Here is a 57442-nt window from a genome sequence, read left to right as displayed (position 1 = left end):
TACGGGGCATCCATATGATACGTTGGAAGAAGTAATCGGGAAGCCCGGCAAAGAAGAAGGATCGCTGGCTGATTTTCAAATCGGTTATCGTGAGGTTGCCTTAAAAGAAACAGGAGAAATTGACTTTGAAGCGATAAAAAGCAGCTGGACAAAGCAGACGAAAGTAATTGCTATCCAGCGTTCAAAAGGTTATGATGCCAGACCTTCCTTCACGATTAGTGAAATAAAAGAAATGGTGGATTTTGTGAAAGCCATTGATCCATCTGTTATCGTATTTGTTGATAATTGCTATGGGGAATTTACAGAAACAAAAGAACCGCTGCATGTCGGTGCCGACTTGATTGCCGGTTCACTCATTAAAAACCCTGGCGGCGGATTAGTCCGGGCAGGAGGATATATTGCAGGCCGTCAAGACCTGATCCATTTGTGTGCAAACCGTCTGACAGCTCCTGGTCTGGGCAAGGAAACAGGAGCTTCTCTTGGTATGCTTCAGGAAATGTATCAGGGTTTCTTCATGGCGCCGCATACTGTAGGGGAAGCCTTAAAGGGCGCCTTGTTCACAGCGCGTTTTCTGGAGCTGGCCGGGTTCCGCACAGCCCCGTCCTATCACGAAAAAAGAACAGACCTGATACAAACAGTTACTTTTCATACAGCGGAGGAAATGATTGCTTTTTGTCAGGCGATTCAAGAGAACTCTCCTATTAATTCTTATGTAACACCTTATCCGAGTGAAATGCCGGGATATGAAGATGAAGTGATTATGGCAGCAGGAACGTTTATACAAGGGGCGAGCATCGAGCTGTCTGCGGACGGGCCTATCCGTGCTCCATATACAGCTTATGTTCAGGGCGGTTTAACCTATACGCATGTGAAAATTGCCATTATCGAAGCGGTAAAAACATTGAAAAATCAAGGTTTTATTTCTTAGTGAAAGGGTAAAAACAAGTATGGAATAATTTATATGTTAAATAACCTAACATTTCATTGACATTAAAACTGACATCCATTATACTGAATATATCATATAAAGAAGGGGGTCATCTTTTGAATGATCAAGATCGTCGTTCAATGCCCTTATTCTCAATAGGAATAGTTATGAAATTAACCGAACTGACTGCGAGACAAATTCGTTACTATGAAGCAAATGATTTAATTGCTCCCGAGCGGACAAAAGGAAATCAGCGTCTATTTTCATTTAACGATGTAGACAGGCTGCTTCAAATCAAGGATCTCTTAGACAAAGGATTAAATATGGCCGGCATCAAGCTTCTGCTGGATGAAGAAAACAAAGAAACTCCGGAAGAAGCACCGAAGAAAGAGAAAAAAACGCCGGCTAATTTAACGGATAAAGAGCTTAGAGGAATCTTGAAAAATGAATTAAACGAAGCGGGAAGGTATGGAAAAGCCAGTATGAGGCAAGGAGAACTGGCACGCTTTTTTATAAAGCATTAACATCAGGTTAAAAGAGTTTTCGCTGCAAAGACAGTGTAGTGGAGGTTTTCTTTTCATACTTAAATGAATTTTTAGGAGGAGAACAAATGGCTAAGAAATTAACCAGAGAAGAAATTATTACACAGATTAAAGAGGAGAATGTACGTTTTATCCGTCTGCAGTTTACAGATATGCTCGGAACCATTAAAAACGTTGAAATCCCTTTAAGCCAGCTTGACAAAGCATTAGATAATAAAATGGCTTTTGACGGGTCCAGCATCGAAGGGTTTGTCCGTATTGAAGAATCAGATATGCTCTTGCATCCTGATTTGGATACATTCATTGTATTCCCTTGGACTTCTGAAAAAGGAAAAGTGGCGCGTTTTATCTGTGATATCTATAATCCGGATGGTACTCCTTTTGCAGGCTGCCCGCGTTATAACCTGAAACGCAACCTGAAAAAAATGGAGGAATTAGGATTTGATGCATTTAATATTGGTGCGGAGCCGGAGTTCTTCTTATTCAAATTGGATGAAAACAGAGAACCTACACTGGAATTGAATGACCATGGCGGTTATTTTGACTTAGCGCCGACAGACCTGGGTGAAAACTGCCGACGCGATATTGTATTAGAGCTGGAAGAAATGGGCTTTGAAATTGAAGCATCTCACCATGAAGTTGCCCCTGGACAGCATGAAATTGATTTTAAATATTCGGATGCAGTGAAGCATGCAGATGATATTCAAACCTTTAAGCTTGTAGTAAAAACCATTGCCAGAAAGCATAATTTACACGCTACATTTATGCCGAAACCATTATTTGGAGTGAATGGATCAGGAATGCATGTAAATATGTCCCTTTTCTCAGGAAAAGAAAATAAATTTTACGATACAAAAGGGGAGTTAGAACTAAGTCAGACAGCTTATCAGTTTATCGCCGGCATTATTGATCATGCGACAAACTTTACAGCGATAACAAATCCTACAGTCAACTCTTATAAGCGTCTTGTACCCGGATACGAAGCGCCTTGTTACGTGGCATGGTCTGCATCTAACCGCAGCCCGCTTGTCCGTATCCCGAGCTCACGCGGTTTAAGTACTCGTGTAGAAGTACGAAGTGTTGACCCGGCTGCTAACCCGTATATGGCATTATCCGTACTATTAGCTTCTGGCTTAGACGGCATTAAGAGAAAGTTAGACGTGCCAGAATCTGTCGACCGCAACATTTATGTTATGAATAAAGCAGAGCGCGAAGAGAATGGTGTGAAAGATTTACCGTCTACTTTAAAAGAAGCAATGGATTTGCTTGAGCAGGATGAAGTGCTTGTTGAATCTTTAGGAGAGCATTTATTTGAACACTTTATTGAAGCAAAAGATATTGAGTGGGATATGTTCCGTACAACTGTGCACCCATGGGAGCGCGAGCAGTATCTGACGAACTATTAATTCAGACGTAAAGAATTACTATCTCTTAAACATTAATAAATAACAGCTGTTTAGGTACTGTGCATAGACTTTTTGTTCTAGGGCAGTACCTTTTTTTGGGTGAAAGGGACAGATTTTGGATGCGTGGAATAATTCGAAAAAATATGATGGAATGGTTTTTTATTGCTCTTGTAAATAAAGAAACGCAAGCAGTTCGTGCTTCAACCTGCTTGCGTTTCTTTATTTGTTTACTTTTGATTCCTGCGATATAAGATAAATCCAGATCCGGTTAAAATAGGCGTAGCTATAGAGAGAGCAAAAATAAAACGATGTGCCGTCTGATCAGAGAAGTGAGAGGAAATGTAAATGGATTCTAAGCCGCCGCCCCGACATTGTATGCGGTCAAAATGAGAGTACTCGTTATCGTTGGTAAAAAGATGAGTTACCTCTGTATCTGAAAAAGCGGCTTCCGTATTTTTATAATCCAAAGAAACCTCTTTACTATCTTTTTCTGTAGCACAGTGTACTTCATTTACGTCGGTTGTAACCGGGTAGGCCCAAATTTCTGTGGTTTTACGATTGTCTGCCGGCGAGAAGGATTCATTTATTTCTATTCCACTTGCTGATAATTCTCCTGGGAATGCTGCTTTTTGATATACCATCCAAATACCTAACGGACCGGCTATAATACAAAGCATGCAAGATATTGCAAGTAAGGAGGTGATTTTTTTAGCATTTTTCATAACTAAAACACCTTTCTGTCAGTAGATAGCTATTATACGTTTGCATAACGGGATTTGTTTCAAAAAAAAAGCATCGCCTAGGAGCGGGGATTCCGTTCCTGGGCGATGCCTTATATTTGCTTATTATTGATGGCCTCTTGCGGCTGCAGAAGGGAAAGTTAAATTGGATTCATCCTCTGTGAAAAATTCTTTGTACAGTGACTGAATCGCTTTTTCCAAATCCACTGCGTGAACACCGAACATCATGGATACTTCCGAAGATCCCTGGTTAATCATATCAATATTGATACCAGCCTTAGCAAAAGATGCGGTAGCTTTAGCGGCAACACCGATTGTATTTACCAGCCCTTCCCCGACCACCATAACAACAGCCAGATCGCGATGAATACTTACGGTATCCACATGCAACTCATTGCGGATTCGGTCGATAACAATCTGTTCCTTTTCAGGTGTGAAAAGATGATCTCTGAAAATAACAGACATATCATCAATTCCAGAAGGTGCATGCTCGAAGGAGATTCCTTCATCTTCAAAAATATTTAACAGCTTTCGGCCAAACCCGACTTCCCGGTTCATCAGGAATTTACTGACGTATAAGCTGCAGAAGCCGACGTCGCTTGCTATGCCTACTACACATTGATCTGTGGAATCTCTTTCTGCAACAACCATTGTGCCGGGCGCTTCCGGGTTGTTGGTGTTTTTGATACAGACCGGGATTTCTTCTTTAAAAGCCGGGATAAGCGCTTCGTCGTGAAATACAGAAAAGCCGGCATAAGATAATTCCCGCATTTCCTTATATGTTAGAACAGTAATATCTTTAGGATTTTCTACAAAGTTTGGATTTACCGCAAACACTGAATCAACGTCTGTGAAATTTTCGTACAAGCTTGCTTTGGTACCTGCAGCTAAGATAGCTCCAGTAATATCGGAACCGCCCCGGGAGAAGGTAACTAAATCATTATTTTCGGTATAACCAAAGAATCCGGGGACGACAGATACACCTTCGCGTTCTCTGAGTTTATAAATTCTAGAAAAGCTTTCCGGCAATAATTGAGCATTTCCAGGTTCATTACTGACAAAAATTCCAGCCTCTTTTGGATTGACATAGCTTGCATTTAAGCCTAAATGCTTTAAATAAGCACTTACGATTTTAGCAGAACTGTCTTCACCGATGGATTTTAAAGCATCAAGCTGTGCCATAGGTGATATATCAAACTGAAGATACTTTTCAATGGTTTGCTGAATATCTTCTAAAATAGACTGGTCAAGGCTCAAATCCTCTATTATTTCTTGAAATCTAACCATGATGTTTTGTAACTGCAAATCATGATCTTGATTTTGCTGTTTTGCATAACAAAGCTCGATTAATAAGTCTGTCATTTTTACGTCATCTGAGAAGCGTTTCCCTGGTGCAGATACAACAATCACTTTTCGGGAGGAATCAGACTTAATGATATTCGCTACCTTTTTAATCTGTTTTGCATTTGCTACAGAACTTCCTCCAAATTTTGCTACTTTCATTTACATGATACCCCATTTCAAAATTCCCACTATAAACTAGCTATTTTAGTTACGAAGATTTTTAGTGCGTGGTATTTTTTATTTTTACTAATATAACATATTTTCTGTTAAATTAAAGAGGAAAATGAAAAAAAGAAAGAAAAATAACGAAAATACCATTTTTATTCTCTTTGCTGGACAAATGTTTACCATTTTAGGCCATTTAGAAGGAAAAACAAGTGTTTAGCAGGGATGAATCAAATTCCATTTTTAGTATCACTGCAAGCATGAACAGTGTAGCGGAAATGTAGTTTAAATGAAAAAATCCCGTTTCAATGAAACAGGATAGATCAGCTTGCTGATTCCTTTTCTTGACTGCGCTTCTTCCTGTCTCTGTAGACAATAAAGCCGCCAAGGAATAACAAACCGCCGAGAAAAAGAATTAAACCAACAATAAATTGAATGCTTCCAAAAATAAAAAATGGATAAAATGTATCAAAAAGCGTATCCCGCATCAATTTAATACCAAAAGCTGCAACCACCCCTGGAATAAATAGGATGATTAAAGCGAGGTTTCTTTGCATAAAAACTCCTGCTCCTTTATAGATATACTTGCAATCATTCATCAATCTTCTGTCCGTTCAGATGCCTCTTTATTTTTAATCAAACAATTTCTTAAAACTTCATTATAAGTATATCAAAATACGTCGAAAAATAGAAATAGAATTCATTTGCTAAATTATGCATGGTATCGTATGATGAAACTGTGCAAATAAATTCAAGGTGGATGAAAAGTATGAAGCAAATTCTGATAGTCGGCGCTGGTAAAGGTGGTACAGCATTATTCCGCCTGTTTAAAGAAACAAAAAGCATGCAGATTTGTGCAATCGTTGACAAGGAAGCAGACGCTCCTGCTATGAAGCTTGCGGAAGAAATGGATGTTCATACAAGTACAGAGTGGAAAGATTGGATTCACCATGACATTGATATTGTAATTAACGTAACAGGCGAAGAGGAATTATTTGAAAAGATGATTGAGCTGTTTCCAAGAAAGACAATTATCATCCCTGGTTCTGTAGCCAATATTATTTATGAATTAATTCATGAGAAAACTGTTTTAACAGATGAGGTAAAAGTACAGGCGAGCCGTTTGGAATTAATTTTAAACCATATGAATGACGGCATGATTGTTGTCAATAAAATGGAACAGGTTCAGCTGTTGAATCGCCGGGCGGAACAAATTCTCGGCAAAAAAGAAAAAGACTACAAAGGGAAGCATATCAAAGATTTACTCAAAACAAGCCGTTTATCTCACGTGTTAAGGAGTCAAAGAAAAGAGTTAAACCAAAAGACAATTTTAGATAATGGCAAGAAAGTGATTGCTTCACGTATCCCCATTATTAATAAAACAGGAGATTTAGTGGGAGCCTTTGCTGTTTTTAAAGACATTACGGAAGTAGTGCAATTAGCAGAAGAAAATACCGATTTAAATGAAATCAAAACCATGCTGGAAGCCATTATTAAATCTTCGGATGAGGCAATCAGTGTGGTGGATGAGCATGGAAAAGGCTTAATTATTAATCCCGCCTATACGAGAATCACTGGTCTGACCGAAGAGGAAGTAATAGGGAAGCCGGCAACAGTAGATATATCTGAAGGGGACAGTGTGCACATGAAGGTCTTAAAAAACCGGCGTGCTGTTCGCGGTGTACATATGAAGGTCGGACCGTCAAAAAAAGATGTTATCGTTAACGGGGCGCCGGTGATTGTACAAGGAAAGATAAAAGGCAGTGTTGGCGTGCTCCATGACGTCAGTGAATTACAATCTGTGACAAGGGAGTTAAAGCGTGCCAGACAAATCATCCGTAATTTGGAAGCAAGGTATACATTCGATGATATTATTGGTAACTCATCCGAAATGAAGCTTGCTTTAGAACAGGCAAAAGTAGCTGCGAAAGCACCGGCTATTGTTCTTTTGAGAGGGGAAACCGGCACCGGCAAAGAATTATTCGCCCATGCAATACACCATGAAAGTGATCGGAAATTTAATAAATTTATTCGTGTGAACTGTGCTGCATTGTCAGAACCAATGCTGGAAAAAGAGCTGTTTGGTTCGGCAGAGGAGCAGGCAGAACATTTGAAAAAAAAGGAAGGTCTGTTTGAACAGGCGAACAATGGAAGCATCTTTCTTGATGAAATTGGTGAATTATCTTTATCAATCCAGGAAAAATTAATCCATGTACTCAAGGAGAACAGAGTCACTCCAGTCGGCGCATCCAATTCGGTGCCGGTTGATGTCCGCGTGATTGCCGGAACGAATACAAATCTGGAGAAGGCTGTGATGAATGAGAAATTTCGTGAAGATCTTTATTATCTCATTAATAAACTTCCAATATCCATCCCATCGCTAAAGGAACGGGAGGAGGATATCCCTGAGTTGGTGGAGCATATCATCCATCAGCTGAACGAAGAATATGGAAAAAATGTGCAAAAGATATCGGATGAAGCGTTAAAAAAACTAATGGCATATCATTGGCCGGGGAATGTCAGGGAAATGGCTAATGTTATCAGTCATTCCATGATATTTATCGGCAACATGGAGGAGCAGATTGAAGTATCTCATTTGCCTAAATTGCAAACGAAAGAAATGACAGCAGGACCGGATATGGTACAGACAGATAAACCATTAAAATTACAGGAAGCGTTAGATCGTTTTGAAAAAAAATACTTGCAGGAAGTGTATCTGCAATGTAATAAAAACAAGACAAAGACAGCAAAAGCGTTACAAATATCTGTCCGCAATTTGTATTATAAGCTTGAAAAATATCAGCTTGAATAAGGTGTCTGCAACATTTTGCAGGGAGGGCAGGTATATCATGCTGTGGAAAATTTACGGAGGGTTCTCCGTGGTAAATAGGGAATACTGACAAATGTATTACAATAGCATACCATTCAGGAGTTGGATTCATTTGTCATTTTAAATAAGTATGTATGATTAGTGAATCACGATGTATTACAGGAGGGGTTAAGATGGAAATCTTCAGTTACTTAGAAAAATACGATTATGAACAGGTACTTTTCTGTCAGGATAAACAATCAGGGCTAAAGGCTATTATTGCCATTCATGACACGACATTAGGACCAGCATTAGGCGGGACCAGAATGTGGACGTATCGTTCAGAAGCAGAAGCTATCGAAGACGCACTGCGTTTAGCTCGTGGAATGACATATAAAAATGCGGCAGCCGGCTTAGATCTCGGCGGCGGAAAAACAGTAATTATCGGAGATCCCAAAAAGGATAAGAATCCGGAAATGTTCCGTGCATTCGGTCGTTATATCCAAAGCTTGAATGGAAGATACATCACTGCTGAGGATGTAGGAACGAATGAATCAGATATGGATCAAATTGCGCTTGAAACAGAATATGTAACGGGATTGTCCTCCTACAGCGGAACTGCCGGCAATCCTTCCCCTGTTACTGCATGGGGAATTTATCAGGGGATGAAAGCAACTGCAAAAGAAGCATTCGGATCAGAATCTTTAGAGGGCAAAGTTGTTGCAGTTCAAGGAGTCGGAAACGTGGCTTACAGCCTATGCGAATTATTGCATGAAGAGGGCGCAGAATTAGTTGTTACAGATATTAATAAGGAAGCTGTGAAGCGTGCGGAAAATGATTTTAATGCCAAAGCAGTCGATCCAGATGATATTTATGATGTGGAATGCGATATCTATGCTCCTTGCGCACTTGGAGCAACCATTAATGATCATACGATACCGAGGCTGAAAGCTAAAGTAATTGCAGGTTCGGCTAATAATCAGCTGCAGAGTCATGAACATGGAGATATTCTGCATCAAAAAGGAATTTTATATGCTCCTGATTATGTGATCAATGCAGGCGGGGTAATCAATGTTGCAGATGAACTGGTTGGTTACAATCGCGATCGCGCTTTACATAATGTACAGCGCATCTATAAAAATCTGGAGCAGGTCTTTGCCATTTCTAATCGTGATCAGGTACCGACTTATATTGCGGCTGATCGTCTGGCTGAGGAAAGAATTCAAGCAAAACAACAATCACGCAGTCAATTTCTTACAAATGAGCGAAATATTTTAGATCGCCGACAATAGAAATTTACTGTTGTACTTATCATTTACAGCTTTGGAAGAACGGCATATTGGAGGGTATTTTGTGAATCAACGTGGTCGTATTTTAGTTATCTACCCCGACTTGTATTTCACCACGATCGGTGTATTTGAAGGAAATCATCTTTTATATCAGCAAAAAATTTCACATAACGAAGATGAACTGCATCGTTTTGAACAGCTGATGGAGCAAGTGCCGTACAGAAAGCAGGCTATATTTGAACAGCTTGATTTGGATGGAATGAATACATCACGTTTTATTAGTGTATGCGGGCGGGGAGGACTATTGCGTCCAATCAGCGGCGGAACGTATAAAGTGAATAACGCGATGCTATATGATTTAAAAACAAATGCTTACGGGGAACATGTATCCAATTTGGGAGCTGTTCTAGCCCATGAAATTGCTGAGAATTTAAATATACAAGCATATATTGTTGACCCGCCGGTAGTAGATGAACTGCAAACCATTGCAAAATATACAGGTATACCGGAAATAGAGAGAGCCAGTATCTTTCATTCGCTAAATCATCGTCATGCCGGCCGGATTGCGGCAAAACAAATTGGTTCAGCCTATCATTCGTTAAAGCTCATTTCCATTCATATTGCAAGAGGGATTACCATTGCATCCCATCATAGCGGCAAAATTATTGATGTAACGAATGGCGTAGACGGAGAGGGTCCGTTTACTATCGATCGATCCGGCAGTATACCGTTAAAAGGATTTCTGACTTATCTATCTGAACAATACACTACAGATGAAGATTTTTTGTGGAATCATGTCCAGCAGGATGGGGGAATCAAAGCATATCTGCATACAGAGGACCCTTCCATCATCCGTTCCCGGCTGACGAAAGGTGATCAGTATACGAAAGAAGTAATTGAGGCACAGGCATACCAGATTGCTAAAGAAATTGGAGCAATGAGCACGGTATTGCATGGAGAAGTAGATGGCATTGTTTTTACTGGAAAAATCAATGAAAATGATTTTGTTATTGATGCGGTTATTCCAAGAGTCAATTGGATTGCCGATGTGATGGTGTTTCCTGGTAAAAATGATTTAGAAGCGATGAATGAGGGCGTATTAGAGGTTTTAAACAATACCCAGAAAGAAAAGATATATGTTGCAGAGGAGGCAAATTAGATGGCAACTGAGTACGATTTAGTCATTTTAGGGGGCGGAACAGGAGGCTATGTTTCTGCTATTCGTGCCACTCAATTAGGCATGAAAGTGGCAATAGTAGAGAAATCTGAGCTGGGAGGGACCTGCTTACACAGAGGCTGCATACCCTCTAAAGCATTACTTCGCAGTGCAGAGGTTTTTCAGCAGACAAAAAAAGCAGATGCATTCGGAGTAGAGGTAAACGAACCAGTCTTAAACTTTTCAAAAGTCCAGCAGAGAAAAAATGAGATTATTGAACAGCTGCATAAAGGTGTCCAGGGTTTAATGAAAAAGGGAAAGATTGATGTCTATCAAGGGTTCGGCCGCATTCTTGGACCAAGTATCTTTTCTCCAATGCCTGGAACTATCTCTGTTGAATATGAAAATGGAAATGAAAATGATATGCTGCTTCCTAAAAATGTTTTAATTGCGACCGGATCGCAGCCGAATACATTACCTGGTCTGGACTTTGACGGTGAGTACCTCATCAGCTCAAATGAAGCTTTAGAAATGAAGGACCTGCCTAAATCAATGCTTATTGTAGGCGGCGGAGTTATTGGCATCGAATGGGCCTCCATGCTAAACGATTTTGGAGTTGATGTAACCGTCTTGGAATTTCAAAAGCAAATCTTGCCGACAGAGGATAAAGATATCGCAAAAGAGATGGAAAAACAGTTGAAAAAAAGAGGCGTCAATATTATAACCGGAGCCAATGTTCAGACGGATACAATAGAAAAAAATAACGGCATCGTGATAGAAGCAGTAATCGGTGATAAAAAAGAAAGATTTGAAGCTGACAGACTGCTTGTATCTGTCGGCAGAAAAGCGAATATCCAAAATATTGGTTTAGAGAATACGGAAATTCAAATTTCTAATCATACGATTGACACAAACGCGTTTTATCAAACAAAAGAATCACATATTTACGCTATTGGCGATGTTATTGGAGGCATGCAGCTGGCTCATGTGGCTTCCCATGAGGGAATTGCTGCTGTGGAGCATATGGCAGGGGAATATACCCAAGAGATAGACTACCAGACGGTATCAAGCTGTATCTATGCCAGTCCGGAAGCTGCAAGTGTCGGCTTGACGGAAACACAGGCCAAAGAAGAAGGATATGACCTTGTCATCGGCAAGTTCCCATTTAAAGCAGTAGGAAAGGCATTGGTTTATGGTGAATCAGATGGTTTTGTCAAAATAATCACAGATAAAAAGACACAGGATTTAATTGGGGTTCATATGATTGGTCCCCATGTGACAGATATGATAACAGAAGCTGGATTAGCAAAAGTGCTCGACGCAACAGCATGGGAAATCAGCCAGACTATTCACCCGCATCCGTCCTTATCAGAAATTATCGGTGAAGCAGCACTGGCAGTCGACGGGTTACAAATTCATGGTTAAACTATCTGGGCAGTCTGCATGATGTCATCATGTGAAATGGCTGAAGGAGGGAAAAATAATGACAGAAACATCTTGGGAAAATGTAAGTGATGAGATGGCTTTAGAAATGTTTGAAATGATGTTATTAGCAAGAAAAATTGACGAAAGAATGTGGTTGTTAAACCGCTCGGGGAAAATACCATTCGTCGTTTCCTGTCAGGGACAGGAAGCAGCACAGGTCGGAGCGGCCTTTGGTCTGGATCGAACGGTCGATTATACCGCTCCGTACTATCGGGATCTGGGTCTTGTATTAGGCTTTGGAATGACAGCAAAAGAATTAATGTTATCTGCCTTTGCCAAAGCTGAGGATCCAAATTCAGGCGGACGTCAAATGCCTGGTCATTTCGGACAGAAGAAAAATCGTATTTTAACCGGTTCTTCTCCAGTAACAACACAGGTTCCTCATGCAGTAGGCGTTGCATTAGCAGCGAAAATGGATAAAAAGGATATTGCGACCTTTGTGACATTAGGAGAGGGCTCTTCTAATCAGGGTGATTTTCATGAAGGATTAAACTTTGCCGGTGTTCATCAGCTGCCGGTGATCACCATGGTGGAAAATAATAAGTATGCTATTTCTGTTCCGTATGATAAGCAGGTAGCCAGCAAAACGGTTTCAGAGAGGGCATCATCTTATGGCATGCCGGGAGTTACTGTGGACGGGAATGATCCGATAGCTGTGTATCAAACTGTAAAAGAAGCGAGAGAACGAGCGGTAAAAGGAGAGGGGCCGACATTGATTGAAGCGGTAACCTATCGTTTTACTGCCCATTCCAGTGATGATGATGACAGTGCTTATCGTGAAATGGATGAAGTAAAAGAAGCTAAAAAGAAGGATTCCATTGTTACGTTTGCTGAAAAGCTAAAAGAAAAGAAAATAATGGATGAAGCCAAAGAAAAAGAAATTCATGATAAAGTCAATAAACTTGTTAATGAAGCAACAGAATATGCAGAAGAAGCCCCATATGCAGCTCCAGAGGATACGTTGAAGTATGTTTATGAGGAATTGGATAAGGGAGGGGAATAATCATGCCTGTGATGTCTTATATACAAGCAATTACAAAAGCTTTAAAGGAAGAAATGCAAAGAGATGAGAATGTCTTTATTCTTGGGGAAGATGTAGGGAAAAAGGGCGGCGTATTTAAAGCAACAGACGGGCTGTACGATATGTTTGGTGAAGAACGTGTATTAGATACCCCATTAGCGGAATCAGCAATTGCCGGTGTTGCTATCGGTGCAGCTATGTATGGGAAACGGCCGATTGCTGAGATGCAGTTTGCAGATTTTATTATGCCTGCGGTCAACCAGATTGTTTCCGAAGCAGCCAAAATACGCTATCGCTCCAATAATGATTGGGATTGTCCGATAACCATCCGTGCTCCATACGGCGGCGGGATACATGGTGCTTTATATCATTCCCAATCAGTAGAAGCATTGTTTGCGAATCAGCCGGGATTAAAAATTGTTATGCCGTCGAATCCATATGATGCGAAAGGATTATTAAAGGCATCAATCCGAGATAATGACCCTGTTCTATTTTTTGAACATAAACGTGCGTATCGTCTGTTAAAGGAAGAGGTTCCGGAAGAGGATTATGTTCTGCCAATCGGTAAAGCAGATGTAAAAAGAGAAGGGGATGATATTACTGTCATCACTTATGGACTTTGTGTTCACTTTGCATTGCAGGCTGCGGAAAGATTAGCAGCAGATGGCATTCATGCGCATATTCTTGATTTACGTACGGTATATCCGTTAGATCAAGAAGCTATAATTGAGGCAGCCAGTAAGACTGGAAAAGTTTTGCTTGTTACAGAGGATAATAAAGAAGGCAGTGTAATGAGTGAAGTGGCTGCAATTATTTCGGAAAACTGCTTATTTGACCTGGATTCACCTATTGAACGCCTGGCAGGTCCGGATGTTCCGGCAATGCCTTATGCACCGTCCATGGAAAAATACTTTATGTTAAATCCGGATAAAGTGGAAAAAGCAATGCGTGACCTTGCAGAATATTAATTGGAGGTAGAAATATGAGTGTGGAAAAAATGACAATGCCTCAGCTTGGTGAGAGTGTAACAGAGGGAACGATTAGTACCTGGCTGGTTTCCGTCGGGGATCAAGTGAATAAATACGACCCGATTGCTGAAGTGATGACGGATAAAGTAAACGCCGAAATCCCATCTTCTTATACAGGTAAAATAACAGAGCTTGCAGCAGAAGAAGGGGAAACGGTAGAAGTTGGTTCCCTAATCTGTTATATAGAGACAGAGCAAGCCGCTTCAGAGGATGCGGAAGCAGCTCCTGAAAAAGAAACAAATACAGTGGAAAAGGACACAGCTGAGCATGCTGAAAATACAGAAAGCTCTATGAAAAAAAGATATTCACCGGCAGTACTACGTTTATCTCAAGAGCACAGCATTGATTTGAACCAAATCGAAGGAACGGGCAGAGGAGGCAGAATTACCAGAAAAGATGTGGAAAAACACATTGGAAGCAGTGCTTCTGCGCAAGAAGAACCAGCCCCTTCACAAGAAAAGAAATCAGATACTGCTGCTGGAAAAGAAACACCTGCTGCGCAAAAAGAAAGTATCCAAAGCGCAGCAGGAGATATTGAAATCCCTGTAAAAGGTGTCCGGAAAGTAATTGCAGAGAATATGGTCCGGTCCACACAGGAAATCCCGCATGCATGGATGCAGGTGGAAGTAGATGTTACAGATTTAGTAAAATACCGGAACAGTGTAAAGGAATCATTTAAGCAGCAGGAAGGCTTTTCGTTAACTCCTTTTGCTTTCTTTGTAAAAGCTGTGGCTCAAGGTTTAAAAGAATTTCCTGAATTAAACAGCATGTGGGCCGGAGATAAAATTATTCAGAAAAAAGATATACATTTATCCATTGCTGTGGCGAAAGACAAAGAATTATTTGTTCCAGTTATTAAGCATGCAGATGAAAAAACGATTAAAGCCATTGCCCGTGATATTACTACCTTAGCATCCAAAGCACGTCAGGGTAAGCTGTCACCGGAGGATATGCAGGGCGGTACCTTTACTGTCAACAATACAGGCTCCTTTGGTTCGGTTTCGTCAATGGGAGTAATCAATTCGCCGCAAGCAGCGATTTTACAAGTCGAATCTATCGTAAAACGGCCTGTCATTATCAATGATATGTTTGCTGCCCGCGATATGGTGAATTTATCTCTTTCTTTAGACCATCGTATTTTAGACGGTCTTGTATGCGGAAGATTTTTATCTAGTGTGAAAGAAATCCTTGAAGGGATGAACGACTCAACTATAACCCTTTATTAAGCCAACACGAATAGATTGAATTTTTAACTGCTAGCTGATAAGCTATAATTATATTTTAAGTAAAAAGGGTGAAGTACAATGGATTTCGATTTATTTATGCAGGATGTTGTTAACGTTGCAAGAACAGATATAACAGAATCAGGTTATGAGGAAGCACGTACAGCAGAGGAAGTAGATGCCGCGCTGACTCGTGAAGGAACTACACTTGTCATGGTGAATTCAACATGCGGCTGTGCCGGCGGTGTAGCCCGTCCAGCAGCAGGGAATGCGATTCATTATGATAAGCGTCCAGATCACTTAGTCACGGTGTTTGCCGGACAGGATAAAGAAGCGACAGAGCAGGCAAGAACTTATTTTGAAGGATATCCGCCATCCTCTCCTTGTTTCGCATTGCTTAAGGACGGAAAAATCCTTGATATGGTAGAGCGGAATGAGATTGAAGGACATAGCGCCATGGAAGTATCTGCGAAGCTTCAAGGCCTGTTTGATCAATATTGCGAAGAAGTATAAGAGATATTAAAAGGCTGTCATCAGGCAGCCTTCTTTGTGTATTCTTATATCAGGAGGTTTATAAAGGGTGAAAATTGGATATCGTACCCTAAAAACTGCTATCGGAACTCCCATTGCAATTTCGTTGGCACAATGGGTTGGTCTTTCAAATTTTATTTCCGCTGGAATATTAACGATTCTCTGTATCCAGCCGTCGAGAAAATCTTCTTTTTTAAGTGCGTGGCAGCGGTTTATTGCATGTACAGCAGCCGTTGTTTTTTCATGTGTTATTTTTGAATTAATAGGCTATCATACAATTTCTATATTTTTACTGCTTCTTTTATTTATTCCAGCAACGGTTAGATTAAAAGCAACTCCAGGAATTGCATCCAGTTCCGTTGTTATGCTGAATTTATATGGCTCTGGAGGTGTAACACTTTCTCTGGTCGGCGAGCAGTTCGTTCTAATTACCATTGGGCTGGGGGTAGGACTTCTGTTGAATATTTATATGCCAAGCTTGGATAATAAATTAAAGAAGCTGCAAGCACAGTTAGAAAAGAATTTCAGCCGTATTCTATATGAATATTCTTTGTATATCCGGGATGAAAATGACGCGTGGCAAGGAAAAGAAATAGCAGCTACAGAGGATATCCTGGCTGAAGCAAAACAGTTAGTTATCCGGGATAGAGATAACCATTTATTACGAAATGAGCATACCTATTATAATTATTTTAGGATGAGAGAAAGACAGTTTGAGCTGTTGAAGAAAATGCTTCCGCTTGTTACGCATCTTCCAAAGACAGATCATATTGCCCTTGAGATTGCAGATTTCTTTGAGCGATTATCTAAAGCTGTCCATCCAGGAAATACAGCAATTACTTTTTTAGAGCAGTTAAAAGAATTAAAGCGGGAATTTCACGCGGAGGAGTTACCGGAAACGAGAGAAGCGTTTGAAACAAGGGCGCACTTATTTCAATTATTACATGAAATAGAAGAGTACTTGATTATAAAAAATAAATTCAAAAAAAGTGACGTAACGCCTTGGAAGAAAAGGAAAAAAGAAGCTTAGCTTTTCCTTTTTACATAAGATTGGAACCATATCAAAAGGCTGTGCCAAAATGAAATAATCATTTTGGCACAGCCTTTTATTTTTAAACAAATGCAGCCAGTCCAGCTGTAATTGCTGAAATAAGCATTAGAGCGACCATGAAATAGATAATCATTTTCGTGCGGCGTTCACGTTTTGAACGCTTTTTTTGCACAGATTGCTTTGCTGCCATGAAATATCCCCCTTTAGAATCCGATATCATCTACCGCTATTTTAACGTGAAATGATTCATCCGACAAGCTAATCGTATGGTTTTTCTTAAAATGTTCTTCCGGATTTTAATTAACGGATGAGAGAAACTTAGACTCCAATTCATTCTACTGTAAAAAAAAGAGAAAATATAGTAGCCTAGAAGGTAGGAGGTTACGCAAATGAGTGTGAATGAAGAAAGATTAGTTAATGAATTTTTAGAACTTGTGCAGGTAGATTCTGAAACAGGTTTCGAAAGAGAGATAGCATCGGTTTTAACCAAAAAAATGGAAGCTCTAGGTGTGCAGGTGGAAGAAGATAATGCAAAAGAGCAGACAGGTCATGGTGCAGGAAATTTAATTTGTACATTGCCTGCAACCAAAGACGGTGCGGATGCTATTTATTTTACTTCCCATATGGATACGGTTGTTCCCGGGAAGGGTATACATCCAATTATTAAAGATGGCGTGATTTCTTCAGAGGGAGAGACAATTCTAGGTTCAGACGATAAAGCAGGCTTAGCTGCCATGTTTGAGCTGATTAAAGTGCTTCAGGAAAACAATATTCCTCACGGCCAGATTCAATTTATTATTACTGTAGGAGAAGAATCTGGTCTGGTAGGCGCTAAAGCGTTAGATTCCTCGAAGTTAGATGCTCGTTATGGATATGCGCTAGACAGTAATGGAAACGTTGGTGATATTGTTGTGGCTGCACCTACGCAGGCGAAAATCCATGCAACCATAACCGGCAAAACAGCACATGCTGGATTGGAGCCGGAAAAAGGTGTTTCTGCCATTACGATTGCCTCTAAAGCTATTTCTAAAATGCCTTTGGGACGTATTGATAAGGAAACAACTGCTAATATCGGACGCTTTGAGGGCGGCAAACAGACAAATATTGTTGTAGATCATGTAGAAATTTTAGCAGAGGCACGTTCCCTGTCTGAAGAGAAGATGGAAAAACAGGTCGAGAAAATGAAAGCAGCTTTTGAAGAGGCTGCTGAAGAGCTTGGCGGTTCCGCTGATGTAAAGATAGCAATCGCTTATCCCGGCTATCATTTTAAAGCGGGAGATCAGGTGGTTGAAGTTGCCAGAGAAGCTGCAAAAGCAATCGGCAGAGAAAGTAAATTAGAACAGAGTGGCGGAGGCAGTGACGCCAATGTGATTGCAGGGTATGGAATCCCTACCGTTAATCTGGCAGTTGGCTACGAGGAGATTCATACGACCAATGAGCGGATTAAAGTGGAAGATCTTGTGAAAGTAACTGAATTTGTTGTGGAAATTGTTAAAATCGCAGCAAAATAAGATAAAGCTTCCATTCTTGGAGCGGCTTTCTGTGAAAAAGGAGAATGCATTCCATGATGGAGTGTGTTCTTCTTTTGTTAAGAATAGAGGTGTTATGATGGAACAGCCGGTCAATTCGAAAAGACGAGTTATCTTCCATATAGATATGAACTGCTTTTATGCTTCGGTAGAAATGGCGCATAATCCGGAATTAAAAGGAAAGCCGATTGCAATCGCCGGAAACCCGGAAGAGCGGAAGGGGATTATTGTTACAAGCAGCTATGAAGCCAGAGCAAAAGGCGTGAAAACGACGATGCCCGTGTGGCAGGCAAAAAAATTATGCCCCGATTTATTATTGATGCGGCCTAATTTTGACAGATACCGGGAAGCGTCCCGGGCTATTTTTAAGATGCTTTCAGAAATTACACCGCTCGTCCAGCCGGTTTCGATTGATGAAGGCTACCTGGATATTACTGATACGGAAGGATTCGGAACGCCGGTAGAAATAGCTAATTACCTGCAGCAGCGGATATTAAAAGAGCTGGATATCCCATGCAGTCTTGGTATTGCCCCGAATAAATTTCTGGCAAAAATGGCGTCAGATATGAAAAAACCTTTAGGAATAACTATCCTTCGAAAGCGGGAATTATCTAACGTATTATGGCCACTTCCAATTGAAGAAATGCACGGAATCGGGAAGAAGACTGCTGAAAAACTTCGAAAAGTATCTATTCATACAATCGGTGATTTAGCTGTACATGATGTCTATCAATTAAAGCAGCTATTAGGGGTTAATGGAGAAAGAATGAAGAACCTGGCCAATGGAATAGACTATCGGATTGTGGATCCAGAAGCGGTACATGATTTCAAAAGTATCGGTAGCTCACAGACATTGGCTCATGATTCAACAGATTGGGATGAACTTCACCAGCTGTTAGGCCAGCTTACCGACAATGTAGCAAGAAGAGTGAAACGAAAAAATGCGACAGGAAAAAGCGTTCAATTAATGATTCGTTTTCACAACCATCAAACGATTACGCGCAGTAAAACATTGCAAGGGTATATCGATGAAAAAGAAGATATTCTTTTTGTCGCAAAGGAGCTATTAAAAAAACATTGGAATGAAGAGCCTGTACGGCTATTGGGTGTCTCTTTGCAAAGTGTAGAGGAGAAGAGTCAAGTAGGAGAACAGCTTGATTTGTTTACTTACCGCGATAACGCTAAAAAAGAAAAGCTCTACGAAACCATGGAAGCATTAACGGATAAATACGGAAAAGATATATTTTTATCTTTAAAAAATGAAGAGAAGGACAAACAGCAGCCACGGACAAGCTTTCAAAAAGATTTCCTAGATGATTATAAAAAGCCTTGATTTTATATCTATTGAAATAGAATAAAATCAAGGCTTTTGTTTTTTTAAGATAAGAATTTCTTCAAAATATTTGAAGTAACCGTACCGCCCGAATAACGGAATGGCAAATCAAATTTCGTTGTTTGTTTTAAGATGCTTTTCTGATGTGAAAATGTATCAAAGCTGGCTTTCCCGTGATAGCTTCCCATTCCGCTCTGCCCGACTCCGCCAAACGGAAGATACGGGTTTGCTAAATGGAAGAATGTATCATTGATAGAACCGCCGCCAAATGAAACGTATTCCATTACCTGAGACTGCATTCTCGGATTTTCTCCAAAATAGTATAGTGCTAATGGTTTTTCTCTTGATTTAATCAACGAAAGGGCGTCCTCTATATTCTCAAAGGATAATACGGGAAGAATCGGTCCAAATATCTCTTCTTGCATAATAGGGTCTTCCCAATCTATTTTATCAAGAATAGTAGGTTCAATGATTAATTCTTCATCATTATATTCTCCGCCATGAACAATATGATCTTCATTTAAAAATGCTTTTAAGCGGTTAAAATGATCCAGATTTATGATTCTTGAATAATTTTCACCCTGGAGTACATTCTTGCCAAATAAAGACTTTATTTGCTTTTTCATTGCTTTTAAAAGCTTGAATTTAACAGATTCTTGTACTAATAAATAATCCGGCGCCACACAGGTCTGACCGGCATTTGTATATTTTCCCCATACAACTCGTTTAGCTGCCAATTGGATGTTTGCATCTTCATCTACAATTGCAGGACTTTTTCCGCCCAGCTCTAACGTTACCGGAGTTAAATGCTCGCTTGCGGCCCGCATCACGATTTTTCCAACTGCACTTCCTCCAGTAAAGAAAATGTGATCAAAACGCTGTTTTAACAGCTCTGTTGTTTCTTCGACAGCACCCTGAACAACAGTGAAATAAGACGGGTCGAAATGCTCTTCTGCGATTCTGGCAAGAAAATCGGATGTATGCGGAGCATGTTCAGACGGCTTTAGAATAACTGAGTTACCTGCTGCAATCGCTCCGATAACAGGTACTAATGATAATTGTAAAGGATAATTCCATGGTGCAATAACGAGCACAACACCGAGCGGTTCTTTTATAATATAGCTTTTCGAGCCTTTATGCGTTAATGGAGAGGCAACTTTTTCAGGCTGCATCCAGTAGCGGAGATTTTTAATGGCTACTTCCAATTCGCTTTGAATAATGCCAATCTCCGTAAGTATTATTTCATGATCAGGTTTATTTAAATCTTTTTTTAATACATCATATATCTCTTCTTCATTATCTTTGAAAATCTTTTTGATTTTTTCTAATTGTTGTTTACGAAACGTATAATCAACGGTATTTCCTTGATCAATATATTTTCGATGATCATCAACAATTTGCTGATAGTTTTCTTGTAAGGTCATCAAATCTGTCTCTCCCTTTCTCACTTCAAGAGGATGTGCAAGCTGTAAACGATGCACAAACTATAATTGAAACACACTAAAATCGCCGGCTATGGATGTATTCAAAAATACTTCTTTTGTCTCTTCCAGAAACGCATCCATATCTGAAAATTGATATCTTGAAGATATGTGTGTCAAGATTAGCTGTTTACATCCTGCATCAAGCGCTATTTTAGCGGCTTGTATATTTGTTGAATGAAAATAGTCCTCTGCAAGTGTCTCTTTATCTGCAGCAAAGGTTGCTTCATGAATTAACAGATCGCTATTTTTTACAAATTCTTTATGCGCCGCCTGATAGGTGGTGTCCCCAAGAATCGAAATAACCCTTCCTTTTTTGGGCGAGCCGATAAAATCAGAACGGTAAATTATCGTGCCATCTTCCAGAGTGACAGAAGGTTTTTCTTTTATTTCGCCGTAAACTGGACCGGGACGTATCCCTTTTTCTTTTAATTTATCTACAAGAAGCTCACCTGGCTTGTCTTTTTCAACAATACGGAAACCGAAGCTTGGTACACCGTGGACAAGTTTTTTTGCATATACTTCGATGGCTTCCGTTTCAAATAACAGTCCTTCTTTTATCTCTATAACAGTAAGAGGATACGTTAAATGCGTATAGCTTAATTTCAAAGCAGCTTGGATAAATTCCTTTGAACCCTCCGGACCATAAATGGTTAATGGTCTGTCTGCGCCTGCCTGAAATGAACGGCTGCTGAGAAATCCCGGTAATCCATAAATATGATCGCCATGCATATGGGAAATAAAGATTTTATTTATTTTTCCCGGTTTAATTTTAGTATGAAGAAGCTGATGCTGCGTGGCTTCTCCGCAATCAAACAACCAGACTTCATTTAATTCTTGCAGCATGCTGAGTGCAACGGCTGTTACATTCCTTTCTTTAGAAGGAAGTCCTGCTCCGGTGCCTAAGAAAGTAATTTCCATGTTTCAATCTCACCTTAATATTATATTATAATTTAAAATTTTACCCAAATATACGACAATCATCAACGCAGAAGGTCAAAAATTAGGAAGCGCTCTTCAATCAAGACAAAAAACTGCGATATAATGCTTTGCGTACAGCAAACGCCCGATTGGGTACATCAGTAAATATGCTATTTACTTTGTAAGAAAAGCATCGATTTAAAAGCCGGGTTGAATTCACCGTATACACTCTTACCGGAATCCCGTTTTTCATCGCTTCATTTATGAGCTGCTGACGCAGCAGCGTGTGTTTTATATGAACGGCTGTTGCGCCGATAGACAAGGCATATGCTAATAAATCTCTTCTTGATCGCTTGGTTAACCAACCGATATTTGAAATTTCATCAAAACTTGCCAGGCGCGTTATACTGGTATCAGAGAATGTAGAAAAGTATGTCCGGTCCAGCATTTGATATTGTTTAATAAGCTGATATGTAATTTTCTCCAGATTCTTATGTGCAATTTTATTATTTTTTAATTCTAAATGAAGAATCAAAGGTTTATCTTTGATCCAGATTAGAAATTCCTCCAGTGTTACGATCCGTGTTCCTGCAAATTCAGTGTGAAAGGATTTGCCCATGTCTAATTGTTTTAGCTCGTCCAGCGTAAATTGAGTAATCCATCCTTTTACTCCAAAAATACGCTGCAAACCTTCATCATGAAAAAGGACAGGAATATTATCCTTTGTTAATTGGACATCTGTTTCAATGCCATCAGCCTTCATCTCGTAAGCAAGCTCAAAAGCCGGGAAACTGTTCTCAGGGGCATAATTGCTTGCACCCCGGTGTGCGATAATGGACGTCATCGTGTCACCCCCAATCTTATTGTGTTAGATTTTCCCCCGTAAGTCAATGTTTAAACCAGTGTACGGGAGGATTGTTTCGTTGTACAATATATATAAACACAGGATATCCATCTAATAAATGTTGTTCACACTTTGAAAGCAAGGTCACACACTTTAAATCATTATATGAAGTAAGGGTCGATAAATATGAGAATAGGAAGAAATCATTTTGTTAAAGATAAAAAAATTATTGTCACCGGTGCATCAAAAGGAATTGGAAGAGGGATTGCTATAGAAATCGCTGCTCATGGCGGCATACCTATTTTAATCGCAAGGTCACAAGAATTGCTGCAAGAATTAGCAGATGAAATAGAAGCAAATAACGGCATTTGCAGGGTTTATCCCATTGACAGATTTTCAAGGGAAGCAATTGAAGAACAGATTAATGATATGTTGGAGACAGAGAAGCGTATTCATGGATTAATCAATAATGCAGGCTTTGGTGTATTTGATTCAATCGAAGAATTAAATATGGATGAGGTAGAGGAAATGTTTCAGGTGAATGTTTTAGCAGGGATGCAATATGCAAAAGCCTTCCTGCCACATTTTCTGCAGTTTAAAGGGAAATCGCATATTATTAATATTGTTTCTCAGGCTGCAAAATTGCCAACACCAAAAGCAGCAGGATATGCTGCGTCTAAACATGCGATGCTGGGCTTTACAAATGTACTCAGACAAGAGACAAGGGGAAGCAGCCTGACGGTCACTTCTGTTAATCTGGGCCCGGTGAAAACAAACTTTTTTGAGATGGCTGATAAGGAGGGCAAATACCAGCAGAATGTAGAAAAGTATATGCTTTCTCCTGAAAAAGTAGCTTCAAAGGTAGTGCATTCTTTATTTTCTAATAGAAGAGAAATCAATATGCCGTGGTGGATGGAAGCTGGCAGTATTCTGTATCGCTTATTTCCAGGGTTAATGGAGAAACTCCTTCAATCTCAATTTGATAAAAAATAATAGAGTAAGTATATCTTATAAAACAGGTCTGCTTTTCCTGAGCATCATCTCTCAGTGAAAGCAGACCTGTTTCTTTGGCAATGCTGTAAAAGGCTTATGAAGTTGCGGAAACTCCGCCTTTTTTAACGATGCTGCTCATACTGTGAAGCTTTGGACAGCTGCTGCAGAATAGGATAAGCTGCATCGGTGATTTCGTTAATTGATTGGTGAACTGCAATATTTTTTTCTAATTGTTCCAGAGAGCTTGCTCCAAAGACGGTTGACGTAATCGCAGGATGATTAGCTGCATAATACATCGCTAATTGCTGCAGAGAACTGTCCGGCAACGCCTGTTCCAATTCATAATAAAGTGATTTTAATTCGCTGTAGGAATAGTCGAGGTAGCCGTCCTCCGCTTTTTTATCGAGAACTTCATCGGCTTTATTGCTTAGTAGCCCCTGTGCCAGCGGACCGCGGGCAACAACACCGATTTTATTTTCTTCTGCAATCGGTAGAATGGCTTCCTCTGGTCTTCTGTCTAAAAGACTGTACTGTGTCATTAAAATATCAATAGAGGAGCGGATGGCGTATTCCCGGACAACATTTGGACGGATGGACGAAATACCATAGGTGCGGATTAGACCATCTTTCTTTAGTTCATCAAAAGCTTCTATGGTTTCATCGATTGAATCCTCCAATGTGCCGCCATGAAGCATGTAGACATCAATATAGTCTGTATTCAGTCTTTGTAAACTATCCCGGACGGCTTTGTGGATATATTTCTTCGAAGGATCCCAGAACCAATCATCTTTACCTTTTTCAAAATGGTTTCCGACCTTTGTAGTCACAACTACATCCGATCTGCGATGCTTTATTGCTTCTCCAACGATTTTTTCATTCTCGCCAAAGTGATAAAGGTCTGCCGTATCTAAGTGATTGATTCCTTTATCTAACGCATAATCAATCATTTTTTTACCTTGCTGTACATTTGTTCCCAGCGACATACAGCCGAGAGTTAAATCAGAAATTTCGATATCGCTTTTGCCAAGCTGCCGTTTCTTCATGCTATTCCTCCTTGTAAATCCGGTATGCATATATTGTAGAGGGTGATAGAAAAGAATACAATTAATACACTTTTTTAACGAATGAAATAAGTCATTTCTATCAAATAGTTTGTGGGGCGGATGGGAATGATAATCAGTGTCTGAAAGTAATGAATGGTTAAGAAATAAAATACCGTTTGTCATAAAAAAAGAAATCGAATCAGAAGAAAAAAAGAAATAGACTTGCTACAATAGAGTTCTGCGAATAAAATGAATGGAAAGACACATATAAGGGAATTGCATTCAGCAGGAATTTCACAGGCGATTGTCCATAAAAAGTACTTGTTCAAACTGCTGGCGGGTCAGCCTGTTAACCTGCACTAAATGACGAAAAGGTGGAGTAGCATATATGCAACGTTTTGAAGAAAAAACAATGACATCCAAAAAAATATTTGAAGGGAACATTATTGATGTACAACTAGATGAGGTACGGCTTCCCAATGGAGAAACAGCTCAAAGAGAGCTTGTCTATCATCCAGGAGCCGTAGCGATTATTCCAATTACACCAGATAATAAAATTGTACTTGTAGAACAATATCGCAAACCATTGGAAAGAACATTAGTAGAAATTCCGGCAGGGAAGCTGGAGCAGAATGAAAATCCATTAACTGCCGCAGTCCGTGAGCTGGAAGAAGAAACAGGGTATACAACAACTAATCTCTCGCAAGTGACCTCTTTTTACACCTCTCCAGGCTTTGCTAATGAACTGGTGTATGTTTACGTCACCAATGATTTAATTAAAATGGAAAATCCGCCGGCGGGCGATGACGATGAATTTGTGGAAATCATGGAAGTAACGTTAGATGAAGCAAAAGACCTCGTGGAAAAAGGGCGTATTCAAGACGCAAAAACGAACTATGCTGTTCTTTATTTACATGCTTTAACGAAATAAGAAAAAAGGTTTTCACCGGACGCGTTCTACCTGCTCTATTAAAAGATAAAAATTAATAGGTATGTTTTAAGAGGGATTCTCATAGTTTGAAGTATAGGAACTATAGTGAAGTCAGGAGGATCTCAATGTATAATACCTCTCAACATTTATTAATCGGGCATATAAAACGGCACACGACCATTTATGTATTTACTGCCATTCTTTTTTTGACAGGCATCGTGTTCGGGGCTATCTTGGTAAATAGTATGGATTTTGTACAAAAACAAAATCTGTTCTTTTACTTGGAACGGTTCTTTACACAGCAAACAAATGAAGGAGAAGTTATTGGACGGCAGGATATATTTATTCAAAGTCTTCTTTATCATATTAAGTATCTTTCTTTTATTATATTATTGGCATTGAGTATGATTGGGCTCCCTATTATTTGGATTATGATATTCATGAAAGGGCTCGTTGTCGGTTTTTCAGTCGGTTTTATGGTCAATCAGCTGGGAGGGCAAGGGCTTCTTTTATCAACGATATCGATTGCTCCTCAAAACCTATTGATTATTCCTATATATATCATTGCAGGAAGTGTGGCTATGATATTTTCAATTGGTTTATGGCAGAAGCTTTTATTAAAGCATCAGTACCAGGAAGTATGGCCGCCTTTTATAAGATTGCTTATCACTTTTGCAATTTTAATTGTATGTACAGCATTAGCAGCATTGATGGAAGCTTATCTGTCAAATACACTTCTGTTAGAATGGATAGAGAGGTACCATGGATAATCCTCCTGCGGGAGAATAAAGTATCTTTATCTTAACTCCTTTACATTTTACATTACTTGCTTATTGCTTGATAAAAGGTATTTGTTTTAATATAATAATTTATGTTATTTTATAATAATTATTATTAACAATTGAGAATACCTTTGACACATGGAAGATAGATGCATATAATAAAAATGTAGAGTGAGGGAGGCGACTATCCATGGAACACCGGATTGAAAAAATAAAAAAACAGCTACATTCGCATAGCTACAAATTAACTCCCCAAAGGGAAGCTACGGTTCGAGTGCTTCTGGAAAGAGAAGACGATCACTTAAGTGCGGAGGATGTGTATCTTCTTGTAAAGGAGAAATCACCAGAAATTGGTCTGGCAACCGTTTATCGTACATTAGAATTATTATCCGAATTGAAAATAGTAGACAAAATTAATTTTGGTGATGGTGTATCCAGATATGATTTGCGTAAAGAAGGCGCAAAGCATTTCCATCATCATTTAGTATGTATTGAATGCGGCTCTGTTGAAGAGATTGAAAATGATTTATTAGGTGAAGTAGAACAAATCGTTGAAAATGACTGGGGCTTTGAGGTGAAGGATCATCGCTTAACCTTTCATGGGATTTGTCGCCAATGTCAAAAAGCAGCTGCAGCAGAAAAAGAAGATGTTCAAAAAGCAACATAAGTAATGAGAGTAAAACCTTTTTCCGGGAGAGAAAGGTTTTATTTTTATTTGGAGCAAAATACATATTGATCAGCAACAGGGATAGCCGGCGGCAGAATGTCATTACATACTGCCGCCGGGCTGAGGCGGTGAAGAAAATCAAATATATCTTTTTAAAATGCGATCTACGCTGCCGCCATAGACCTCGCCAAACATATTTAAATGAACAAGCAAGTGGAAAAGCTGGTAAATCGGCTTCACGTCCTGATAATAATCAGCTAGTGGCATTGCTTCCTGATATTGCGAATAAAACGTATTGGAAAACCCACCAAAGAGTTCCGTGAAAGCTAGTTCAAATAAATGGTCCCCGTAAAGTATAGAGGGATCAATCAGATAAGGCTGTCCTGCGCCCCCTATAATCCAATTGCCTCCCCATAAATCACCGTGTAATAAGGAAACCTTAGGCTGACTGGGGAGATAAAGATCTAAATCACGAATCAATGCCTCTAGTTTTAAACGTCTATTTTGGTTCATCCGATTGTACTGCACCGCCAAATCTAACTGGGGCTGAAGCCGATGCTCACGATAATAATCCACCCAATTGGTGTACCACTCATTTGACTGAGTTAATTTTCCAACATAGGTTGACTGATCTAAACCATATGCTGTGGAGCCGCCGACTAAATGCATCGAGGCCAGCTGTTTGCCTAAATGCTGCTCTGCAGCTGCAGTTTCTTCTCCCTCAATCCACTCCATAATCAGCATCATTTCTTCATTTCCGGCGGAATTATCAAAGTAGTATACTTCCGGTACAGCAATTGTCTGTGTCGAACGAATTTTTTCCAGTCCATTTACTTCTATTTGAAAAAAATCACTGGCTGCACTTTGATTCGCTTTTATAAAATATTCCTGCTTTCCGGTTTTTACATAGTAAGCCTGATTAATATCGCCGCAGGAAATGGGCGTCTTTGTTTCGATAGCGGAGTTGTCACCTAATTGTTTTAATTTTTCTTCAAGCACCTGTAAGACCTCCTTTTTGATTAATTTTAGTATGGCAAAAATCTGGACGACACAAAAGTGTAAAAGTGTTTGTAGTTTAACTCTGCTTCCAATCATTGTATAATATTAACAGAAGGAGATGTACCGATTTTGTTCCTGTCCGCATCTTTTTCTTGTATTTTTGAAGAGCTTGTTTGCATATTCTAACTATAAACGTGTTTGGCTGCGATACAGCGTAACAGCACAGGGAGGTTAGAGTATGGAGAAGCATGTTAAGGAAACTGTTAAAATATTTATTTGGTTTATGATAGGTGCTTGCTTTTTTTCGGTTTGTCTGCATTTTATATATAAAGAGTTTCAAGAAATGCATCGTTATGATTTGCCGGAAGGACCAGCGGTTAAGGTGGTGGAGGAGGGGATTCCCTGGTTTCCATTTGATTTTCTGAAAGGGGAATAAATATGTTGAAATATGCATTAGAGGATTTTTTTCATTTTCTGCGGGTAGAGAAGGGATTGTCAGATAATACCATCACTTCCTATCAGAGAGATCTTACTGCTTACGAGAAACAATTGACCCAAATCGGCTATAATGTTTGGAATGAAATCACCCGAAATGATATTATGCGCTTTTTGTATGAGCTAAAAGACAGCGGTAAGTCGACTGCTACGATTTCGAGGCATATTTCTTCTATCAGATCCTTTCACCAATTTTTAATACGGGAGAGAATTGCTGATACAGATCCCAGTCTGCATATTGAAACTCCGAAAAAAGACCGGAAGCTTCCGGATACACTTTCTCAGGAGGAAGTAGATCGATTATTAAGCATAAACACTGCAACACCGCTGTCACTGCGCAATAAGGCAATGCTAGAATTATTATATGCCACGGGCTTGCGTGTATCTGAAATGATAGGCTTAAAACTGGAGGATTTACACTTGACGATGGGCTTTGTCCAATGTATGGGGAAAGGCTCGAAAGAAAGGATTGTTCCACTGGGAGACACAGCCAGAAAGACTCTGGAGGATTATATACAAACGGCGAGAAAAGAGCTTGTGAAGAAAAACAAACAGGAGAGTGCACTTTTTTTAAATCAGCATGGCCGTCCTTTAAGCAGACAGGGATTTTGGAAAATTTTAAAGGGATTGGCTATAAAAGCTGATATTCATAAGACAATCACTCCGCATACTTTAAGGCATTCTTTCGCCACCCATCTATTGGAAAACGGAGCAGATCTAAGAATTGTACAAGAGATGCTTGGACATGCGGATATATCGACAACACAAATTTATACGCATGTAACGAAAGCTAGGCTGAAGGATATCTATCAATCTTATCATCCGAGAGCTTAATTTTATCTTTATTAAATGTAAAAAAGTGTTTCAGCAAAAATTTCATTGACCTTTTGTTGTCAGACATCTAACATCTATAATAAATATCATACGGAACCATAGTTTCGGGAATATAGTACATAGGAGGTAGATACAAATGAAATCATTTAAACGTGTATTTTTAATTGTCATGGATTCAGTAGGGATTGGAGAGGCACCGGACGCCGCGAAGTTTGATGATTTGGGAGCGGATACACTAGGCCATATTGCAGAAGAAATGAATGGGCTGGATATGCCGACGATGGGAAGCCTAGGCCTGAGCAATATTCGTGAAATTAAAGGGATTGCTTCGGCGGACAAGCCTAAAGCACATTATACAAAAATGCAGGAGGCTTCTAATGGAAAAGATACCATGACTGGTCATTGGGAAATTATGGGGCTCCGTATTGACCAGCCATTCCGAACGTTCCCGGATGGATTCCCAGATGAGCTTATTCAAGCATTAGAAGAAAAGACTGGAAGAAAAGTAATTGGCAATAAACCGGCATCTGGAACAGAAATATTAGTAGAGCTTGGAAAAGAACATGTCGAAACGGGCAGCTTGATTGTGTACACATCTGCAGATTCTGTTCTGCAGATTGCTGCTCATGAGGATGTGGTTCCAATCGATGAATTGTACCAGATTTGTGAAATTGCCAGAGAGCTCACGCTGGATGAGAAGTATATGGTAGGGCGTGTCATTGCCCGTCCGTTCGTAGGAGAGCCGGGGGCTTTTGAACGTACATCCAACAGACATGACTACGCGTTAAAACCTTTTGGGCGCACAGTGATGAATGAATTAAAAGATGCCGGAATTGACGTTATCGCACTTGGGAAGATATCTGATATTTATGATGGGGAAGGAGTGACAGAGGCAGTCCGTACAAAGGATAACGATGATGGAATGGTGAAATTAAGTGATACGTTGAAAAAGGAATTCACCGGCTTAAGCTTCCTTAACCTGGTTGATTTCGATGCAAAGTATGGCCATCGCAGAGATCCAATGGGATATGGAAAAGCGCTGGAGACCTATGATAAACAGCTGCCGGAAATACTTGATCAGCTGCAGGAAGATGATTTATTGATTATTACAGCTGACCACGGAAATGATCCGATACATCACGGAACGGATCATACCCGCGAATATGTGCCGCTGCTTGTTTACCACATAGGTATTGAAGAAGGGAAAGAGCTTCCGGTCAGGACAACCTTTGCGGATATCGGTGCAACCATTGCAGACAATTTTAATATTACATTACCGGAACATGGTACGAGCTTTTTAGACGATATTAAATAAATAGAGAGGGAGATTAACATGAATACGGTAGAGATAATCAATAAGAAAAAATACGGAGAAGCATTATCTTATGAAGAAATCGAGTATATGATAGATGGATATGTCAACGATACGATACCGGATTATCAAATCGCAAGCTGGTTGATGGCCGTATATTTTCAAGGTTTAAACAGTGATGAGACCTCTGCACTTACAGACTTCATGGTGAAGTCTGGGGAAACCATTGATTTATCCTTTTTAAATACCACAGTTGTAGACAAACACTCTACTGGCGGCGTAGGGGACAAGGTCAGTTTAGTAGTCGCTCCGATTATCACGTCCTTAGGCATCCCTTTTGCAAAAATGAGCGGACGCGGGCTCGGTCATACCGGCGGAACAGTAGATAAGCTGGAATCGATTAAAGGGTTTCATACAGAGCTTCCGTTAGACAGGTTTAAAGAGCAGGTACAAGAATTAGGTATCGCGCTGGTCGGACAATCAGGGAATTTAGTACCTGCGGATAAAAAGATTTATGCTTTAAGAGATGTGACAGGTACGGTTGACTCTATTCCATTAATTGCAAGCTCCATCATGAGTAAGAAAATAGCCTCCGGAGCAGATGCCATCGTATTAGATATTAAAGTCGGCAATGGCGCTTTTATGAAAACAGAAGAGGAAGCAAGGAAGCTTGCGGAAACAATGGTTGCCATCGGGAAAAAGTTAAATCGGGAAACCGTGGCTGTTTTAACTAATATGGATCAGCCTCTTGGCACAGAAATCGGTAATGGAAATGAAGTGCTGGAGGCAGTAAAATTATTACGTGACCAGGAATATAGTCAGGATTTATATGATGTCTCTGTAGAGATTGCTGCGCAAATGGTCTATCTGGCCGGAAAAGCAACGACGGAAGAACAAGGCAGAAAATTGGTTGAAGAAGTGATTCAAAATGGAGATGCTTATGAGAAGTTTGTTACCTTTATTGAGGCACAAGATGGGGATATGTCCAGTATTCATGAAATCGAAGCAAAGCAATCTATTGATGTGACTGCAGAGAAGGCAGGGTATATTTCTTCTGTCGAAACACAGCAGATGGGAGAGGCTGCTATGCTGCTCGGCGCCGGCAGAAAAACAAAGGATGATCAAATCGATCATCAAGTAGGAATCACCTTTCATGTAAAGCTGGGTGATAAGCTGGAGGCTGGCGATAAGCTTGCAACCATCCATACTAATATAGAAGATAATGCAGCTGTCATTCAGAAAATAAAGGATGCAATTACAATTACAGAAACTCCCGTTCAAGTAAATCCAAGTGTTATTGGTGTTATCCATTAAATAGAGATGAGTGGAAAAAGAGCTTTAGAAATCACTGTATAGTGTCTAAAGCTCTTTTTTTAAAATGGATTGGTCGCCCATTGTGCAGATTGCTTAATAAAAATACGCTGATTTAATTTTAATTGAGCTGCGATATATTCGGCGATATCTTCCGGCTGCATAAACTTATCTTCGTTCTTTTCTTCTAATTCATCGCCAAAAGCTAGCTCAGTTGCGACTAAGCTGGGGTTCATGGTAAATACACGGATGTTTTCTCTGCGTACCTCCTGCATCAATGCTTCTGACATGCCCTGAATAGCAAATTTAGATGCGCTGTAGGCAGTTGAGCCTGCGGTTGCTTTTAATCCATTGCTGGAAGAAATGTTGATAATGTCTCCTTTTTGCTTGCTGACAAGATGCGGCAGCACTTCCTTCAGCATATGATATGTTCCAAAAACATTCACTTCAAAAATATGCTTCCATACTTCCTCATCCATATCCTGAAAATTACCGTAATCGCTTATTGCTGCATTATTAATCAAAATATCTGCTTTGCCTAATTGCTGTTCTAGCGTCTGAACCGCAGATTTGACTTGGTCATGCTTCGAAATATCCGCACTGCAGGTGACAACAGAAATACCTTCATTTTCTAATCCCTTTTGGACATTCTCCAGCTTTTCCTGGTTTCTGGCAATTAAACCTAGATGAACGCCTTCTTTTGCTAATTGGCGCGCAGTCGCTTTGCCAATTCCGCTGCTTCCGCCAGTTATATAAGCAATTTTTCCCCTGATATCTTGACTCATTTCCAAAACTCCCTTCTTTATCCCAATTCTCATCCTAGTATAGATGAGAGTTTGCTGAACAACAAAAAAGATGCTCTCTCCTTCATTTGTTAATCAAAAATATAGTATGAAATAGCGTCAATATGGAAATCCTAACAGTATTATTGTAATTTGGAGGGAAGCAGTATGAAGAGACGAATCTTATGCATGATTGGATTACTTATTGGAACGATATTTTTTAACTATTCAACTGTTTTAGCGAATGAAGAGAACAAAGAAGAAACAAAGTTAGCTGAGGATGCGTTATCCAGTGTTTTAATCGAACAAAACACAGGCACCGTATTGTTTGATAAAGATGCGCATGAACAATTACCGCCAGCCAGTATGACTAAAATAATGACCTTGCTTCTTATTATGGAAGCTTTAGAAAAAGAGGAAATCTCCAAAGAAGACATTGTTGTCGTCAGTGAATATGCTGCTTCAATGGGAGGGTCACAGGTATTTTTGGAGGCAGGGGAAGAAATGTCAGTTGATGATCTGATAAAAGGAATCGCGATTGCTTCCGGAAATGATGCCAGTGTTGCCATGGCAGAGAAGATTGCTGGAACAGAAGAGGAATTTGTCCGGGCGATGAATAAAAAAGCGGAAGAACTTGCGTTAGAGAATACTCATTTTGCGAATACAACCGGGCTGCCGGCAGCCGATCATTATAGCAGCGCCTATGATATGGCAGTAATGACGAGAGAATTATTACACTTTGAAGATATCACAAATTATACATCCATTTACGAAGATTATTTACGACAGGGGGAGGAAAATGAGTTTTGGCTGGTAAATACAAATAAGCTGATTCGTTCATACCCGGGGGCAGATGGCATGAAGACGGGTTATACAAATGAAGCAAAGTATTGTCTTACAGCTACAGCCAAACGCGATGATATGCGGGTTATCGCTGTAGTTATGGGAGCAGAAACGCCTAAAGAACGTAACAAAATGATATCCGGATTAATGGATTATGGATTCCAAAGCTACAAAACAGAACAGCTTTTTGCCAAAGAAGAAACTGTGATGGAGCTCAACAAAATAAAAGCAGACCCGCATCATTTTGATATTGTTACTGAACAGAGTGTGCATACCCTGCAGAAAAAAGGGCAGGAAGAAGCAGCTGTCACAACAGAAGTTTCCATTCAGGATAATTGGGAATTCCCAGTTAAAAAAGGCACCGTGGTTGGAGAGCTCACCGTCAAAGAAAATGATGAGCCTGTATACGCTACCCCGCTTATTGTGAACGAGGATATCAGCGAAGCATCTGTTTTAGAATTAGCAAAACGTACCATGCAAAAAATGGTGAAAGCAGCCGATTAACACGGATTTCCACTTCTTTTGTCGAGTAGCAGGAAATAGTCATTTGTTTAGAGAATACACTAACTAAGGACGTTCCGAAAGTCTGTAAAAAGAGCTTGAGAAAGAAATTTCCTGTTCTCTTTCCCGGACTTTCTGAACATGTATTTTAAGCAAAAACACAACTATTTCACAACAAAGAGGAGGAGCATTTGCACATGGGATTACAAACAACATTTGAAGTAAGAGGCGATGTGCTGATTGTACGTATGGAAGGTGAGCTGGATCATCATGAGGCAGAAGGATTGAGAGATACGTGGAAGGATTGGATTTATATGCATTCCATTAAACATATCATCTTGAATCTAAACGGAGTTAGTTTCATGGACAGTTCTGGGCTGGGGGTTGTTTTAGGACGTTATAAAGAAATTGTTCAATTGGGAGGAGAGATGGTTCTTTGTTCTGTGTCTCCTTCACTGCATCGTCTATTTGATATGTCAGGCTTTTACAAAATTATACGTTTAGAAGAAAATGAAGAACGCGCACTTCAAGGCTTGGGGGTGACATCATGAGAAATGAAATGTCTTTTTCTTTTTCAAGTATCAGTGAAAATGAGGCTTTTGCCAGAGTTGCTGTCGCATCTTTTATCACACAGCTGGACCCGACAATGGAGGAATTAACAGAAATTAAAACCGTTGTTTCGGAAGCAGTGACAAATGCCATCATTCATGGCTATGGAAGCGAACCGCATCATAAGGTATATATTGACTGCGTTCTATACGATGGAGAAATAGAGCTGACCATCCGTGATGAGGGACAAGGTATTTTAAACATTGATGAAGCAAGGGAACCTTTATATACATCAAAGCCAGAAATGGAACGATCCGGCATGGGTTTTACGATTATTGAAAATTTCATGGATACCGTGGAAGTCATTTCTGCTCCTGAAAAAGGGACTTCCGTTTATATGAAAAAGCAATTATCCAAATCAAAAACGGTATATAATTAAGGTCTCTGTCGTGAATATTCATAAAACGGAGGAAAGAGAGCAGCTTTCCAATGAGCAAGTAAAGAAAATGATCCGGTTAAGCCAATCCGGTGATAACGAAGCAAGAGAAGAGCTGATCCGCCGAAATGTCCGGCTTGTCTGGTCTGTTGTGCAGCGATTTGTTAATCGGGGATATGATCCAGATGACTTATTTCAAATTGGGAGCATTGGGCTGATCAAAGCAGTGGATAAATTTGATTTATCCTATAATGTTAAATTTTCTACCTATGCCGTTCCCATGATTATTGGAGAGATACAACGTTTTATTCGTGATGATGGCAGTGTGAAGGTCAGCCGATCTCTGAAGGAGATGGGGAATAAAATCCGCCGCAAACGGGAAGAAATGTCGAAAGATTTAGGTCGTTCTCCATCTGTAAATGAGCTGGCAGAAGCTTTAGAGCTGGAACCAGAAGAAATTGTACATGCACAAGAGGCGGCAAAATCACCCCAATCCATTCATGAAACGGTCTATGAAAGTGATGGAGATTCCATTACTTTATTAGACCAAATCGCGGAGCAGGACTCCAGATGGTTTGAGAAATTATCCATTCAGGAAGCCGTACGATCGCTTACTGAACGGGAAAGGTTAATTATTTACCTACGATATTATAAAGACCAGACACAGACCGAAGTGGCTGAAAGGCTCGGAATTTCTCAGGTACAGGTATCCAGACTGGAGAAAAAGATTTTAGAGGATATGAAAAAAAATATGGATGCAGGCTAAGATGCAGGCTAAGAGGAAAGCTTATTTGTGTGACTCACACAGATAAGCTTTTTTTCGTTCAATTGTATTTATCGCAGTGTAACTAGCTGGGACTAGGACTGCGATTATTCCTCACATCGAAGAACTTTTGTAAGACTCCCGCTGAGTAAAGCCTTGTTTTACATTTAAGGCTTATATTTTGTTCTCTTTTAACAAATACTATTGGTTAAGGAAATGAAGATAAGGGTGAGTTAACCATGGCAGAGCTTGTATATATAAGAATGCGGAAAAAAATAGTCCTAGAAACATGGCAGGAGCTCAAACTAAAAGATATTGCTTATATATCCACACAGTCAAACAAAAAGGAATTATTGGAAGATACGTCGATTTACCGCCTATCCAAAAAAGATAAAAATATCTTGGTAATTGACAGCTTTTTGGTAATTGATCACCTTACAAAGGAATATTCCGATATTGAATTTCAGCTGCTCGGACCGGAACAAACGCTGATACAAATTGAACCGCGTAAAAAAGCAACCCATCCTTTGGTTCTTACATTTGTCTGGCTGCTGCTGTTTGTCGGATCGGCAATGACTATTATGAACTTTCATTATGATGTAAGCATGCAGCCCGTCCAGCAAAAACTGCATTTGCTCCTGACTGGCACCGAAAATGAGTATCCTTTATGGATTCAGATTCCTTATTCATTAGGTCTCGGCGTAGGAACCATTCTTTTTTTTAATCACTGGTTTAAAAAAAGATTTAATGAAGAGCCAAGTCCGCTGGAAGTAGAAATTTTTAATTATCAGCAGGATTTACAGCAGTATATCAATACAATGGAAAATGAACTGAATGATCCAAGAAATTCTTCTTAATATCCTGCAAATTTTTATTGGCTTCAGCAGCGGGGTTGCAGTGGGTGCGGGTTTTGTTGCTTTTATTACGGTATTGGGGATTATTCCGAGACTGATTCAATTAAGCAAGACAGAGAAATACATCAAAGTTTATGGAGCGGCAGTTATTATTGGGTTATTAATCGGGACTTATTTCTCTTTTGCTCCTATTTCCACATCACAATCTGTGTTTGCATTGATGCTATGGGGATTATTTCATGGCATTTTTAACGGAATGCTTGCTGCAGCATTAACAGAAGTATTAAATGTTTTCCCGATTCTCTCACGGAGGATAGGTATGGACGGCTATGTGATTTTATTTATGATGGCCCTGATGCTGGGTAAAGTATTTGGTTCGCTGTTTCAGTGGGTTTATTTTGTCCGGTAAAATACAGCAGGTTTTTTATCCAAAATTATTAATTCTTGATAATTTAAGCTTCCAAACAAGAAGCTGAGACGCAAAACAGTTTTGCTTTTCCAATATAAGCTGACAAACAGAAGGTGATTACATGCAGACAGATAAAGAAAAAAAGAGCCCAATCTCTCCTCATATTGATGATATCTATGCGTATATGAAAAAGAGGGTAGGCTTAGAAAAATCGTATGATTTGGGCTACAGGGAGACAGTCGTCCTGAATCAGCGTATCCAGATGTACTATGTAAATGGTCTTACGGATACCTCCGTTGTACAACAGATTTTAAGAGTAATGGTTGAAATCAATGATAATGAATCAGAAAGTGACAAGATTGGAAAAATCATTGAAAACCGGCTGGTCCATCAGCAGGTAGAACATGTTCAAACAATGGATGAAGCAGTTGATGAAGTACTCAGCGGTCTGATAGCTGTATTTATTGATGGAAAAGAATATGCACAAATTATTGATGTGCGTAATTATCCCGGAAGAACTCCAGAAGAACCGGATACAGAGAAAGTCATTCGTGGATCAAGAGATGGGTATACAGAAAATATTGTAGAAAACACAGCGCTCACCAGAAGACGCTTGCGGGATGAAAGTTTGCGGAATGAAATGATGAAGGTTGGCGAACGTTCGAAAACAGATGTTTGTATCACCTACATTGAAGATATAGCTAATCCGAATTTAGTAAAGCACTTAAAAAATCTGATTGGAAAAATTCAGGTCGATGGTATGTCGATGTCTGATAAATCATTAGAAGAATTTTTACTGGTTAAAAAATGGAATATATATCCGCTGGTTCGATATACAGAGAGACCAGATGTAGCGACAAGTCATTTATTAGAAGGTCACGTCATTATATTTGTCGATACTTCTCCCAGTGCCATTATTATTCCAACAACTTTTTTTCATCACTTGCAGCATGCGGAAGAATATCGGCAAGTGCCGACAATCGGTACATGTATTCGTTTTATTCGCTTTCTTGCTGTGCTGGCTGCATTATTTCTTTTGCCGACCTGGCTTCTGTTTGCGGTTGAACCGTCTTTGCTGCCGGATAAATTAAGTTTTATCGGGCCCAATGATGAAGGGAACATTCCAATAACCGTTCAGATTATTATTGCAACGATAGGGATTGAATTCTTAAGAATGGCAGCGATACACACCCCGACTCCTTTATCCACAGCGATGGGATTAATTGCAGCTGTTTTAATTGGGGAAATAGCGATTGAGGTCGGATTGTTTTCGCCAGAGGTTATTTTATACATTTCAACGGCTGCTATTGGAAATTATGTGACACCAAGTTACGAGTTAAGTGTTGCGAATAAGGTAGTTACAATTATTCTGGTCCTTGCGGTAGGATTATTCGGTTTTCCCGGCTATATGATTGGAATCACCCTTTATATATTTTTTATTGTTCAGATCAGATCGATGAGAACGCCGTATATGTGGCCTCTGCTTCCTTTTAACTTAAATGCAATGAAACAAATTATATTTCGGATGCCGGTTCCGAATAACAAACATCGCCCGAGTATTGTACATCCTCGTAATAACTATCGCCGTCCTTGAAACGATTATTCAAAAAGACAGGGGCATGATCGGTTTCCAGTTACTTGCCGCCTGTAAAATGGAGGGACTGCGAAAAGGAAATACAGCAATCCCTCAACCTTTGTTTATGACAGCTTATTGATTGTTTCATCTCCTTCTGGCTGAAGTATTGTTTTTTGCTTTCATTATTTACTGTCTTGTGATAAAGTATTTAATTATTTAAACAATGGGGGAAAAAGAATGATACTTGATGCACACCCCTTTACCGTCAATACAAAGGGACATTTAGAAATTGGTGGTGTGGACACCATCGAATTAGCAGAAAAATATGGAACACCTTTATATGTCTACGATGTAGAAATGATCCGAAAGCATGCCAGAGCTTTTGTACAAGCATTTCGTGATGCTGGAATTACCGGAAGGGTTGCTTATGCGAGCAAGGCCTTTTCAACTATTGCGATGCTACAGGTTGCCAAACAGGAAGGACTATGTCTAGACGTGATTTCTGAAGGTGAATTATATACAGCACTTCAAGCAGAGTTTCCTGCTGAAAGAATTCATATGCATGGAAATAATAAGAATGAAAAGGAAATCGCGATGGCTGTGGAGCATGACATCGGCTGTATCGTGATTGATAATTTTCATGATATTGCACTGTTGGACCAAGAGCTTATCAAACAGGAGAAAACGATGGATGTGTTATTCCGGGTAACCCCTGGTGTGGAATCAAAGACGCATAAATACATTATGACAGGGAATGAAGACTCTAAATTTGGGTTCGACCTGCAAAATGGACAGGCAGAAGCTGCTCTTAAGAAGGTGTTGGGACATCCGAGAATCCATCTGAAAGGCCTTCACTGTCATATTGGTTCACAAATATTTGAAACAAATGGTTTTCGAGCAGCAACGGCTATCCTTTTTGCTAAGCTGGAAGATTGGAAGCAGAAATACAAATTTGAAGCGGATGTGTTAAATTTAGGTGGAGGATTCGGCATTCGTTATACCGAAGATGACCAGCCGCTTCCGCTGGCGGAATATGTGAAAGATATGATTGACAGCGTGGAAGAAAATTGCGATAAATATAAGATGAAATTTCCAGAGATTTGGATTGAGCCCGGCCGCTCCATTGTAGGCGATGCAGGAATTACGTTATATACAATCGGATCTAACAAAAAAATTCCTGGTGTGAGAGAATATTATTCCATTGATGGCGGGATGACAGATAATATTCGCCCTGCACTATACCAATCAAAATATGATGCGGTGATTGCAAATCGTCCGGAAGCCAGTCCGGAAAAAGAAGTTTCTATTGCAGGGAAGTGCTGTGAATCTGGCGATATGCTGATTTGGGACCTTCCAGTGCCGCGTATTGAAGATAAGGATATCCTGGCTGTATTCTCGACAGGAGCGTATAATTACTCGATGGCAAGCCATTACAATCGTTTGACCAAACCTGCTGTTGTGTTTATTGAAGAAGGGCAGGATCACCTTGTCGTCAAGAGAGAAACATATCAAGATATTGTTAAAAATGATCTGTCTTATGATGGGATAAAGAGCTTTACTTGAACGGAATAAGTGGTAAAATAAAGTATAATTGTTTTTAGAAGGAGATTTGCTGAAATGAAAAAAGGTTATATCGAAATGGAAAATGGAAATAAAATTGAATTTGAATTGTATCCAAATGAAGCGCCGGGAACTGTAGCTAACTTTGAAAAATTAGCGAATGAAAAATTTTATGATGGATTGACTTTTCATCGCGTAATCCCCGGTTTTGTCAGCCAGGGCGGCTGTCCAGTCGGTAATGGTACAGGTTCTGCGGGATATACAATCAAATGTGAAACAGAAGGGAATCCGCATAAACACGAGGAAGGCTCTTTATCTATGGCGCATGCCGGAAAAGATACAGGAAGCTCTCAATTTTTCATTGTTCATGAGCCGCAGCCGCATTTAAATGGCGTTCACACAGTTTTTGGAAAAGTGACCTCCGGTGTTGAGCTAGCAAAAGCAATGTCTAACGGAGATGTAATGAAAGAGATTCGTGTCGAAGGATAACATTATATTTCTCGCTTCATCGTTATCGTTGTTTTTACTTAAATTTTAAAATGGTGCTTTTCATTATATTGGAAATGCGTTATACTTTCAGAGTAAATACTGATTAAAATTTAAAAGGATTACCATACAAGAAATTTAATGAGGGGTAATTATGTTAATTCGCTTTAAAAGAAACTTAGAAAAAATTGCTATGGGCTTATTATCATTTATGCCTGAGGAAAAAGATGTAAAAAAATTGCAAGAAACGATTCGTGAATATGAAGAAAATGAAGATTTGCATTTACATTTGTGGAAAGAAGGCGATGATGTCCTCGGAGCAATCGGCGTACAAATCGTGGATGACAATCAATTGGTTATTAACCACCTTACCGTGAATCCATCTCATCGGGATCATGGAATCGGTTCACGAATGATTGCTGAGATTCATCGTATTTATTCAAATAAATACGAGATTGTGCCCTCTGAAAGTGTAAAAGCCTTTTACGAGAAAGCAAAGGATGATGATAAAAGCCAACCCTGATACGGGTTGGCTTTTCATTCGTTGCAAAGTCTATTTATTTCAAGTATTTTAGTACCAAGCTGCTCCTACAATTACTAATAAAATAAATAGTACAACGATTAAAGCAAATCCACCTGCGTAACCACCAGAATAACCACTCATTTTATTTCCTCCTTTTTAGTTCAATCCATAAATGTTTTGTGCTAACATTTATATTACGTTATAACTTATGTAAGCTGAGCAAATAGTGTATGGGCTTTTGCAATTAAATTATTACTTTTTAAAGTAAATGATGCATTGTTTTGGTCAGCTTGAGAGGAATTACAGCGATGATTCAAGGATATGAAGTTAAATTAGAAAAATTTGAAGGACCATTAGATTTATTGCTTCATTTAATAAATCACTATGAAATCGATATTTATGACATTCCGGTTGCTCAGATTACACAACAGTATATGGATTATATTCATACGATGCAGCATTTGGAATTAAATATTGCCAGCGAATATCTGGTAATGGCTTCTACCTTGCTGGCGATCAAAAGCCAGATGCTTCTTCCCAAGCAGGAATTCGAAGAGGAAGAGATGGATGAAGCATATATGGAGGATCCCCGTGAAGAACTGATGCAGCGTTTAATTGAATATCGAAAATATAAAGAAGCTGCGGAAGCATTAAAAGAAAAAGAGGCGAAAGAGCAGCAGGTCTATACGCGCTCGCCAGTTGTTTTTGATTTTAAAGATGTTCTGCCTGAAAATGTGAATGCAGGGAATGCTTCTGTTTTTGATATGATTGGCGCTTTGAAAAAAATGATGCAGCGAAATCAATGGAAAGAGCCGCAAGATACCGTTATCGAACGAACGGAAATACCGATAGAAAAACGGATGGATGAAGTACTGCAGCAGGTTAAAAGCAGTAAAAATGGCATTACATTCTATGCTTTATTTCCTGTTCCTACGAAATCATATATCGTATCCACTTTTGTAGCTGTTTTGGAATTAATGAAAAAAAGAGAAGTATATGCAATGCAAGAAAATCATTTTGAAGAATTATATGTTTATAGCATGGAGGAGTCATCGTGGAATTAGATTATTTAAAAGGGGTTGCGGAAGGCCTGTTATTTGCCGGCGGTGATGAAGGAATAACCGTGAGCGAGCTGAGCAATGTCCTTGATGTTTCCTTAGATGAGGTTCGTCAAATTGTAGATGAGCTTCAAACAGATTATAAAGAACAGAATCGGGGGCTGATGATTCTCAATGCTAATGGGATGCTCAGCTTAACAACCAAACCGGTTCACAGTGAATATTTTAAGAAATGGGTTATTCAGCCCAAGCCAAGCAGGATGTCTCAGGCTGCGTTAGAAACATTGGCAATCATTGCTTATCAGCAGCCGATCACACGGACAGAAATCGATGAGATACGGGGTGTCCGCAGTGAAAGACCTTTGCAAACCTTAGTATCCCGGATGTTAGTAGAGGAATGTGGAAGAAAAGAAACAGTCGGCCGCCCGACTCTTTTTAGAACAACAAAGGAATTTCTCACCTTTTTTGGTTTGTCTACGCTTAAAGAGTTACCGGAATTAGAAACCTCCTTAGACTCTGAAGCGGATGCATCCGATGTTGATTTATTTTTCGACCAGTTTCCGAACGAGTAAATAACAAGACCTTACAGATAAGTGATTCCCGCTTATCTGTAAGGTTTTTTCGTCCCCAATATACATAATAGCTTGTTCCTCACATATAAATAAACAAGAAGCATGTTATGACTGGCTGGCAGACAAGGAGTTAGAAATAATGCAGTGTTTAATGAGGAGGAGCCAAGCTGATGCGTTTGTTTATATGGATAATTGTCATTATCATTAGTTTTTTATCATTCCCAATTCATGGACATGCTGCGGTAAATGTATCCGCACAGCATGCTATTTTAATTGAACAGTCCTCAGGCAGAGTTTTATTTGAAAAAAATGCAGAGGAACCAGCTTCAATAGCAAGCATTACTAAAATAATGACTGCAATTATTGCTGTGGAGTCTGGAAAAATGAATGAACAGGCGACGGTTTCCAGAAATGCCATTTATACAGAAGGCTCATCAATTTATCTAGAGCAGGGCGAAAAGATGAAGCTGACAGATTTAGTGTATGGACTGATGCTCCGTTCAGGTAATGACGCTGCTGTAGCAATTGCGGAGCATGTTGGCGGAAGTGAAGAAGGATTCGTCTATTTAATGAATGAAAAGGCTAAATGGCTGGGGATGGAGAATACACACTTTGATAATCCACATGGGTTAGATTCTGATACACATTATTCAAGCGCTCATGATATGGCGATTCTCATGCAATATGCAATGGAAAATCCAATTTTTCAAGAGATAAGCGGGGAAACCAGTTATTTATCGGAGAACAGGACGTACCACTGGCAAAATAAAAACAAGCTGCTGACCTATTTTTATGAATATTGTACTGGAGGGAAAACAGGGTACACCAAGCAGACAGGCCGGACGCTTATTACCACTGCGGAGAAGGATGGAATGGAGTTAATTGCAGTAACACTGGATGCTCCAAACGACTGGCAGGATCATATTTCGATGTTTGAATGGGGATTTGACCAGTTTGAAATGAAAGAAATCGATATGAACGGGGAAACGATAACAAATAGGGAGACAACAAAAGATACTGTCCAGGTACCGCTTTATAAAAATAGGCATGATGACTGGGCAAAGGATGTTTATCTCGAACAAAACCGGCCGGCGCTTCAGACAAGTAATGCGCATCACGTGCATCATGAGGAAGATTTGTTGAGTGAGGTAATGCATGTATTTCATTCGATAATAAGGTGGGATGCAAATGATTAATTGGATTTGGATCTGCATGGCTGCCATTGGAATTATTTATGCAATGTTTTCAGGCAATATGGAAGCGGTGAATGAAGCTATTTTTGAAAGTGCCGCACAGGCGGTTACGTTGGCTATAGGATTGATTAGTATCCTGGTATTTTGGCTGGGCATGATGCGCATTGCGGAAGAAGCGGGTATTTTACGGGGACTTGCCAAAATTTTTCGTCCGCTTATTTCGAAAATATTCCCGGAAATACCTAAGGATCATCCGGCGTTGGGCTATATTTTATCTAATTTAACTGCAAATATGTTTGGGCTGGGCAACGCTGCTACCCCTTTAGGAATTAAAGCAATGGAGGAAATGAAAAAACTAAATAAGCATTCAGAAACAGCATCTCGTTCAATGATAACTTTCCTTATTTTAAACACCACCGGACTGACACTAATCCCCACAACGGTTATCGGTATCAGGATGCAATACGAATCTGCTTCTCCTACTGAAATTGTCGGAGTGACGTTATTGGTTACCTGTATTGGTACCATTGCCGGACTGATTATTGATCGGTTTTTTTATTATAAGAGTACGTGGAGGAAATCATGATGGGGTTTATCAGTGTAATTAGTATTTGGATGATTCCTTGTTTTATTTTGTTCATTATGATCGCGGCAAGCATGAAGAGATTACCGGCATATGATTTGTTTGTGGAAGGAGGAAAGGAAGGCGTAAAAACAGCTGTTTCTTTACTCCCTTTTTTAGTAGGAATGATTACTGCTATTTCGATATTGCGCAGCTCCGGGGCGTTAGATGCGTTTGTAGATATATTATCTCCTCTGCTAGCCTTTATTGGTTTTCCAGCAGAAGTTTTACCCCTTGCACTCATCCGCCCAATCTCCGGAACTGCAGCGTTAGGGATGACAACTGAAATCATTGCCACCTACGGGCCGGATTCTTTTATCGGGACAATTGCTTCGGTTATGCAGGGAAGCACGGATACTACCTTATATGTACTTACCATCTATTTCGGTGCAATCGGTATTAAAAAAATTCGTTATGCACTGCAGGCAGGATTATTAGCTGATTTAATTGCTATACTTGCAGCTGTATTTCTTGTTACAATGATGTTTGGGTAAATAATCAGCTGAAGTGGAAATACCTTTTCCCTAAAATTATACTTTCCCAACAGATAAAATAAGGCTATGATGAAGATATGTGAAAAAATATCTTTATCATAGGCTTTCTTATTTTTGTGAAAACAGCAGATTATTAGGTATAACAAGTGAAAATAGTATAATATAAGAAAGCGATACATGGATTGGAGCTCGGATATCAGTTACAGTATGTTATCCATTTTGGGGAAAATAAAAGAAAAAGATAGGAGATTTATATGTCAAAGCATGAAGAAAGATTACAAAAGGTTATTGCTCAAAGCGGAGTGACATCCAGAAGAAAGGCTGAGCAATTGATTCTTGATGGAAAAGTAAAAGTAAATGATCAAATCGTTACAGAGATGGGGGTAAAGGTAACCTCCCAGGATAAAGTAGAGGTAGATGGGGTTCCGCTAGAAAAAGAGGAATTTGTATATTATTTGCTGTATAAGCCTAGAGGGGTCATCTCCAGCGTGAAAGATGATAAAAATAGAAAAGTAGTTACCGATTTTCTTCCGGAAGTCGAAGAACGCATTTTTCCGGTTGGCCGGCTGGACTATGATACATCAGGAATATTACTGTTAACGAATGATGGGGAATTCGCTAATCAGCTGATGCACCCAAGTAAAGAGATTAATAAAGTGTATGTAGCAAAAATCAAAGGTATTCCTCATAAAAAGGAATTGTTAAAATTACGGAAGGGTGTTGTATCTGATGGAGAGAAATTAAAAGCCGTCGATGTTCATATGCTTTCCAATGACAAAGAAAAGAAAACTTCCATTATTGAATTGACGCTGCATGAGGGCAAAAACAGACAGGTGCGAAGAATGCTGGAAGCGATTGACTTTCCAGTAATGAAACTGAAGCGTGAGCAATATAGCTTTTTGACACTGCACGGATTAAATGCCGGTGAATATAGAGCACTCACGCCGAAAGAAGTCAATCAGCTTCGGAATATGTCCACAAAATTGTAAGATAATATTCAAATTTAAACGCTTTAGTCAATGTTATAATGAGTTGGGAAAGGGGGACGGAAAACTATGAGCAGGGAAGAAAGAGATATTCAAAAACAAAAAAAGAAACGAAATCGCTTCATTTTTCGTTCTTCTATATTAGTTGTGTTGGTTGGCGCAGTCATATTTGCACTATTTTCAAATTCAAAGGACGAGGATGAGATATACCGTGCAGGCGACGCTGCTCCTGATTTTCAATTGACTCAAGTAAATGACGCAGTTGATGAAGATGTTACACAGCTCAGCGATTTCGAAGGCAAAGGGGTTATGCTAAACTTTTGGGCAACATGGTGCGGACCGTGTAAAGACGAAATGCCGTATATGCAGGAATTATATCCGAAATACAAGGAAAAAGGCGTTGAAATTGTAGCAGTCAGTCTAGATGGAACCGAATTAGTTATTGATAATTTTATTGAAGATTATGGGTTGACTTTCGCTATTCCGCATGATACAAATTCGGATGTCAGAGACTTGTATCGAATCAGGCCGATGCCGACAACCTTCTTCATTAATCCAGATGGTACGATAAATGAGGTTGTCCAAGGAGCTTTGACATTAGAAAGATTAGAGGGGCATTTAGACGCAATCACACCGGATGCATCATGATAATCCATGAGAATGGGGGCAGACAATGAATAAAATAAAATGTGAATGCGGCCACATGAATCCTGAAGGTACCGTATTATGTGAAGCGTGCGGAAAACCGGTAGAGGGAAATCAGCATATCGACGGAAATGATGATAAAAAACTGTTGAATATGCGATATGATGGCAGTGCCCGCCGTTCACAAACATATCAGAAATCAATCATTGATAAGATTTGGAGTTTTTTCTCTTCTGTAAAAGTAGGGGTATGGCTGATTGTTTTAGCGTTAATTGCCTCGATTATGGGTACGATTTATCCGCAGGAACAATTTATCCCGCAGGATGCTGTATCAAGAGACCCTGCCATTTTTTATGAAGAAACGTATGGTATTTTAGGGTTGATGTATTATCAGTTAGGATTCCATCATATGTACAGTTCTTGGTGGTTTATCACTTTAATCGCGTTAATAGGTATTTCGCTGGTCATAGCCAGCTTAGACCGTTTTGTTCCGCTATACCGGGCATTAAAACATCAGAAGCCTAAAAAACACAAGAAGTTTTTATCCAGACAGCGATTATACAGTGAATCAGCTAATGCAGCTGATGCGGATGTAGACAAGCTGGTAAAGAGTTTAAAGAATTCCAGATATAAAATAACAGAAAAAGATGGCCATATATTAGCTGAGAAAGGCCGGTTTTCAAGATGGGGTCCTTACGTAAATCATATTGGTTTAATTATTGTATTAATTGCAGCTATTTTGCGTACGACACCTATCATGTTCTCTGAAGATTATATGTGGCTTCGTGAAGGGGAGCAGAGAGTTATTCCCGGCACAGATAACCAGTATTACATAGAGAATAAAGACTTTATTGTGGAAACACACAATGGAGAAGGAGAAGACGGTTTTCAAGAGGGATCTGTTGATGATGAAATTGCAACGAATTTCCAGACCGATGTTGTTATTTATGAAGCAACGAATGCGGATATCGTTGGTGCTGAACCGGAGCTGGAGCCAATTCTTGATTACTCAATCCAAATGAATAATCCGGCAAAATTTGATGGATACACCTTATATCAACAAGGTTATCAGTTAAATGAATTTGAAAATATGACTTTTTATATTCATGAAGAAGATGATGAAACGCAAGAATCTCTAGGCTCTTTCACGATTGACTTAACTAATCCAGACCGGGTGTATGAATTAGACAGCGGTTTCCAGGTAGAGTTAACGAATTATTATCCAGATTATATTATGACGGAAGAAGGAACACCGGCTTCAGAAACAGACTATCCCAGAAATCCGGCATTTGTAGTGACTGTCTATCCTCCTGATTCAGAAGAAGGAGAGGTCAGCTTTCTTGGAATTGGCATGAATGTAGATGCTACAGGAGAGAACCAATACAAAGTAGCAATTGACGGTGTGGAATTCAGGGATGTCAGCGGTATTACAGTTAGTTCCGATCGGACGCTTCCTTTCTTTTTAATTGGTGCTATGATCTTTATGATTGGGGTTATTCAGGGAATGTACTGGCAGCACCGGCGTATTTGGATTAATAAACAAAAGGACAATACACTGCTTCTCGCAGCTCATACAAACAAAAACTGGTTCGGACTCAAACGTGATATTGAAAAAGCAGTAGAAGGTACGAATGTCACTATGGTGAAAGACCAGCAGGAGTTAGATGAGTAAAAATGAAATGGTTGAGAAAGGATTGGAGGTAAATGAATGGGTATATACAGTGTTAGCAGTACCGCCCTGCTTATTGCTTTTCTTTTATATTTGGTTGCCACCTTCTTTTTTGGAGGAGCAATTCGTCAAAATAAAAACGAGCGTCATCAGAAAACAAAAGCAGGGACTATCGGTTTAGTTATTACAATAATTGGTTTCGCTTCGCAGCTCGTATACTTTATAGCAAGATGGGTGATGACTGGTCATGCGCCGGTGAGTAACCTTTTTGAGTTTACAACCTTTTTAGGGATGTCGATGATTTTAGCATTTATTATTATTTACATCTACTATAAAACAGCGTTTTTAGGGGTATTTGCTTTACCTTTGGCTACGATTATTATTGCATATGCAAGTATGTTCTCGTCAGATGTGGCGCCATTGGTAGCGTCTTTACAAAGTTATTGGCTCCCAATTCATGTTTCGACAGTATCTTTGGCACAGGGCATTTTATTTATCAGCTTTGTTGCCGGATTAATGTATTTAATTCGGCAGATTGACCAAACCAGAGCAACACTGCGTAATACCATGCTGGAACTAGTTATTTATGGTATCTTTTTATTTGTTGGATTTATTGTCATGACAAGCATATTTAATGCTGTTTCGTATCAAGCAACCTTTGAAGTGGAAGGGAACGGACAGCAAACCGTTGCGGAATATCATCTTCCGCCTATTGCAGCCCCTCAGGACAGCACGTTATTATCGGAAAATGTTATGAGTCCGTGGTTTGAAGTGCCTGGCTGGATGCATGGTGATGATGCAGGCAGAAAATTTAATACGGTGATTTGGTCATTCTTTGGAGGAAGTATTATTTATGGAATTGCCTTTTTAATTTCCCGCAAACGAATCGGGAAAAGACTGCAGCCTCTTCTGAAAGGGGTCAAACCGGATATGCTGGATGAAATTATGTATCGTTCAGTGGCAATCGGTTTCCCTGTCTTTACTTTAGGCGGTTTGATATTCGCGGCGATTTGGGCCCAGATTGCCTGGGGAAGGTTCTGGGGCTGGGATCCAAAAGAAGTATGGGCATTAATTACCTGGCTTTTTTATGCAGCATTCCTGCATTTGCGGCTATCCAGAGGCTGGCATGGGGAAAAATCAGGCTGGCTTGCGGTTGTTGGTTTTGCCATTATTATGTTCAATCTGATTGTCGTAAACCTGGTCCTTGCCAGTCTGCACTCTTACGCATAATGTAAGTTGCAGAAGAATGCAGGAAGGGTGTGCGATAGAAAAGAGAATTGTTATCACAGAGCTGGTAGCAATTCTTTTTTCTATGGACATAAATTTAATAGGCGTCATAACAGAGAGGAATGCTCTTAATTCCTTAACTTTTCAAACGGGTTCGTTTATAATGCTAATTAGAGTTGATATGAGGAGTGAAATATAAATGAGTGAAGCACAGAAATTATTAGTGGTAGATGATGAAGAAAGAATTCGACGTTTAATAAAAATGTACTTAGAAAAAGAGGACTTTGAAATAGATGAAGCGGCAGATGGGAAGACTGCCTTGGAAATGGCTCTGCAAAATAATTACAGCGCTATTATTTTAGATATTATGATGCCGGAAATGGATGGCATCCAAGTATGTGAGGAGCTGAAAAAAGAAAAGGATACACCAGTTATTATGCTGACAGCTCGCGGAGAAGAATCGAATCGTGTGCAGGGATTTGAAGTAGGTGCAGATGATTATATTGTGAAGCCGTTCAGCCCGAGAGAAGCAGTATTACGGGTGAAAGCGATTCTGCGCAGAGTTTCTAACTTGAATTATCAGCAATCCGATACGACTGCCAAAAATCTATTAGTGTTTCCACACTTGACTATTGACCATGATGGACACCGGGTTACAGCAGATAATCAGGAAGTCAGCTTAACACCAAAGGAATATGAGCTGCTTTGTTTTCTGGCAAACTCTCCGGATAAAGTATTTAATCGGGAGCAATTATTAAAAGAAGTATGGCAATATGAGTTCTTCGGCGATCTTCGTACAGTCGATACACATGTGAAGCGTCTACGCGAAAAACTAAATTCTGTTTCTTCCGAAGCTGCGAAGATGATTGTGACAGTGTGGGGAATCGGCTATAAATTTGAGGTTGAACAAGACTGATGTTTTGGAAAAGCGTTGTCGGAAAATTATCATTAACGATTTTATTATTAGTATCCTTTGTGTTATGTGTATTGATGTTTTTTTTAATGCAGTTCTTTGAAAATTATCATATACAAGAAGCTGAAAATGATATGTCACAAATGTCTGAGAAAATTTCTTCGTTGGTAGATTCAGATTATGATACGGAATTTATTGAGGATGCAACAGAAATGCTGAGAGATCCTTCCAGCCGTGTTGTCATTTATTATGCTGATGAGGAACAGTGGATTTCGGGCACTGAGGATACGGATTTGGATTTTATTAATGAATCGTGGATAATAAACGATGCAGAAGCACAAAACTTGACCAGCCAGGTGGCATCACAGAGTTCACAAGGATTAGTCGTGGACGAAAATGAGGTTATTTCGGTAGGCTCTCCTCTAGAGGACGGCGGGGCAGTATTTGTATTTAAATCATTGGATATGATTAACGAAACAAGAGATCAGACAACCAAGCTGATTTTATTGAGCGGCGGAATTGCTATTCTCTTAACAACTTTTTTTGCCGTATTCTTATCATCCCGGGTTACAGCACCATTAATTAAAATGCGGGAGGCAGCTTATAATTTGACCCGCGGGGAGTTCAACACGAAAGTACCTGTGCTGACACGGGACGAGATCGGTGATCTAGCGATTGAATTTAACCGGATGGGAAGCCAGCTTAATTATCATATTCAAGCTTTGAGGCAGGAGAAAGAGCAATTATCAAGTATTGTAAGCTCCATGGCCGATGGTGTCTTTACATTGAACAGAGATGGTGAAATTGTTGTCATCAACCCGCCTGCGGAAGCGTATTTAGATAATTGGAATTATGAGCATAAACAGGGAGAACATAAAGAGAGACAGCTTCCGACAAAACTCAAGGATGCGCTTAATGAAGTGATAGCTGAAGAAAGAGCGGTTTTAAAGGAGTCTGTTCTACAAGGAAGGAACTATGTGATGCTCGTCACTCCTTTATATGATGAATCTCATGTCCGCGGCTGTGTTGCTGTTATCCGTGATATGACAGAAGAGCGCCGCCTTGATAAATTGCGCAAGGACTTTATCGCAAATGTGTCACATGAATTACGTACGCCTATTTCCATGCTTCAAGGGTATAGTGAAGCCATCGTTGATGATATTGCCGAAACAAAAGAAGACAAGAATGAGCTGGCTAAAATTATTTATGAGGAATCGCTCCGGATGGGCAGACTAGTTAATGAATTACTTGATTTAGCACGGATGGAAGCAGGGCAAATCCAGCTCCATGTTGATTCTGTTGCTGTTCAGGCCTTTGTAGAGCGTATTGTTCATAAATTTCAAGGTATCGCCCAGGATAACGAAGTGGAGCTCACCTTAACGTTAGATATGCATGAACAAATCGGGGAGATGGACGCGGATCGTATCGAACAAGTATTGACCAATTTAATTGATAATGCCATTCGTCATTCGGAAAAAGGCGGAAAGGTAGAAGTACATGCGCTTAGTAATTCCGATTTCCTTCATGTGGAGGTAGAAGACAACGGCAGCGGCATTCCGGAGGAGGATCTGCCATTTGTTTTTGAACGTTTTTATAAAGCGGATAAATCAAGAGTAAAGAAAGAGAAACAGGGAACTGGCCTGGGACTTTCTATTGCCAAAAATATTATTGAAGCCCATCAAGGGAAAATTCAAGTGAGAAGCAGACTGGATATTGGCACAACTTTTAGTTTTGAAATACCTATGAAACATTCCTAAAAAAGGAAAGATATGATAATATAACGGTATATTTAAATATCTATTGAGAGACGGGAAGGTCGCCTCAGTTGGCATGCCTTCTCTTTCTCCAGCTCTATATATTAAAATAAAGAAACGGCAGCGGACAGGGTACTGATATAGGTTCACAGCCGGTCAGACTTTCTTTACGAATAAGATGGAGCTGGCTATAGGGGGGAGATAAGAAATGAATAAGTGGCTGAAGTTTTTAAGTATTATGCTGTTATCCTTCGTTTTTCTTGCGGCATGTGGTAATGATGAGGGAGCTGAAGAAAATGAAAGCTCTAATACTTCGGTAAGCACCAATGAGTCAAGCGGAGAAGCTCAGGAACTTGCCGAAGATGAAGTACGTATAACGATAACGATTGATGAAGGAAACGAGAATGTATCAGAAGAGGTCGTACAAGTAGAAGAAGGAGATATTCTTTTGGATGTGATGAAGGATACTTTCTATGTAGAGGAAGACAGCGGCTTTATTACTTCTATTGAACGTGTATCAGATGATGCAGATGAAGGAAAATATTGGATGTATTTTGTAGATGGTGAAGCTGCAGAAGTCGGCGCTGGAGAATATGAATTGAATGGCGGCGAAGAAATTATCTTTGATTTACAATCGATGGAATAAGAAATGAACACATACAAGCTGACATTACTTGCACTCCTTGCAACACTGGCTGTTGTAGGCAGATATGCGTTTCAATTTATCCCTAATGTTCAGCCTGTTACCGCAATTATTATTTTAACAGGTATTTTCCTTGGACCAATGTCAGCTGTTATATTAGGAATATTAGTAGTATTTCTTTCTAATATGCTGCTTGGAATGGGAATCTGGACTGTCTGGCAAATTATTTCATGGTGTGTCATTGGCATAATCGCAGGTATCATGGGAATCACTTGGAAAAGAGTACCATTTATTTTTATAATTATTTTTTCTGTGGTCAGCGGTTATTTTTACGGATTTATTATTTCTTTAACCACGTATCATGTAACAGGATATTTTTGGCCATATTATTTGGCAGGACTTCCTTTTGACACAGCACATGCAATTGGTAATGCAGTGTTTATCACTCTTTTATATCCATTGCTTCATGCATTATTTCAAAGATATGCCAAAAATAGATTTCGAATAAAGGATTAACCGGTAAACGATCGAAAAACTGCTAAACGGCAGCCTTTTCGGTCGTTTTATTGTTTATTTCTTTTCCTGTACCAGACAGATAGAACAATAATAAAGAAAATACATGTCGCTAAGCTGGCTATTGCGAAGAAAATGGAAGTTTGAAGTAAATTAGTGAAGGAGTAGAAAAAGCCCATTGCTATTAAAGCAATGAAAACATACGCTTTTTTCTTATCCTTTCCAGACACGCATTTTATCGAAGTGCAGCTGACTGCAAGGCTCCAATATCAAGAAAGAATGTAAGTGAAACTATCTGGCTGGGGAAAACATGGAAAGCGTATTGTTTTCGCCAACGGTGGCATTAATCTGACAAACTTAGTTAAAGTAGTCTCATTCAGCAGAGGTGAAAATCCGCTTGAAAGAAATATCATTTATCATCCTGCATATATAAACATCCATCCATTCGTGATATACTTTTTTATGAAATCAAATGAATTTTTATGATATAAAAACAGGAGTCAAACAAATGTCTATATTTTTAACCTATGAAGAAATTCTGCTCAAATGCGAGGAGATAAATGCAAAATATGAAATAAACCAGGAACGATTTGATGAAATCGTCGATGGCATCCTGGTTAAAGAAGATGTGTCAGCGGATGATAAAATTGCTCAAGCATTCGCTCAGCTGCTTCAGGCGGTAAGTGAAGAAATCAGTGATATGGAATCGACAGCTGATCTTATGCCAACATGTCAGATGGGCTGTGCTTTTTGCTGCTACTTTCCAATTATTACAAATAAGATGGAAGCCATGCTGATCAAAGATGCTATTTCTAAAATGCCTGCAGATCGAAAGCATTTTATTGAAAATCATCTTAGCGATTATTATCAAGTTTATGAAGAAAAAGTAGAGCAGCTAAGTGGCATCGATATCATTTCTGATCCAGATGCAAAATACAAATACAAAAAAGAGCAGCTCCCATGCCCATTTTTGAACTTGAAAACGAATGCTTGTATGGTCTATGAAGTACGCCCGCTGCCGTGCCGAACCTATGTGAATTATACGAATCCCAAAGTCTGTGCGGATAATATCATGCCTAAGGAAACCATCAGTTATGAATTTCTGTATCAGGAATATATGGGTGCAATGAATGAATTATTACAATACCTTTATGAAAATGACAGGATAGAGAAAATGGATTATCCTGGAGATTTGTATCAAGAGGGTTTATTAATCAATTGGATGAAAGAGTCTGTATTATAACTTTTTTAGAGAATGCTTTTGTATGAATGGTGGTGTCAGGATGCTTTTTCAAGGGATTCTTATTGAATGTTTCCAAAAAATAAATCAAGAGCGTACAACCTCCAGTGTTTACAATCTTTTAATCGGGAAAAAAGCCATTCAGACTATACAGGATGCCAGATTTTATCATATTGCTGACTACTACGGCATTTATCCTGATTTAACGAAAACAGACTATTATCAACAGCTGCAACAATTACTGGAGAGGAATTATTTGCTGGCGGATGACGAGCAGAGGCTGCAAATAACAAAAAAAGGACAGGAGTGGCTTACAGCCAATAAAACAACGCTTGCTGGATTTTATGGTTCGACTTACAAAAACATGATTGAGTCCTTCAAGCAGCGGTTTCTGCTTTTCATTCAGACCTTTACAAACATTGCTAAGAACGAATATCGATTCATTCCTATTACAGATAATCACGAAATCGAACAATTTGTAAAAGGCTTTTATAAACAATATAAGCATCGTTCCATGGTATTGCTTCAGCAGCTGTATAAGGAATTAGAACATGCCTTATCGATGGTGTCTGATTTAGAAGCCTCGATGTTTGTTGACCGTCTGACGAGTTTTTCTTCCTATGGAAGCAGTTTGCAGCAGCTTTCCCAGGATTATCAGCAGTCTATTCCAGATTGTTATTTAACCTTGCAGAAGGTGTTTTATCATTTATTATACGTACAGGAGTATGGCGAAGAATATTCAATGCTTAAGCTTTTCGCTAAAGACTTGGGTACTGCGGATACACCTTTAAGCCAAACAGCACAATTTACACGCCGGTTATTGAAAAAACAGCATACTTTTGAGGAAATCATTCAAATTCGCCGGTTAAAAGCAAATACGATACAGGATCATTTTGTGGAGATTGCCATGCATGAAGAAGCGTTTCCTTTTTTTGATTACTTAGATTCAACGATTTACGAAGAAATTAAAGAAGTTGTACATAAAAAGCAAACCTATCGTTTAAAAGAAATTAAAAATAATGTTCATCCGGATATCAGCTACTTCCAAATTCGCTTGGCACTGGTCTTATATAATAAATAGGGGGTGAGAATCATTCACTTAGAAGAAGCATTACATCAACATTTTAATTATGATTTCTTTCGTCAGGGACAGAAAGAAATCATTTCTGATGTCCTGCGTGGAGAGGATGTCCTCGGCGTATTGCCCACCGGCTCTGGTAAATCTATCTGCTATCAGCTGCCTGCAAAGCTGTTAGATGGCATCACCCTTGTTGTATCACCGCTTATTTCTTTAATGGTCGACCAAGTAAAGGAATTAAAAGCGGCTTCCTTTAAAGAAGTAATTGCTTTAAACAGTTTTTTACCTTTTCAAGAACAGCAGAGAATATTAAAAAATTTAGATGCTTACCGGCTTATCTATGTTTCGCCGGAGTGGCTGCAAAAAAGTGCACATTTAAATTATTTGAAACAGCTGCCTGTTAAATTGTTTGTCGTCGATGAAGCGCATTGTATCTCACAATGGGGACACGAGTTTCGGCCAGATTATCAGCGGCTGCATGAAGCAATAGCAGCATTAAATCATCCGCGGGTATTAGCGCTGAGTGCTACAGCAACTCCAGACGTGCAAAGAGACATTATCCAGAGCCTGCATAAACCGGATATGAAAAAGCATATCTATCCAATGGATCGGAAAAATATTGCTTTTTGTGTAGAGGAAGCAGAAAATGATCAAGAAAAATTAGAGCGCATTACAGAAATTATTGCATCGTATGCTGTTCCCACATTAATCTATTTTACAAGCAGACAGGCTGCAGAGGAGGTTGCTTTGTCTCTGGCCGCCAAGCATCCGGAACGAAATATTGCCTATTATCACGGAGGAATGGAAGCAGCAGAGCGCCTGCGGGTCCAACAGCAATTTATGAGCAATCATATTGATATCATCTGCTGTACAAGCGCATTTGGAATGGGAATTAATAAACCGGATATACGGCTGGTCATCCACTACCATCTTCCACTTCAGATAGAGTCATATATTCAAGAGGTAGGCAGAGCTGGGAGAGATGGAAAATCCAGTGTCGGTATGATTCTTTATCAGAAAGGTGATTTTCGTCTGTCGGCGAACATGGTGAAAAATGAACTGCCGGCGATAGAGAATATAGACCATCTGGTTTCGACGATTGTTGCCCTTCAGCGTCAGCATATGGATTTACCGTCTCCAGAACAGCTGCATATGCTTTTGGATATCAACGAAGGAGCAGCACGTTTTATTCAAAGACAGCTCCAAAAGCATGGGCTCCTTCGCGATAATGAATGGTTGATAGATGAAGAGAAGTGGAAGCAAGTTAGAGTTAGTGTCATGAACTATCTGGAGAAAAGACAATTATATAAAAACAAGAAGCTCAATGAATTGTATCAATGGATCCAGACAAAGAATTGTT

59 protein-coding genes (2 of these 59 running past the window's edge) are annotated in these 57442 nt (G+C 39.5%); 48 read left to right on the top strand and 11 right to left on the bottom strand.

The window, feature by feature from the left end; all coding sequences use genetic code 11:
- The 3 genes from ACW0TQ_RS05650 to glnA form a co-directional block, all read left to right on the top strand.
- On the top strand, positions 1-928 hold the 3' portion of the coding sequence (locus tag ACW0TQ_RS05650; RefSeq protein WP_212928155.1) for a methionine gamma-lyase family protein. 314 nt of this gene lie to the left of the window's left edge; only the last 928 of its 1242 coding nucleotides appear in the window; the start codon falls outside the window, past its left edge; its stop codon occupies positions 926-928.
- Between the two features lie 116 nt (positions 929-1044).
- Positions 1045-1452, top strand: coding sequence for a MerR family transcriptional regulator (locus ACW0TQ_RS05645; protein WP_042534297.1), 408 nt, complete (start codon positions 1045-1047; stop codon positions 1450-1452).
- An 86-nt stretch (positions 1453-1538) separates the two neighbouring features.
- Complete coding sequence (gene glnA / locus ACW0TQ_RS05640; RefSeq protein ID WP_042534295.1) at positions 1539-2876, top strand: type I glutamate--ammonia ligase; 1338 nt, start codon at positions 1539-1541, stop codon at positions 2874-2876.
- 227 nt (positions 2877-3103) lie between these two features.
- On the opposite strand, the gene ACW0TQ_RS05635 is transcribed toward glnA, so the two are convergent.
- The 3 genes from ACW0TQ_RS05635 to ACW0TQ_RS05625 all read right to left on the bottom strand — a co-directional run bounded on the left by ACW0TQ_RS05635 (position 3104) and on the right by ACW0TQ_RS05625 (position 5682).
- Positions 3104-3598, bottom strand: coding sequence for a hypothetical protein (locus ACW0TQ_RS05635; protein ID WP_455725409.1), 495 nt, complete (start codon positions 3596-3598; stop codon positions 3104-3106).
- Between the two features lie 123 nt (positions 3599-3721).
- On the bottom strand, positions 3722-5119 hold the full coding sequence (locus tag ACW0TQ_RS05630; protein WP_455725408.1) for an aspartate kinase: 1398 nt from the start codon (positions 5117-5119) through the stop codon (positions 3722-3724).
- 329 nt (positions 5120-5448) lie between these two features.
- Entirely contained in the window at positions 5449-5682 is a 234-nt protein-coding gene (locus ACW0TQ_RS05625; protein WP_368901233.1) for a DUF2627 family protein, read from the bottom strand.
- Positions 5683-5894: 212 nt separating this feature from the next.
- Between ACW0TQ_RS05625 and ACW0TQ_RS05620 the strand changes: the two genes are divergently transcribed.
- The 9 genes from ACW0TQ_RS05620 (at position 5895) to ACW0TQ_RS05580 (ending at position 16697) form a co-directional block, all read left to right on the top strand.
- On the top strand, positions 5895-7937 hold the full coding sequence (locus ACW0TQ_RS05620; RefSeq protein WP_256704738.1) for a sigma 54-interacting transcriptional regulator: 2043 nt from the start codon (positions 5895-5897) through the stop codon (positions 7935-7937).
- Between the two features lie 191 nt (positions 7938-8128).
- Positions 8129-9226, top strand: coding sequence for a Glu/Leu/Phe/Val family dehydrogenase (locus ACW0TQ_RS05615; protein ID WP_256704737.1), 1098 nt, complete (start codon positions 8129-8131; stop codon positions 9224-9226).
- 61 nt (positions 9227-9287) lie between these two features.
- Positions 9288-10382 (top strand): butyrate kinase, encoded by a 1095-nt coding sequence (buk, locus tag ACW0TQ_RS05610; RefSeq protein ID WP_256704736.1) that lies wholly within the window; start codon positions 9288-9290, stop codon positions 10380-10382.
- Entirely contained in the window at positions 10383-11804 is a 1422-nt protein-coding gene (lpdA, locus tag ACW0TQ_RS05605; RefSeq protein WP_042534281.1) for a dihydrolipoyl dehydrogenase, read from the top strand.
- Positions 11805-11862: 58 nt separating this feature from the next.
- A complete protein-coding gene (locus ACW0TQ_RS05600; RefSeq protein ID WP_256704734.1) occupies positions 11863-12867 on the top strand; it encodes a thiamine pyrophosphate-dependent dehydrogenase E1 component subunit alpha in 1005 nt (334 codons plus the stop codon).
- A gap of 2 nt (positions 12868-12869) precedes the next feature.
- Positions 12870-13853 (top strand): alpha-ketoacid dehydrogenase subunit beta, encoded by a 984-nt coding sequence (locus ACW0TQ_RS05595; protein ID WP_042534277.1) that lies wholly within the window; start codon positions 12870-12872, stop codon positions 13851-13853.
- A gap of 14 nt (positions 13854-13867) precedes the next feature.
- A complete protein-coding gene (locus ACW0TQ_RS05590; RefSeq protein WP_042534275.1) occupies positions 13868-15139 on the top strand; it encodes a dihydrolipoamide acetyltransferase family protein in 1272 nt (423 codons plus the stop codon).
- Positions 15140-15217: 78 nt separating this feature from the next.
- On the top strand, positions 15218-15649 hold the full coding sequence (locus tag ACW0TQ_RS05585; protein WP_042534274.1) for a BrxA/BrxB family bacilliredoxin: 432 nt from the start codon (positions 15218-15220) through the stop codon (positions 15647-15649).
- A gap of 67 nt (positions 15650-15716) precedes the next feature.
- On the top strand, positions 15717-16697 hold the full coding sequence (locus ACW0TQ_RS05580; protein ID WP_042534272.1) for an aromatic acid exporter family protein: 981 nt from the start codon (positions 15717-15719) through the stop codon (positions 16695-16697).
- An 82-nt stretch (positions 16698-16779) separates the two neighbouring features.
- On the opposite strand, the gene ACW0TQ_RS05575 is transcribed toward ACW0TQ_RS05580, so the two are convergent.
- Positions 16780-16908 carry a DUF4044 domain-containing protein gene (locus ACW0TQ_RS05575; protein ID WP_139089138.1) on the bottom strand — a complete coding sequence of 43 codons (129 nt, stop codon included), beginning with the start codon at positions 16906-16908 and terminating at the stop codon, positions 16780-16782.
- Positions 16909-17107: 199 nt separating this feature from the next.
- On the opposite strand from ACW0TQ_RS05575, the gene ACW0TQ_RS05570 reads away from it, so the two are divergent.
- Positions 17108-18229: a M20/M25/M40 family metallo-hydrolase gene (locus ACW0TQ_RS05570; protein ID WP_042534270.1), complete on the top strand. Its 1122-nt coding sequence runs from the start codon at positions 17108-17110 to the stop codon at positions 18227-18229.
- A 97-nt stretch (positions 18230-18326) separates the two neighbouring features.
- Positions 18327-19580: a DNA polymerase IV gene (locus tag ACW0TQ_RS05565; RefSeq protein WP_419880316.1), complete on the top strand. Its 1254-nt coding sequence runs from the start codon at positions 18327-18329 to the stop codon at positions 19578-19580.
- 44 nt (positions 19581-19624) lie between these two features.
- Here the strand turns inward: ACW0TQ_RS05565 and ACW0TQ_RS05560 are convergent, their stop codons facing one another.
- The 3 genes from ACW0TQ_RS05560 to ACW0TQ_RS05550 form a co-directional block, all read right to left on the bottom strand.
- On the bottom strand, positions 19625-21004 hold the full coding sequence (locus ACW0TQ_RS05560; RefSeq protein WP_042534268.1) for an aldehyde dehydrogenase: 1380 nt from the start codon (positions 21002-21004) through the stop codon (positions 19625-19627).
- Between the two features lie 60 nt (positions 21005-21064).
- The gene (gene rnz, locus ACW0TQ_RS05555; RefSeq protein WP_042534267.1) at positions 21065-21982 is read right to left on the bottom strand and encodes a ribonuclease Z; all 918 of its coding nucleotides are present in this window, start codon (positions 21980-21982) and stop codon (positions 21065-21067) included.
- A gap of 100 nt (positions 21983-22082) precedes the next feature.
- Positions 22083-22826 carry a glycerophosphodiester phosphodiesterase gene (locus ACW0TQ_RS05550; RefSeq protein ID WP_042534265.1) on the bottom strand — a complete coding sequence of 248 codons (744 nt, stop codon included), beginning with the start codon at positions 22824-22826 and terminating at the stop codon, positions 22083-22085.
- Positions 22827-23012: 186 nt separating this feature from the next.
- Between ACW0TQ_RS05550 and ACW0TQ_RS05545 the strand changes: the two genes are divergently transcribed.
- Positions 23013-23819, top strand: a complete 807-nt coding sequence (locus ACW0TQ_RS05545) for an SDR family NAD(P)-dependent oxidoreductase (RefSeq protein ID WP_042534263.1) — start codon at positions 23013-23015, stop codon at positions 23817-23819.
- Positions 23820-23941: 122 nt separating this feature from the next.
- Here the strand turns inward: ACW0TQ_RS05545 and ACW0TQ_RS05540 are convergent, their stop codons facing one another.
- Positions 23942-24862 (bottom strand): aldo/keto reductase, encoded by a 921-nt coding sequence (locus ACW0TQ_RS05540; RefSeq protein WP_368901229.1) that lies wholly within the window; start codon positions 24860-24862, stop codon positions 23942-23944.
- Positions 24863-25250: 388 nt separating this feature from the next.
- Between ACW0TQ_RS05540 and ACW0TQ_RS05535 the strand changes: the two genes are divergently transcribed.
- The 3 genes from ACW0TQ_RS05535 to fur all read left to right on the top strand — a co-directional run bounded on the left by ACW0TQ_RS05535 (position 25251) and on the right by fur (position 27242).
- On the top strand, positions 25251-25793 hold the full coding sequence (locus tag ACW0TQ_RS05535; RefSeq protein WP_042534259.1) for an NUDIX hydrolase: 543 nt from the start codon (positions 25251-25253) through the stop codon (positions 25791-25793).
- A gap of 125 nt (positions 25794-25918) precedes the next feature.
- The gene (gene spoIIM, locus ACW0TQ_RS05530) at positions 25919-26563 is read left to right on the top strand and encodes a stage II sporulation protein M (RefSeq protein WP_042534257.1); all 645 of its coding nucleotides are present in this window, start codon (positions 25919-25921) and stop codon (positions 26561-26563) included.
- Positions 26564-26765: 202 nt separating this feature from the next.
- Positions 26766-27242, top strand: a complete 477-nt coding sequence (gene fur / locus ACW0TQ_RS05525) for a ferric iron uptake transcriptional regulator (RefSeq protein WP_042534256.1) — start codon at positions 26766-26768, stop codon at positions 27240-27242.
- A 138-nt stretch (positions 27243-27380) separates the two neighbouring features.
- On the opposite strand, the gene ACW0TQ_RS05520 is transcribed toward fur, so the two are convergent.
- Positions 27381-28241 (bottom strand): fructosamine kinase family protein, encoded by an 861-nt coding sequence (locus ACW0TQ_RS05520; RefSeq protein ID WP_455725407.1) that lies wholly within the window; start codon positions 28239-28241, stop codon positions 27381-27383.
- 238 nt (positions 28242-28479) lie between these two features.
- On the opposite strand from ACW0TQ_RS05520, the gene ACW0TQ_RS05515 reads away from it, so the two are divergent.
- From ACW0TQ_RS05515 to ACW0TQ_RS05500, 4 genes are all read left to right on the top strand, one after another.
- A complete protein-coding gene (locus ACW0TQ_RS05515) occupies positions 28480-28677 on the top strand; it encodes a DUF4227 family protein (protein ID WP_042534254.1) in 198 nt (65 codons plus the stop codon).
- Between the two features lie 2 nt (positions 28678-28679).
- Positions 28680-29570: a site-specific tyrosine recombinase XerD gene (gene xerD, locus ACW0TQ_RS05510; protein ID WP_368901228.1), complete on the top strand. Its 891-nt coding sequence runs from the start codon at positions 28680-28682 to the stop codon at positions 29568-29570.
- Positions 29571-29706: 136 nt separating this feature from the next.
- A complete protein-coding gene (gene deoB / locus ACW0TQ_RS05505) occupies positions 29707-30885 on the top strand; it encodes a phosphopentomutase (RefSeq protein WP_455725406.1) in 1179 nt (392 codons plus the stop codon).
- A gap of 18 nt (positions 30886-30903) precedes the next feature.
- On the top strand, positions 30904-32196 hold the full coding sequence (locus tag ACW0TQ_RS05500) for a pyrimidine-nucleoside phosphorylase (protein ID WP_042534248.1): 1293 nt from the start codon (positions 30904-30906) through the stop codon (positions 32194-32196).
- Between the two features lie 59 nt (positions 32197-32255).
- Here ACW0TQ_RS05500 and ACW0TQ_RS05495 read toward each other — a convergent pair whose 3' ends face one another.
- Complete coding sequence (locus ACW0TQ_RS05495) at positions 32256-32978, bottom strand: 3-ketoacyl-ACP reductase (RefSeq protein WP_256704727.1); 723 nt, start codon at positions 32976-32978, stop codon at positions 32256-32258.
- Positions 32979-33143: 165 nt separating this feature from the next.
- Between ACW0TQ_RS05495 and ACW0TQ_RS05490 the strand changes: the two genes are divergently transcribed.
- From ACW0TQ_RS05490 to ACW0TQ_RS05445, 10 genes are all read left to right on the top strand, one after another.
- Positions 33144-34322: a D-alanyl-D-alanine carboxypeptidase family protein gene (locus tag ACW0TQ_RS05490; RefSeq protein WP_042534244.1), complete on the top strand. Its 1179-nt coding sequence runs from the start codon at positions 33144-33146 to the stop codon at positions 34320-34322.
- Positions 34323-34516: 194 nt separating this feature from the next.
- Entirely contained in the window at positions 34517-34870 is a 354-nt protein-coding gene (gene spoIIAA / locus ACW0TQ_RS05485) for an anti-sigma F factor antagonist (RefSeq protein ID WP_042534242.1), read from the top strand.
- On the top strand, positions 34867-35307 hold the full coding sequence (gene spoIIAB, locus ACW0TQ_RS05480) for an anti-sigma F factor (protein WP_042534241.1): 441 nt from the start codon (positions 34867-34869) through the stop codon (positions 35305-35307). The genes spoIIAA and spoIIAB overlap by 4 nt, the downstream gene beginning before the upstream one ends.
- A gap of 10 nt (positions 35308-35317) precedes the next feature.
- On the top strand, positions 35318-36070 hold the full coding sequence (gene sigF / locus ACW0TQ_RS05475; RefSeq protein WP_042534240.1) for an RNA polymerase sporulation sigma factor SigF: 753 nt from the start codon (positions 35318-35320) through the stop codon (positions 36068-36070).
- Positions 36071-36306: 236 nt separating this feature from the next.
- Positions 36307-36924 carry a stage V sporulation protein AA gene (locus tag ACW0TQ_RS05470; protein ID WP_193062194.1) on the top strand — a complete coding sequence of 206 codons (618 nt, stop codon included), beginning with the start codon at positions 36307-36309 and terminating at the stop codon, positions 36922-36924.
- Complete coding sequence (locus tag ACW0TQ_RS05465; protein WP_042534236.1) at positions 36902-37330, top strand: stage V sporulation protein AB; 429 nt, start codon at positions 36902-36904, stop codon at positions 37328-37330. Before ACW0TQ_RS05470 ends, ACW0TQ_RS05465 begins: the two co-directional genes overlap by 23 nt.
- A gap of 121 nt (positions 37331-37451) precedes the next feature.
- Positions 37452-38924, top strand: coding sequence for a spore germination protein (locus tag ACW0TQ_RS05460; protein WP_042534234.1), 1473 nt, complete (start codon positions 37452-37454; stop codon positions 38922-38924).
- 219 nt (positions 38925-39143) lie between these two features.
- Positions 39144-40469: a diaminopimelate decarboxylase gene (gene lysA, locus ACW0TQ_RS05455; protein ID WP_042534232.1), complete on the top strand. Its 1326-nt coding sequence runs from the start codon at positions 39144-39146 to the stop codon at positions 40467-40469.
- 54 nt (positions 40470-40523) lie between these two features.
- Positions 40524-40955, top strand: coding sequence for a peptidylprolyl isomerase (locus ACW0TQ_RS05450; RefSeq protein WP_042534229.1), 432 nt, complete (start codon positions 40524-40526; stop codon positions 40953-40955).
- A 151-nt stretch (positions 40956-41106) separates the two neighbouring features.
- Positions 41107-41475 (top strand): GNAT family N-acetyltransferase, encoded by a 369-nt coding sequence (locus tag ACW0TQ_RS05445; protein WP_042534228.1) that lies wholly within the window; start codon positions 41107-41109, stop codon positions 41473-41475.
- Positions 41476-41523: 48 nt separating this feature from the next.
- On the opposite strand, the gene ACW0TQ_RS05440 is transcribed toward ACW0TQ_RS05445, so the two are convergent.
- The gene (locus ACW0TQ_RS05440) at positions 41524-41616 is read right to left on the bottom strand and encodes a YjcZ family sporulation protein (protein WP_040981479.1); all 93 of its coding nucleotides are present in this window, start codon (positions 41614-41616) and stop codon (positions 41524-41526) included.
- Positions 41617-41783: 167 nt separating this feature from the next.
- Here ACW0TQ_RS05440 and ACW0TQ_RS05435 point away from each other — a divergent pair, with 167 nt between their 5' ends.
- From ACW0TQ_RS05435 to ACW0TQ_RS05360, 16 genes are all read left to right on the top strand, one after another.
- Positions 41784-42539: a segregation/condensation protein A gene (locus tag ACW0TQ_RS05435; protein ID WP_226894687.1), complete on the top strand. Its 756-nt coding sequence runs from the start codon at positions 41784-41786 to the stop codon at positions 42537-42539.
- Entirely contained in the window at positions 42530-43105 is a 576-nt protein-coding gene (gene scpB / locus ACW0TQ_RS05430) for an SMC-Scp complex subunit ScpB (RefSeq protein ID WP_455725405.1), read from the top strand. Before ACW0TQ_RS05435 ends, scpB begins: the two co-directional genes overlap by 10 nt.
- Positions 43106-43275: 170 nt before the next feature.
- On the top strand, positions 43276-44301 hold the full coding sequence (locus tag ACW0TQ_RS05425) for a D-alanyl-D-alanine carboxypeptidase family protein (protein ID WP_212928176.1): 1026 nt from the start codon (positions 43276-43278) through the stop codon (positions 44299-44301).
- A complete protein-coding gene (locus ACW0TQ_RS05420) occupies positions 44294-44884 on the top strand; it encodes a nucleoside recognition domain-containing protein (RefSeq protein WP_042534221.1) in 591 nt (196 codons plus the stop codon). The genes ACW0TQ_RS05425 and ACW0TQ_RS05420 overlap by 8 nt, the downstream gene beginning before the upstream one ends.
- Complete coding sequence (locus ACW0TQ_RS05415; protein ID WP_042534219.1) at positions 44884-45414, top strand: spore maturation protein; 531 nt, start codon at positions 44884-44886, stop codon at positions 45412-45414. Before ACW0TQ_RS05420 ends, ACW0TQ_RS05415 begins: the two co-directional genes overlap by 1 nt.
- A gap of 254 nt (positions 45415-45668) precedes the next feature.
- On the top strand, positions 45669-46403 hold the full coding sequence (locus tag ACW0TQ_RS05410; RefSeq protein ID WP_042534217.1) for a pseudouridine synthase: 735 nt from the start codon (positions 45669-45671) through the stop codon (positions 46401-46403).
- A gap of 66 nt (positions 46404-46469) precedes the next feature.
- Complete coding sequence (resA, locus tag ACW0TQ_RS05405; RefSeq protein WP_042534215.1) at positions 46470-47048, top strand: thiol-disulfide oxidoreductase ResA; 579 nt, start codon at positions 46470-46472, stop codon at positions 47046-47048.
- A 25-nt stretch (positions 47049-47073) separates the two neighbouring features.
- Complete coding sequence (gene resB, locus ACW0TQ_RS05400; protein WP_042534213.1) at positions 47074-48717, top strand: cytochrome c biogenesis protein ResB; 1644 nt, start codon at positions 47074-47076, stop codon at positions 48715-48717.
- Positions 48718-48753: 36 nt separating this feature from the next.
- The gene (gene ccsB / locus ACW0TQ_RS05395) at positions 48754-49944 is read left to right on the top strand and encodes a c-type cytochrome biogenesis protein CcsB (RefSeq protein ID WP_042534211.1); all 1191 of its coding nucleotides are present in this window, start codon (positions 48754-48756) and stop codon (positions 49942-49944) included.
- 196 nt (positions 49945-50140) lie between these two features.
- Positions 50141-50857 (top strand): response regulator transcription factor, encoded by a 717-nt coding sequence (locus ACW0TQ_RS05390; RefSeq protein WP_042534207.1) that lies wholly within the window; start codon positions 50141-50143, stop codon positions 50855-50857.
- A complete protein-coding gene (locus ACW0TQ_RS05385; protein ID WP_042534205.1) occupies positions 50857-52611 on the top strand; it encodes an ATP-binding protein in 1755 nt (584 codons plus the stop codon). Before ACW0TQ_RS05390 ends, ACW0TQ_RS05385 begins: the two co-directional genes overlap by 1 nt.
- A gap of 205 nt (positions 52612-52816) precedes the next feature.
- Positions 52817-53254, top strand: coding sequence for a DUF4430 domain-containing protein (locus tag ACW0TQ_RS05380; RefSeq protein ID WP_042534203.1), 438 nt, complete (start codon positions 52817-52819; stop codon positions 53252-53254).
- 3 nt (positions 53255-53257) lie between these two features.
- Positions 53258-53767, top strand: coding sequence for an ECF transporter S component (locus ACW0TQ_RS05375; protein ID WP_256704723.1), 510 nt, complete (start codon positions 53258-53260; stop codon positions 53765-53767).
- A 505-nt stretch (positions 53768-54272) separates the two neighbouring features.
- Positions 54273-55007, top strand: coding sequence for a YkgJ family cysteine cluster protein (locus tag ACW0TQ_RS05370; RefSeq protein WP_042534197.1), 735 nt, complete (start codon positions 54273-54275; stop codon positions 55005-55007).
- Between the two features lie 40 nt (positions 55008-55047).
- Positions 55048-56085, top strand: a complete 1038-nt coding sequence (locus ACW0TQ_RS05365) for a YpbB family protein (RefSeq protein WP_042536277.1) — start codon at positions 55048-55050, stop codon at positions 56083-56085.
- A gap of 3 nt (positions 56086-56088) precedes the next feature.
- A protein-coding gene (locus ACW0TQ_RS05360; RefSeq protein WP_042534196.1) for a RecQ family ATP-dependent DNA helicase crosses the window boundary here: on the top strand, positions 56089-57442 show its 5' portion. 185 nt of this gene lie beyond the right edge of the window; only the first 1354 of its 1539 coding nucleotides appear in the window; its start codon is at positions 56089-56091; its stop codon lies off the right edge, out of view.

This window comes from Oceanobacillus sp. M60 (assembly GCF_053839645.1).
The sequence above is the reverse complement of the archived record's forward strand: the minus strand, read 5'-3'. Positions and strand labels throughout refer to the sequence as shown.

Bases quoted from the DNA above. Each gene is read 5' to 3' on its own strand.
- resA (WP_042534215.1), top strand. From the start codon at position 46,470: ATGAGCAGGGAAGAAAGAGATATTCAAAAACAAAAAAAGAAACGAAAT.
- ACW0TQ_RS05575 (WP_139089138.1), bottom strand. From the start codon at position 16,908: ATGGCAGCAAAGCAATCTGTGCAAAAAAAGCGTTCAAAACGTGAACGC.
- xerD (WP_368901228.1), top strand. From the start codon at position 28,680: ATGTTGAAATATGCATTAGAGGATTTTTTTCATTTTCTGCGGGTAGAG.
- ACW0TQ_RS05465 (WP_042534236.1), top strand. From the start codon at position 36,902: ATGATCCAAGAAATTCTTCTTAATATCCTGCAAATTTTTATTGGCTTC.
- ACW0TQ_RS05635 (WP_455725409.1), bottom strand. From the start codon at position 3,598: ATGAAAAATGCTAAAAAAATCACCTCCTTACTTGCAATATCTTGCATG.
- ACW0TQ_RS05585 (WP_042534274.1), top strand. From the start codon at position 15,218: ATGGATTTCGATTTATTTATGCAGGATGTTGTTAACGTTGCAAGAACA.
- ACW0TQ_RS05495 (WP_256704727.1), bottom strand. From the start codon at position 32,978: ATGAGTCAAGATATCAGGGGAAAAATTGCTTATATAACTGGCGGAAGC.
- ACW0TQ_RS05535 (WP_042534259.1), top strand. From the start codon at position 25,251: ATGCAACGTTTTGAAGAAAAAACAATGACATCCAAAAAAATATTTGAA.
- ACW0TQ_RS05550 (WP_042534265.1), bottom strand. From the start codon at position 22,826: ATGACGTCCATTATCGCACACCGGGGTGCAAGCAATTATGCCCCTGAG.
- ACW0TQ_RS05435 (WP_226894687.1), top strand. From the start codon at position 41,784: ATGATTCAAGGATATGAAGTTAAATTAGAAAAATTTGAAGGACCATTA.
- ACW0TQ_RS05595 (WP_042534277.1), top strand. From the start codon at position 12,870: ATGCCTGTGATGTCTTATATACAAGCAATTACAAAAGCTTTAAAGGAA.
- ACW0TQ_RS05450 (WP_042534229.1), top strand. From the start codon at position 40,524: ATGAAAAAAGGTTATATCGAAATGGAAAATGGAAATAAAATTGAATTT.
- ACW0TQ_RS05625 (WP_368901233.1), bottom strand. From the start codon at position 5,682: ATGCAAAGAAACCTCGCTTTAATCATCCTATTTATTCCAGGGGTGGTT.
- ACW0TQ_RS05590 (WP_042534275.1), top strand. From the start codon at position 13,868: ATGAGTGTGGAAAAAATGACAATGCCTCAGCTTGGTGAGAGTGTAACA.
- ACW0TQ_RS05545 (WP_042534263.1), top strand. From the start codon at position 23,013: ATGAGAATAGGAAGAAATCATTTTGTTAAAGATAAAAAAATTATTGTC.
- spoIIAA (WP_042534242.1), top strand. From the start codon at position 34,517: ATGGGATTACAAACAACATTTGAAGTAAGAGGCGATGTGCTGATTGTA.
- ACW0TQ_RS05375 (WP_256704723.1), top strand. From the start codon at position 53,258: ATGAACACATACAAGCTGACATTACTTGCACTCCTTGCAACACTGGCT.
- ACW0TQ_RS05565 (WP_419880316.1), top strand. From the start codon at position 18,327: ATGGAACAGCCGGTCAATTCGAAAAGACGAGTTATCTTCCATATAGAT.
- ACW0TQ_RS05600 (WP_256704734.1), top strand. From the start codon at position 11,863: ATGACAGAAACATCTTGGGAAAATGTAAGTGATGAGATGGCTTTAGAA.
- deoB (WP_455725406.1), top strand. From the start codon at position 29,707: ATGAAATCATTTAAACGTGTATTTTTAATTGTCATGGATTCAGTAGGG.
- ACW0TQ_RS05570 (WP_042534270.1), top strand. From the start codon at position 17,108: ATGAGTGTGAATGAAGAAAGATTAGTTAATGAATTTTTAGAACTTGTG.
- ACW0TQ_RS05560 (WP_042534268.1), bottom strand. From the start codon at position 21,004: ATGACCTTACAAGAAAACTATCAGCAAATTGTTGATGATCATCGAAAA.
- ACW0TQ_RS05500 (WP_042534248.1), top strand. From the start codon at position 30,904: ATGAATACGGTAGAGATAATCAATAAGAAAAAATACGGAGAAGCATTA.
- ACW0TQ_RS05445 (WP_042534228.1), top strand. From the start codon at position 41,107: ATGTTAATTCGCTTTAAAAGAAACTTAGAAAAAATTGCTATGGGCTTA.
- rnz (WP_042534267.1), bottom strand. From the start codon at position 21,982: ATGGAAATTACTTTCTTAGGCACCGGAGCAGGACTTCCTTCTAAAGAA.
- ACW0TQ_RS05380 (WP_042534203.1), top strand. From the start codon at position 52,817: ATGAATAAGTGGCTGAAGTTTTTAAGTATTATGCTGTTATCCTTCGTT.
- ACW0TQ_RS05630 (WP_455725408.1), bottom strand. From the start codon at position 5,119: ATGAAAGTAGCAAAATTTGGAGGAAGTTCTGTAGCAAATGCAAAACAG.
- ACW0TQ_RS05365 (WP_042536277.1), top strand. From the start codon at position 55,048: ATGCTTTTTCAAGGGATTCTTATTGAATGTTTCCAAAAAATAAATCAA.
- spoIIAB (WP_042534241.1), top strand. From the start codon at position 34,867: ATGAGAAATGAAATGTCTTTTTCTTTTTCAAGTATCAGTGAAAATGAG.
- ACW0TQ_RS05620 (WP_256704738.1), top strand. From the start codon at position 5,895: ATGAAGCAAATTCTGATAGTCGGCGCTGGTAAAGGTGGTACAGCATTA.
- ACW0TQ_RS05390 (WP_042534207.1), top strand. From the start codon at position 50,141: ATGAGTGAAGCACAGAAATTATTAGTGGTAGATGATGAAGAAAGAATT.
- lysA (WP_042534232.1), top strand. From the start codon at position 39,144: ATGATACTTGATGCACACCCCTTTACCGTCAATACAAAGGGACATTTA.
- spoIIM (WP_042534257.1), top strand. From the start codon at position 25,919: ATGTATAATACCTCTCAACATTTATTAATCGGGCATATAAAACGGCAC.
- ACW0TQ_RS05385 (WP_042534205.1), top strand. From the start codon at position 50,857: ATGTTTTGGAAAAGCGTTGTCGGAAAATTATCATTAACGATTTTATTA.
- ACW0TQ_RS05540 (WP_368901229.1), bottom strand. From the start codon at position 24,862: ATGAAGAAACGGCAGCTTGGCAAAAGCGATATCGAAATTTCTGATTTA.
- ACW0TQ_RS05460 (WP_042534234.1), top strand. From the start codon at position 37,452: ATGCAGACAGATAAAGAAAAAAAGAGCCCAATCTCTCCTCATATTGAT.
- ccsB (WP_042534211.1), top strand. From the start codon at position 48,754: ATGGGTATATACAGTGTTAGCAGTACCGCCCTGCTTATTGCTTTTCTT.
- ACW0TQ_RS05440 (WP_040981479.1), bottom strand. From the start codon at position 41,616: ATGAGTGGTTATTCTGGTGGTTACGCAGGTGGATTTGCTTTAATCGTT.
- glnA (WP_042534295.1), top strand. From the start codon at position 1,539: ATGGCTAAGAAATTAACCAGAGAAGAAATTATTACACAGATTAAAGAG.
- resB (WP_042534213.1), top strand. From the start codon at position 47,074: ATGAATAAAATAAAATGTGAATGCGGCCACATGAATCCTGAAGGTACC.
- ACW0TQ_RS05615 (WP_256704737.1), top strand. From the start codon at position 8,129: ATGGAAATCTTCAGTTACTTAGAAAAATACGATTATGAACAGGTACTT.
- ACW0TQ_RS05410 (WP_042534217.1), top strand. From the start codon at position 45,669: ATGTCAAAGCATGAAGAAAGATTACAAAAGGTTATTGCTCAAAGCGGA.
- fur (WP_042534256.1), top strand. From the start codon at position 26,766: ATGGAACACCGGATTGAAAAAATAAAAAAACAGCTACATTCGCATAGC.
- ACW0TQ_RS05370 (WP_042534197.1), top strand. From the start codon at position 54,273: ATGTCTATATTTTTAACCTATGAAGAAATTCTGCTCAAATGCGAGGAG.
- ACW0TQ_RS05425 (WP_212928176.1), top strand. From the start codon at position 43,276: ATGCGTTTGTTTATATGGATAATTGTCATTATCATTAGTTTTTTATCA.
- ACW0TQ_RS05420 (WP_042534221.1), top strand. From the start codon at position 44,294: ATGATTAATTGGATTTGGATCTGCATGGCTGCCATTGGAATTATTTAT.
- ACW0TQ_RS05490 (WP_042534244.1), top strand. From the start codon at position 33,144: ATGAAGAGACGAATCTTATGCATGATTGGATTACTTATTGGAACGATA.
- lpdA (WP_042534281.1), top strand. From the start codon at position 10,383: ATGGCAACTGAGTACGATTTAGTCATTTTAGGGGGCGGAACAGGAGGC.
- ACW0TQ_RS05415 (WP_042534219.1), top strand. From the start codon at position 44,884: ATGGGGTTTATCAGTGTAATTAGTATTTGGATGATTCCTTGTTTTATT.
- ACW0TQ_RS05470 (WP_193062194.1), top strand. From the start codon at position 36,307: ATGGCAGAGCTTGTATATATAAGAATGCGGAAAAAAATAGTCCTAGAA.
- ACW0TQ_RS05515 (WP_042534254.1), top strand. From the start codon at position 28,480: ATGGAGAAGCATGTTAAGGAAACTGTTAAAATATTTATTTGGTTTATG.